Genomic DNA, 55400 nt, shown 5'->3' with positions numbered 1-55400 from the left:
GCCGTCGTCCGAGTCGCCGGCCTGGATGATCACCGGGTGCCCCTGCGGGCCGCGCGGCAGCGTGAACCGGCCCTCGACGGTGAAGTGCCTGCCCCGGTGGCTGACCGTGCCGACCGCGCCCTCCCTCAGGAACCGGCCCGCGCCCTGGTCGGCGAGCACGGCGTCCGGCTGCCAGGAGTCCCACAACTCGCGGGACAGGCGCACGAACTCCGCGGCCCGCTCGTACCGGTCGGCGCGGTCCAGGTAGCCGCCCCGGCGGAAGTTCTCGCCGGTGAAGGCGTCGGAGGTGGTGACCACGTTCCAGGCGGCCCGGCCCTCGCTCAGATGGTCGAGCGTGGACAGCCGCCTGGCCAGCTCGTACGGCTCGTTGAAGGTGGCGTTGACCGTGCCCGCGAGCCCGAGCCGCTCCGTGACCGCGGCCAGGGCGCTGAGCACGGTCAGCGACTCGGGCCTGCCCACCACGTCCAGGTCGTGGATGCGGCCCTTGAGCTCGCGCAGCCGCAGCCCCTCGGCCAGGAAGAAGAAGTCGAACGTGCCGCGCTCGGCCGTCCTGGCAAGATGGACGAACGAGGCGAAGTCGATCTGGCTGCCCGACCGGAGATCGGCCCATACGGTGGTGTTGTTCACGCCGGGGAAGTGCGCGGCGAGGTGCACCTGCTTCTTGCGCGTCACCGGCCCCGCCCGTGCGGCGTGTTCCAGGCTCCGGGCAGGCCCTCGATGCTCTCGCCGAAGGCCGGGCGCTGGTAGAGGTCGCGTGCGTAGCCCCAAAGGTGCTCGAAGTCCGGCAGCTCACGCTCGCTGATGAGGTGGTCGTGGTTGTGCAGTCCGTCGAACCTGACCAGCGTCACCCACAGCCGCACGTCCGCCTCGGTGATCGTGTCGCCGGTCAGGAAACGCTGCTCGGCCAGGCGTTCGTCCAGGCGTTCCAGTGCCGAGACGACGCGGTGGCGCTCCTCCTCGCGGGCGGCCACCGTGCCGGCGGGGGCCACGCGCGTGACGCCGGTGTTGATGTCGTGGTAGATCCACGCGTTCAGCTTGTCGATCTCGGCGCGCAGGTGCTCGGGGTAGAGGTCGACCGAGGTGTCGGCCCACTTCTCGAACTGGGTGGCCAGGTCGATCGTGATGTCCGGGAAGTTGTTGCTGACGATCCCGCCCCGCACCCGGTCCCAGAGCACGGGCACCGAGACGTGGCCGGGATAACCCCGCTCGGTGGCGTCGTACGCCTGCTCCAGCAGGGTGAACCCGTTGACCGGGTCCGGGCCCCTGTGCTCCCTGAAAGCCCAGCCGCGGCCGTCGCGCTCGTCGTCCACGTACGACAGCGAGACCACGTCCTCCAGGCGCTTGAGCTTGCGGACGATCACGGCTCGCTGGGCGTACGGGCAGGTCCAGGCGACGTAGAGGTGGTAGCGGCCGGGTTCGGCGCGGTAGCCGCTGGTCCCGTCGGCGGTGACGCGGTTCTGGAACGGGTAGATCGGGCGGTCCCAGCCGGCCGACAGGTGCAGGCGGCCGGGGCCGTAGCGGCCGTAGGCGACGCGGTCGACGGGGCTGGCGTAGACCGGCGTGCCGGTGGTGGCGGTCACAGGTTCTCCTGGTGGGGTAGGAAGCGGCCGAACCGGCCCTGGTGATAGAGGAGCGGGCGGCCGGTGTTGTGCGTGGCCGCCTCGGCCACCAGGCCGACGACCAGCACGTGGTCACCGACCTCGACGGTCTCGTACGGCAGGCAGATGAGGTGCGCCGAGACGTCCGCGAGCAGCGGCGCGCCCAGCGGTCCCGCCCGCCAGTTCGTGGGCGCGGCGAACCTGTCGACGCCCTTGCGCGCGAACCGCGCCGCCAGCTCGGCCTGGTCGCTGGCCAGGATGTTGACCGCGAAGTGGTCGGCGCCGCGCAACCACGGCCAGGTGGTCGAGGACTGGTCCACGTAGAAGGAGACGAGGGGCGGTTCGAGGCTGACCGAGGAGAACGAGGTGGCGGTGAGTCCGACCGGGATGCCGTCGCTCTGCGCGGTGATCACCACCACCCCGCTGGCGTGCACAGCGAGCGCCTGGCGGAACACATCGGCGCCGACGGACTGCTGGTCGGGCAGCGTGTCGGTCATGCGCTCGCCTTCGTTCTGGACGGGCGGACAGGTCTGATTGCGATCACGGGAAGGCTCCTCACGGGAGAGAAGGCGTGCTCACGCGGCTCCCGGCGGCGCGGCCGGGAGCGCGGAAAGGGGGTTCGTCAGCGGAGGCGTGGACGGCGTCGGCCACGCTGGAGCGCTCAGAGGAAGGCGGGCTGCTGCTGGTCCGTGATCAACGACACTGGGCGCTGGCGACGTGGCCGAAGTCCACGTGCGGGCGCCTGGTCAGGAGAGTGCCCTGGCTCATGTCAACGACGCTAAGCCGCCGGAAGCCGGAAGTCAATATTCCCTACTGGTTTTAAAGGGAATACCTATTGTGCGGAATCGCGAAGTTTGGCCGGTGGCACCGGGATCGCCGGGAACGGGTTGTCGGGCAGCAGGATGACCCGGCGCGCCTGCCGGGGCTGCATGGCCGCGTCGAGGTGGAGCAGGGCGGCCCCGATGCCGGCCGCGCCGACCATGTAGCCGGTGTCCGCGCTCACCTCGCCGGGACGCAGCCGCCGGTACGCCTGGTACCAGCGGAAGCCCTGCCCGTCGTGGTTGTCGCCGCGCCCGATGAGGTGACCGGCGAGCACGCGGGCGTACTCCAGCCGCGACTCGTCGCCGGTCGCCGCCCACAGGCCGACGAACAGTTCGAGCAGCCCGGCCGCGCCGCAACACTGGCAGGCCACGTTCCAGAAGCCGTCGGTCTGCCGGTGGGGCGCGCCGCTCTCGACGATGCCGTGCGCGAGCCGTTCGGCCCAGTCGAGGTGCCCGGCGTCGCCGGTCACCCGGTAGAGCTCGTAGAACATGCGCGCCACGCCCGCCGAGCCGGAACAGAAGCCCAGGTAGTGCAGCTCGCGCCCCTGCGGCACGTGGTGCGGGACGACCGCGCACCGGCCCGCCACCGCGCTCACCTCGCGCACGAAGCCGGCGCCGCGGCCGGCCGCCTCCAGGAAACGCCGTTCGCCCGTGACGCCGTAGAGCCTGGCCAGGAGGAACGCGGTGCCCGCCGTGCCGGACAGGAAGCCCGGGGTGACGGCGTCGAGGGGCAGGTCGGCGCAGTCACCGAAACGGTGGCCGGGCACGGCCAGCCCGGCGATGCGCTCGCCCGCCGCCACCGCGGTCTCCTCGTAGCCCCGCACGCCGAGCGCGGCGGCCGCCTGGAGCAGCCCCAGCACGATCCCGCCGTCGCCGCGCTGGGCCGGCTCACGCGTCCAGCCGACGCCGCCGTCGAGCGGGCGCGCGGCGCGCACGATCGTGTCGGCCACCGCGACGGCCTCCTCCTCGAAGAGCCCGTCACCGAAGGCCCAGCCGGCCTCGATGAGCGCGACGAGGGTGCCGGTCAGGCCGTGGTAGAGGGACAGGTCGGCGCGTTCGCGCCAGGTGGCGGCCAGGTAGCGGGCGCCCTTGCGGGCGTCGTCCAGGTACGCCTCGTGGCCGGTCGCGGCGGCCAGCTCCAGGAAGAACAGCACGATGCCGGCGGCGCCCGCGTACAGGGAGGCGGAGTCGCCGGCGGCGGCCGACCTGCCCCTGGCGTCGGGGTTGGCACGCCAGTGACGACCCCTGCCGTCGTCCACGGCGGCGGTACGGATCCAGCGGCCCGCCATGATCGCGGCGGTCAGCGGAGTCTCGGCGCGCTCACTCGGCGAGCGGGTCCGGTCCAAGCCCATACTCCATTCTCCCACACTTCTGGTAGGAAAATCGGTGTTTCGCCAAGGGTTCGCCTCCATCATCCCGGGTAACGGAACGGTGACGTAACGTACTGAACGGGGAGGGCGTCGTGAAGCGTGCCGTCAGCTGTGCCGCGATCCTGGCCCTGGCCGCCACGGGCTGCACGAACATCGGGTTCGACACAGGTCAGCACCTGCCGCAGAACGACGGCGCGAACGCCGACCTCAAGGGCGTCGTGCACGTGCGCAACGCCTACCTCCAGGCCGCCCCGGGCCAGGCCGCCTCCCCCACCTCGCCGGCCTCCGAGCAGACCCTGTACGCCGTGGTGATCAACGACGGCGACAAGCCCGACCAGCTCCAGCACATCACCGTCGAAGGCGGCGGCGGGACGGTGCAGCTCTCCGGCGCCGCCGCCGACATCCGGCCCGACCAGCCCGTGGGCGCCAACCAGCAGCCCCTCGGCACGGTCACCGGCGTACGCGGCACCTCCGTGCCCATGATCTTCACCTTCCGCGACGCGGGGGCCGTGCGCGTGATCGTGCCCGTGAAGTCGAACACGAGCCAGTCCCCCGCCGGTCCCACCACGATGACCACCCCGGCGGCGCCGGGGCACGCGCCGCGGCATTCACCCGCCCACTGACGGCCTGAGCGCCTCCAGGAGCCGGTCCAGCTCGGCGGCGATCAGCGGCAGGTCGGCCTCCGGGTCGGTGGAGCGGGCCAGCAGCATGCCGCCCTCGCAGATCGAGCCGAAGACGAGCTGCGCGCGGGCGGGCACGTTCCCGCCCGCGATCCGCCCGCCCTCGGCGGCCCTGCGCATGCCGCCGAGCAGGACACGCAGCATGTGGTCGTACTCGATCTCGCGGACCGTCTCCCAGCCCAGCACCGAGGGCGCGTCGAGCAGCACGACCCGCCGGAAGCCCGGGTCGAGGCAGTGCTCCAGGAAGGTGCGGCAACCACGGCGCAGCGCCGCGAGCGGATCCTCCTCCTCGGCCCCGGCCCGCTCCAGGGCCGCCGCGACCTCCGCCAGCTCGCCGGTGAACGCCGCGCGGAACAGCGCCGGCTTGCCCCCGAAATGGTGGTACGCGGCCCCCTTGGTCACCCCCGCGAGGGCGGCGACGGCGTCGATCGAGGTGTCGGCGTAACCGTGCTGCCCGAACAGGCGGCGGGCGGCGCCCACGAGCCGGGCGGTCGTCTCGTCCGTTCGTTCTGCCTGCGTACGGCGGCTCATTGACTTCCATACTCCTAGTACGTATGTTCGAATCACGTACCAGAAGTATGGAACATGGAGGCCGCTCGTGTCCTCATCACCCATCGCCGTCTACGGAGCGACTGGACATACCGGACGCCTGGTGGCGGCGGAACTGCGTGCCCGCGGGCTGGAGGTCATCCTGGCCGGCCGCGACGCCGCCCGGCTCAAGACCGTCTCCGACGAGCTCGGCGGGGCCCGCGTCCACGAGGCCCCGCTCGACGACCCCGACGCCCTGCGGGCCCTCACCGCCGAGGCCGCCGTGCTGATCCACTGCGCCGGCCCTTTCACCGACACCGGCCGGCCCGTCGCCCTGGCCGCGGCCGAGTCCGGCTGCCACTACGTCGACCACGCCCTTGAGCAGCACCACACCAAGTGGATGTTCGACACCATGCCCGCCCCCGCCAGGGACGCGGGCAGCACGATGATCACCGCCATGAGCTTCTACGGCGGCATGGGCGACCTGCTGGCCGCCGCCGTGGCCGCCGACCTGACCGGCATCGACCGGGTGACCAGCGCGTACGCCGTGTCCGGCTGGCGGCTGACCACCGGCGCGCGGAAGACCGCCGAGCTGCTGTTCGCCGACACCCGCCGCATCACCTACGACGACGGCGCCCAGCACGTCGGCTACGTCGAGCCGCGCAACGTCGTCTTCCCCTTCCCCCCGCCGCTCGGCCCGCGCACGATGATCGCGCCGATCCCGTCGTCGGAGGTCGTGACCGTGCCCAGGCACGTGCCGGCGCGCCGGGTCGAGGCGCAGCTCACCGCGCACACCTTCGAGGAGGAGGGCGCGTTCACCGGCGATGCCGTCGATCCGGCGACCAGGGCCGGGTCGGAGTTCACCGTGGCCGTCCAGGTCATCACGGAGGACGGCGGCGCGGCCGGCCGGATCACCGGCCGCGACCTGTGGCGGCTCAGCGCGCTGGCCTCGGTGGAGGCCGCCGTGCGGCTGGCCGGCGGCCAGGGTCCCGGGCCCGGCGTGTTCGCCCCGGCCGAGGCGTTCGCCGCCGAGCCGTTCCTGCGCGACCTCGAAGCGCTCGGGCTGTTCAGGCTCACCCTGCCGGAAAGGACCGGGCGATGATCCTCGTCACGGGCGCGGCGGGCGGTCCCCAGGGCGGCACCGGCAGGCAGGTCGTGGAGCAGCTCCTGCGGCGTGACCAGTCCGTCCGCGCCTTCGTGCACGCCGACGACGAGCGCGCCGGGGAGCTGCGCAAGCTCGGCGCGGACGTCGTCGTCGGCGACCTGCGCGAGATCAGGGACGTGCGGCCCGCGATGCGCGGGGTCCGGCGGGCGTACTTCACCTATCCGGTGACGGCCGGGCTGCTCGACGCCACGGGCGCGTTCGCGGCGGCGGCCAGGGAGGAGGGGGTCGAGCGGGTGGTCGAGGTCTCCCAGCTCGACGCCTCCCCCGAGGCCGGCACACCGCGCATGCGCCGCCATTGGCTGTCGGAGCAGGTCTTCGACTGGGCCGGGGTGGGCGCGGTGCACCTGCGCGCGGCGGTCTTCTTCGAGAACCTGGCCGTCGTGGCGGACGCGTACGGCGAGCTGGCGCTCCCGCTCGGCCCTCCGGACACGCTGATCCCGCTCGTCGCCGCCTCCGACGTGGCGCGGGTGGGCGCGGGCCTCCTCCTGGACCCGGCGCCGGCCGACCCGGTGTGCCTGCTGACCGGCCAGATGGCGACGGCCGGGGAGGCGGCCGACGCCCTCGGGGTGCCGTACGCGGACCTGCCGCCCGAAGAGTGGGAACGGCGGGCGCACGACGTGTACGGCGACCCGTACGCCGTCGAGCACCTGACCCACCTGTGGGCGATCTTCCGCTTCATCGGCTCGAACGACCATCCCCTCTACCGCGTCACCGAGAACATCGAGCGCGTCGGCGGACGCCGCCCGGTGACGCTGCGCGAGTTCGCCGCCACCCGGGACTGACCGGCTCCCGGGCCCAGGAGGGTCGCCGGGCGGGTCAGCGCCTGACCGCGAGCACCAGGCGTGCGACCGCGTCCCGCCCGGCGGCCTCCGCCGCCGCCTCCTCCTGCTCGGCGGCCACCCGTACGTCGTAGGCGGCGCGGGCCGTGGCGATCTCGCTCTGGTGCTCCTCGGTCCAGGTGACCAGGGCGCGGATGGTGGCGTGCAGCGTGCCGCCAAGGGGCGTCAGCGCGTAGTCCACGCGGGGTGGCACCGTGGCATGGACGGTACGGCTGACCAGACCGTCGCGCTCCAGGTGGCGCAGCGTCCTGGTCAGCATGCGCTGGCTCACGCCGTCGATCATCCGGCGCAGCTCGGTGAAGCGCAGGCTGCGCCGGTCGAGCAGGGCGATCACCTGAAGGGACCACTTGTCGGCGATCCGGTCGAGGATCTGCCTGACCTCGCAGTCCTCCCGCTGGTCCCATTGCAGCACGTCGTAGTCGGTATCCCCGCAGTGACCGAGGGACATCGAAGTTCCGTCTTCCATAGGCACCAATGGTCACCAAAAATGCTGCTGGTTACAAGAAGGAACCGACCATTGTGGAAGGAACGCATCATGTCTCCCTTGAACCAGCGCATGGACGCACGTGCCTGGAGCGTGCTGTTCGTGCTGGCCGGAGCCGTTTTCCTGGAAGGCATCGACGTGGCCATGCTGAACGTGGCGCTGCCGTCGATCCGCGCCGACCTCGGCCTGTCCACCGGCATGCTCAGCGGCGTGGTCAGCGCGTACGTGCTGGGGTACGGCGGTTTCATGCTGCTGGGCGGCCGGGCCGCCGACCTGCTCGGCCGCCGCCGCATGTTCCTGACCTGGCTGACGGTGTTCCTGCTCTTCTCCGGCCTGGGCGGTCTGGCGACCGAGGGGTGGATGTTGCTGGTCGCGCGGTTCGTCACGGGCGTCGCCGCGGCGTTCATGGCGCCCGCCGGTCTGGCGCTGGTCACCGGCAACTTCCCCGAGGGCCCGCAGCGCACCAAGGCCCTCGGCGTGTACGCCGGGACCGCGGCGGGCGGCTTCTCGCTCGGCCTGGTCGCCGGCGGCCTGCTGGCCTCGATCGGCTGGCGCTGGGTGTTCTTCGCGCCGGTGGCGCTGTCGGCGCTGATCCTGCTGGCCGCCGTCCCGCTGGTCAAGGACTCCGGCGAACGGGTGCGGGGCTCGTTCGACCTGGCCGGGGCGCTGACCGTCACCGGCTCGATGTTGCTGCTCGTGTACGGCGTCGTCCGCCTGGAGGCGCCCGCCGACGGGACATGGATCACGGTCGCGGTCTTCGCCGCCGGGCTGGCGCTGCTCACCGCGTTCCTGCTGATCGAACGCCGCTCGGCCGACCCGCTGGTCCACCTGGACGTCCTGCGCTCGGGGCCGCTCGTCCGCGCCAACCTGGGCGCGCTGCTGTTCCTCGCCTCCTTCGCCGGCTTCCAGTTCCTGGCCACGCTCTACCTCCAGGAGGTACGCGGCTGGAGCACCCTGCAGACGGGCCTGGCCATGCTGGTGATCGGCATCGACACGGTCCTGGCCCCCACGCTCACGCCCCGGCTGGTGAACCGGTTCGGCAACGCCCGCGTGCTGTTCGCCGGGATCGTGTTGTCGGCGCTGGCGTACGTGCTGTTCCTGCCGGTCGGCCCGGACTGGACGTACGCCGCCATGTTGCCCACCATGCTCCTGCTCGGCCTGGCCTTCTCCCTGACCTACGGCCCGCTGACCATGGCCGCGACCGAGGGCGTGGCCGAGGACCGGCAGGGCCTGGCCGGGGGCCTGCTCTACACGGCGATCCAGTTCGGCACCGCGCTCGGCCTGTCGGCGGTGACCGCCGTGAACGTGGCCGCGCTCGGCGGCGGCTCGGCGACCAGCCTGGACTCGCTCAGGACGGCCCTGGTCGTCCCGGTGGCCGCCGCGGCGGTAGCCGTGCTGGTGACCGCGTTCGGCCTGCGTGCCCGCGCCGCCGAACCCGCCGCGCGGCCCGTGCCCGAGACCGTCGGCTAGGACGATCCCCTGCGCAGGAAACTCCACGGCCGGACGATCTCGCGGCCGGGCGGCGGCTCCTCGGCCTGGAGCCGGTCGAAGAGCAGGTCCACGACGTCGGTGAAGTCGTGCCTGAGCGGGCCGACGGTGCTGAGCGGCGGGTTGCTGATCAGCCCCTCGTCGATGTTGCCGACGCCGACCACCGCCAGGTCGTCCGGGACGCGCAGCCCGGCGTCCCTGGCGGCCTGGACGACGCTGATGGCGGCCCGGTCGGTGGCGGCGAAGAGCGCGTCGGGGCGGTCGGGCGAGCGCAGCAGTTCGGCGGCGGTCCGGTAGGCCGACACCCGGTCGTCGGCGCCGGGGATGACGACCCGCTCGGCGACGCCGTGCCGGTCGAGGGCCGTCGTGTAGCCCAGCAGGCGGCCGACCGGCCGGTCGCGGGTGAGCTCGCAGCGCTGGCCCATGAACACGATCCGCCGCCGTCCGCCGGCCAGCAGGTGCTCTACCGCCTCGGCGCACGCCTCGGTCTCCGGGGTGCGTACGACGTCGCAGCCCTCGGGCACGTCCTCGTTGCGCAGCGCCACCATGGGCAACTCAGCGGCGGCCAGCTCGGCCAGCAGGTCGCCGGTGAGGTGGTCGCCGGTCACATTGAACAGCGCGCCGTCGGCGATGCCGCCGAGCAGCACGTCGGTCGCGGACCGGGCGCGGGCCGGCGAGCAGACGGCCAGCGTGACCACCGAGTAGCCGCGGGCGTCGGCCCTCTCGTGCAGGTCGGCGGCCAGCCGCTCGTCCGCCGGCACCCCGCCGAACGAGCCGAGCACCAGGCAGACCCGCTGGGTGCTGCGCCGCCGCAGGCTGCGGGCCGCCTGGTCGGGGGTGTAGCCGAGCTGCCTGGCCGCGTCGAGCACCCGCTGCCTGGTCTGCGCGCCGACGGGACGGTCCCGCCCGCTGAGCACGTAGGAGACGGTCGCCACGGACACGTTCGCCAGTTCGGCCACCTGCCGCGCTGTAGGTCTCACCCCTAGATCATGACTCCTTGCGCACCCGGGAGAGCTTGTCGGGGTTGGCGACCGTGTAGATGTCGCGCACCTGCGACCCGTCGGGGGTCAGGTCGACGACCATCACGGCGAACGGCGCGTTCTCCACGAACACCACCGCCGAGGGGTCCCCGTTGACCTCCCTGTACTGGATGTCCAGCCCCTCCATCGGCTGCGCGGTGCGCGCGACGAGCAGCCGGGCGACCTTGTCGCGGCCGTGGACGGGACGCGGCCCGCCCACCACCGACTTGCCGCCGCCGTCGGCCCACAGGGTCACCTCCGGCGCCAGCAGCTCCATCAGCGCGTCGAGGTCCCCGCCGAAGGCCGCGGCCACGAACCGTTCGGTCACCTCCTGCTGCACGCGCGCCTCGACCCGGTTGCGCGGCCGACGGGCCTGGACGTGCTCACGGGCGCGGTGCGCGAGCTGACGCACCGCCGCCGGGCTGCGGCCGATCATGCCGGCGATCTCGTTGTGCTGGTAGGCGAACACCTCGTGCAGGATGAACACGGCCCGCTCCAGCGGCGTCAGCGTCTCCAGCACCACCAGCAGGGCCAACGACACCGACTCGCCCCGTACGACCTCCTCCGCCCCGTCGGCGGCCGAGACCAGCGGCTCGGGCAACCACGGCCCGACGTACGTCTCGCGCCGGCGGCGCAGCGCCGACTGATGGGCGAGCGCCTGGTTCACGGCGATCCGCACCAGGTAGGCGCGTGGGTTGCCGATCTCCGCCGGATCCCTCGACGACCAGGCCAGCCAGGTCTCCTGGAGCACGTCCTCGGTGTCGGAGACGCTGCCGAGCATGTTGTACACGATGGAGAACAGCAGCTCCCGGTGGTCGGCGAACACGTCCGTCATTCCAGGCATCATGTCCCCTGAGAGCCTTTACGGCCTATGGGTGTGACATGACGTGCGTCACATCAGGTAACGCAGCCACAGGTACGGCGTGGCCAGCGCGACGGTCGTCGCCGTGACGATCAGGCCGTACTTCGTGAACTGCCAGAAGCTGATCGGGGTGCCGTTGCGCGCCGCGATGCCGAGGATGACCACGTTCGCCGCCGCGCCCACGGCCGTGGCGTTGCCGCCCAGGTCGGCGCCGAGCGCCAGGGCCCACCACAACACCTGCGCCGGCCCGTCGCCGCCGTTGGCCTGGACGAGGTCGGCCACGATGGGGCTCATGGTGGCCACGTACGGGATGTTGTCCACGATGGCGGACAGGACCGCCGAGGCCCACAGCAGGACCATCGTGGTCAGCCCGAGCTGCCCATGGGTGGCCTGCGCGGCGGCCTGGGAGACCTGGGCGATGACGCCGGTCTCCACCAGCGCCCCGACCATGACGAACAGTCCCGCGAAGAACACCAGCGTGGGCCACTCCACCTCACGGATCGCGTCCTCGGTGGTCACCTTGGTGACGGCCACGAGCACGCCCGCGCCGAGCAGCGCCACCACGGACGGCTCGTAGTGCAGCACGGGATGCAGCACGAACGCGGCCATCACCACCGCGAGCACGGCCAGCGACTGCCACAGCAACCTGTGGTCGGCGATCGCCTCGCGCTCGTCGAGCGCCATGATCTCGGCCGCCAGCTCGGGGTCGTAGGTGAACGACCGGCGGAACATCACCCGGCACAACCCGATGAAGACCACGATCAGCACCACGATCAGCGGCGTCAGGTGGACGAGGAAGTCGTTGAAGGTCAGCCCGCCCCGGCTGGCGATGATGATGTTCGGCGGGTCGCCGACCAGGGTGGCGGTGCCGCCGATGTTGGAGGCCATCGCCTCGGCGATCAGGAACGGCGCGACCGGCAACGCCAGCCGCTCGCAGACCAGGAACGTCACCGGCGCGATCAGCAACACGGTGGTCACGTTGTCCAGCAGCGCCGACGCGCCCGCGGTGATCAGGATCAGCAACACCATGAGCCGGAACGGCCGCCCTCTGGCGCGTTTGGCGGCCCAGATCGCCAGGAACTCGAAGACGCCCGTCTGCTTCAGCACGCCGACGATGACCATCATGCCGAGCAGCAGGAAGATGACGTTCCAGTCGATGCCGGTGTGCTCGTCGAAGAAGGCCGCGCCGCCGTCGGTGGCGTGCAGCAGCAACATGAGCCCCGCGCCGCCGAGCGCCGCGGCGACCCGGTGCACCTTCTCGGTGGCGATCAGCGTGTACGAGGCGAGGAAGACGGCGACCGCCAGCCACGCGGTGACGGTCACGGCGGACCGCCCGGGGAAAGCTGCAAGGGGAACTCCACGATCGACAACGGAATCGCCGACCAGACTTCCCGGCACACCTGCGTACAACCTATCAAGAGGCGTGACCGGCGGGCCGGCTCCCGCCGGTCACGTCCCTCGGGCCCGCGGTGGTCAGCCGACGGTGAACTGGCCCTTGAAGTCGCCCCTCAGCACGCTGCCGGTCCTGCCCGACACACACGTGCCCGAGCCGCCGAGCAGGGAGGTGTCGAACCGGCCGTTGAACGTCCGGCCCCTGAACAGCCCGGACTGGATCGTGCCGGCGACCTTGGCCGTGTCGTTGTCGGTCTCGACGATGCGCACGGCGGCCTTGCTGGTCCGCGTGGCCCCGTTGACGGTCCAGCCGATGGTGATCGTGCCGGTGCCGCCGGGGGCGGTGTCGCGGGTGAAGGCGGTGCCGTCGTTCCACTTGCGGAAGCCGTCCCCGCGGTCGCGGAAGACGCCGTCGGAGCTCCCGCGCTCCTCGCGGTCGTAGACGATGCGGTCGGCGAGGTTGCGCTCCTCGCGGTCATGGATGATGCGGTCGGCCAGGCTGCGGTCGTGCCGGTCGTAGATGATGCGGTTGGCGAGGTTGCGGTCGCGGTCGCGGAACATGCGGTCGAAGATGTTTTCGTCCTCGAACACGTGTGCCGCGGCGCGCCCGCCGCAGCTCGGCGTCACGCCGTTGAAGCTGGCCCGCATGCGGGCCGCCGTGACGCCCGAGCCGCTGCGGTCGACGCAGTTCCACGGGGCCCTGCGGCTCCAGGAACGCTCCAGATGCAGGAGCCGCTGCGCCCCCGGCAGATACTGGGCCTGACCGGACACCGTGCAGGAGATCGCGACCGCGGCCTGCGCGGCCGCCGGGACGACGGCCGGCGTCAGTGCGGTCAGCCCGGCGACGGCCAGGGCGGGCAGAGACGTGACGAGAGTGGGCATGGGTCTGCTCCTTTGCGAGACGGGACGGACCGACCCGTCGCGGCAGGACAGGTCGTCGCGAGCGGGCCGGCCGGGCCCGCCATCGCCCTCCAGTGAGAGGTCCCGATCTCGGACGCTACGAACAGGGACGCAAAGATCGCCCCAAAGAGCCGCACGTGGCGTCCCAGATGTACGAACTCACCCCCGCCTGTCCCGCCACCGCGTCTGCTTGGCCCGGTTGCCGCAGAGCTCCATCGAGCACCACCGCCGCGTACGGGAGCGGGAATGGTGGTAGAAGGCCCATTCGCACTCGTCGTTCGCGCACGCCTTCAGCCGGCTGCTGTCGTGGGGCGCGTTGTCCCTCGGCGCGCTGCTCGGCGGCGCGCCGACCACGGCACTCGGCCCGTGGCCCGCCGCCGCCATGGCCCTCTCGACGGCCCCGGTCATCCTCTCCTCGACCCGCGCCGTCACCACACTCACCGACGCCACCTGACCACCTGGGACGAAAGGTCACGCGGGCTCCGCCCGTCAGGACAGCAAATTGTGGGTGCGGGCGGCGGCCGCCGCCTGTGTACGGGTGGCGACGTCGAGCTTGCCCAGGATGTTGGACACGTGCACGCTCACCGTCTTCTGCGCGATGAACAGCCGCCCGGCGATCTCCCGGTTGGTCAGCCCCTCGGCGACCAGCCGCAACACCTCGACCTCGCGCGCCGTCAGCGCCCCCTCGGGCTGTCCGCCGCCGAACCGGGCCCGCCTGCCGAACTCCAGCAGCGCGGCCTCCAGCGGCGCGGCCCGCAGCCTGCCGGCCGCCTCCTTGGCCAGGCTCCACTGCTCCTGCGCCTCTTCCCGCTCGCCCGCCGCGAGCAGGGCCTCGGCCAGCCGCCAGCGGGTCCTGGCCACCTCGTAGACGAAGCCGAAGTCGAACGCCGCGACCACCTTGCGCCACAGCTCGACGTCGAGCCGGCCCTGGAGCCGCAGCCACTCGGCCTCCACCCGCAGCGCCCACGCCTGCCCCTCGGGACCGAGCTGGACGAACTCGCCGGTCGGGCCCCGCGTGGCGGCGAACCGGGCACGGGCCAGCAGGTCGTCGGCGCCCTCCGTGGTGCCGAGCTCGGTCATCGCCGACAGCCCGACGGCGGCCAGCCGCAGCGTGCCGGACTCGCCCTCGTCGAGCGTCGCCAGGGCCGCGTGGACGTGGTCGAGCGCGGCGGCCGGATCGCCGTTCCACAGGGCGTGCTCGGCGGCCATGCCCCGCGACATGTACGTGGCCAGGGCGTCGTGCCAGAACGGCCGCAACCACTCAAGGCGTGCCTCGACCGCGGGCAACCCCCGCCCCACCTCGATGAACAGCGCGAACGACGACAGGATGGCCTCCGACAGCGTGCCCACCCGCGCGCCGAACCCGGCGGCCACCGCCTCCGCCGCGTCCCATTCGCCCGCGACGTAGTGGATGAGCAGGCGCAGGAAACGCAGGTCGGTGCCGTAGGTGCTCCAGTTGAGGCCGGTGTCGACGGCCAGTTTGACGCCCGCGTCGGCCACCTCGGCGGCCTGGGCGAGCATGCCCTGCTCGTAGTGGATGCGGGCGTGATGGAAGCGGGCCCGCAGGTCCATCGCCAGGACGCCCGTCTCCCGGGCGGAGGCGCTCTCGACCAGTGAGTGGGCCCGCGCCACGTCGCCGCGGTTCTCGACATAGCTGGCCAGCGTGAGCAGCGCGCCCACCTCGGCGTCGACCGCGCCGCTGGCGCGGGCCGTCTCCAGGGCTCGGGCCGTCAGCGGCTCGACTTCGTGGTGGCGCGGGCCCCACAGCAGTGTGCGGGCCTGGGTGGCGAGGGCGCGCGCGAGGCTCGGCGCGTCCTCGGCGCTCTCGACCGCGCGCTCGGCCGCCGCGATCGCGCCGGGCGGGTCGTTGGTCTCGAAGAGGTAGTAGGCCAGCCGCTCGTCGACCTCGGACGTCGGCGGCAGCGCCCGCAGCCGGGTGACCGCCCGGTGGTTGTCGCCGCTGTCGGCCGCCGCGACGGCGCTGCGGAAGGCGAGGGCGGCCCGGCTCTCCCCGGCCAGCTCCTCGGCGCCCTCCACCCGGTCCCACAGGCCGAGCGCCTGGTCGTAGTGGTTGTGGGCCTCGGCGGGCGCGCCCAGCCGCTCGGCCTCGCGGCCCGCCTGCGCCGAGGCGGCGAGGGCCCCGGCCAGGTCGTGGCTGGCGAGATGGTGGTGGGCCAGCTCGGCGGACGAGGTGAGCAGGCGCGCGAAGTCGGCGTGGAGCCGGGTGCGCTCGCCGGGCAGCAGGTCGGTGTAGACCGCCTCCTGCAACAGGGCGTGGCGGAAGGCGTAGCCGTAGCCCTGGACCTTCAGCAGGCCGCGCGAGACGATCTCCCTGACCGCCTCCTCGAACTCGGCCAGCGGCAGCCCCGAGACCTCGCGCAGCAGCTCGTCCTCCACCCGGCGGCCGGCGACCGCGGCGGCGCGCAGCACCCGCTGCCCGGCCTCGGACAGCACCTCGACCCGCGACAGCAGCAGGCTGGCCAGCCCGTCGGGCAGGCTGTCGCCCTCGGACATGGCCGCGAACAGCTCTTCGGCATAGAACGGGTTGCCGCCGGCGCGCGAGACGATGAGCCCGAGCTCCTGCGCGTCCACCTCACCCAAGGTCGTGACATAGTCCGACATCTCGCCGGACTCCAGCGGGCCCAGCTCCACGTTCGTCACCGACGGCAGCCGCTTCAGCTCGGCCAGCACCGCGCGCAGCGGATGGCGGCGGTGGAGGTCGTCGGTGCGGTAGGTGCCGACCACGCAGACACGCTCGCTCTGGAGCATGCGGCTGAGGAAGACCAGCAGGTCACGGGTGGAACGGTCGGCCCAGTGGAGGTCTTCGATCACGAACAGCACCGGCTGGACGTCGGACAGCAGCCCGAGCAGCGACCCGAACAGCCGCTGCTGGGTGAGCCCGGCCGAGGGCGCCCCGGTGTCGTGGCCCGGCAGGAGCTGGCCCAGCATCGGATGGGCGGCGACGGCCTCGCGCACGGCGGGCTCGGCGCCGCGCAGCGCGTCGGCCAGCGGCAGGTAGGGCAGCGCGTCGCCCAGCTCGGCGCACTGGCCGACCATGACGTGGAAGCCGCGCTCACGCGCCTCGGCCACCAGCTCTCCGGCCAGGCGCGTCTTGCCGATCCCCGCGTCGCCGCCGACGAGCGCGACCCCGGCCGTGCCGTCGGCCGCGGACTCCAGCACACGCACGAGCTTGGACAGCTCGGCCGAGCGCCCGACGAGAAGACCGTTCACGCCAGCAAGTGTGCCACGCGGCGCCGACACTCCATTGGTCCACGTCATCGTCGTGGAATTGGCCCTCTTCGTCATACCAAACCCATTCTACGCTGCTGTTTCGTGATCTCCTTGACGACTTTCCTGCTCTTCGCCACGGCCTCCCTGGTCCTGGTGCTGGTCCCCGGCCCCAACCACCTCTACATCGCCGCCAGGGGCCTGGCCCAGGGCAGGGCGGCCGGCCTGGCCAGCGCGCTCGGCGTGGAGGCCGGCACGCTGGTGCACATCGCCGCGGCGGCCGCCGGGCTCTCGTACGTGATCTCGCGGTCGGCGGCGCTGTTCGCGATCGTCAAGTGGGCGGGCGTGGCCTACCTGCTCTACCTGGGCGTACGCGCCTTCACCGGCAAGGACGCGCAGGCCGGGGCGCCGCCCGCGCAACCGCTGGCCAAGGTGTTCCTCGAAGGGGTCCTGGTCAACGTGCTCAACCCCAAGGTGGCGCTGTTCTTCCTGGCCTTCCTCCCGCAGTTCGTCGACCCGGGGGCCGGCTCGCCCGCGCTGCAGATCATTGTGTTCGGCCTGACGCTGCTGTTCCTGGGCCTGATCTCCGACCTCGTGTACGCGCTCACCGCCGGCGCCCTCGGCACCCGCCTGACCCGCGCCGCCCGGACCCTGCGGTACGTCAGCGGCGTCGTCTACCTGGGCCTCGGCGTGGCCACGGCGTTCGCCGGGAGAAAATGACCTATGGCGCCGAGGAAGCAGCAGGAGATCTTCGACGCGACGCTGTGGATGGTCGCGGAGAAGGGCTATGACGGGCTCACGGTCGAGGGGGTCGCCGAGCGCTCGGGGGTCAACAAGACGACCATCTACCGGTGGTGGCCGTCGAAGGCGGCGCTGCTCGGGGCCGCGCTGGTCGAGTCGGACGTGCTGGGGTTCGAAACGCCCGACACCGGCTCGTTCCGGGGCGACCTGGTGGCCCTAGTGGAGCAGATCGTACGGCTGCTCACCGAACCGCCCGGCAGCGACATCGCGGTCACGGCCCTGGCCGCCGCCGTACGCCATCCCGAGCTCGACGCCCGCCGGTTCTTCGCCGACCGGTTCGCGCGGGAGCGGGTGATCTTCGAGCGTGCGGCGCGCCGGGGCGAGCTGAGCGCGTCGGCCGACCCGTTGCTGATCGTGGACCTGCTGGCCGGGGCCGTGTGGATACGCGCGGTCTTCCGCGGCCTGCCCCTTCCGGAGGGCTACGCGGAGAAGGCCGTGTCGGTCCTGCTCGACGGCCTCTGAGCGGACGTGCGGAGGTTTCAACCGGCGGCGGCCAGGGCTTCCGGGATGCGGTCGAGCACCGGGTGGGGCACCAGCCCATAGGCGTAGAAGTCGACCGCGAGAGCGCCCGCCGCCTTCGCGCCCCTGGCCTTGGCCACCAGGCGGTCGGTCGAGTCGCTGTCAGGGTAGCCGGGCCGCAACACCGCCCGCACCTCGCGGTCCTTGCCCACCGAACGCAGGTAGGCGCCCACGTCGTCGGCCACCCGCGCCGCGTCCCGCGCGTACGCCAGCACGCCGAAGGCGGGCACCAGGTCGCCCAGCGCCACCAGGTCCACCCCGAGCTGCCAGGCGTCGTGGGCGGCCAGGCCCGGCGTCGGCAGGCCGTCCCGGTAGCCCTTCACCGCCCCCGTCGAGTCGATGAAGACCAGCTTGCAGCCCTCCTCGGCGACCGCCGAGGACACCTCCGACACGAGCGTGGTGACGGTCTCGGAGCGCGCCCGCGCGTACGCCACCACCTCGGGCCCGGCGTAGGCGGTGAGCGCCGCCCTGGTCACCTCGCCCTGCGCGGCCGGGTCGCCGTCGAAGACCCCGCCCACGATCCGCGCGCACTCCTCGCGCGCCACCTCGGCGTTGACGCCCAGGTCGGTGGCCCTGCGCATGCAGTAGTCGCAGAAGCAGAGCCCGAACAGGAACGAGTCCATGGGCCCGAGCTGCACGAACGAGCGCTGCGGCTCGACCGGCGTGAAGTGCAGCGCCTCGGCGACCACGCTGTCGACGCCCAGCCTGGCCACCGCCCTGGCCAGCGCGACGGAGTACTCGCGCACGTCGGGATGCGCGGGGCACAGGTCGATGAGCGAGCCGCGGTCGCCGAAGCAGTCGCGCACGGTCACGTCGGGGTGCTCGGTGCCGAGCGTGGCGTTGCGGAGGAAGACCGTCCAGCCGTGGAGCTTCAGGCCGCGCCCGGCGCACGCCTCGCGCAGCCCGGCGAGGGCGTGGACGTGACCGGGCACGGGAGCGAGCCGGAGCCCGTCGAACAGCTCGGCCGGCGGGGTGAAGTGGGCGCCGTCGTGCCTGACGGTCAGCCTGGACAGTCCGTGCGGGGTGACGTCGAGCGCGGCGTGGTGGACGGCCCCGACCGTGACGCCGTCCACTCCGTACGCGCTGATCCTGTCGAGCACCCGCTCGACGCCCTCACCGTGCAGGTCCTCGGCGAAGACGTATACCGAACTGTCCACGTGCAGACCTTACGCGCTCTTGTGCGCGACGAAGTCGATCTCCACCAGGATGTTCATGAGCTGCGAGCCCACCGTGGTCCGTACGGGGTACGGCTGGGTGAAGTACGACTTGTACACCTCGTTGTAGGCGGCGAAGTCCTCCTTGACGTCCTGGAGGTGGACCGTCGACTTGATGACGTCGTCGAAGCCCAGGCCGTGGGCGGCGAGGATGGCCCCGAGGTTCTTCATGACCTGGTGGGTCTGGGTCGCCACGTCGTCGCCGACGATCTCGCCGGTGTGCGGGTCGAGCGGGCCCATGCCGGAGGTGTAGACGAAGTCGCCCACCACCAGTCCCTGGGAGTAGGCGCCGACCGGGGCCGCGCCCTCAGTGGTCTTGAGCTCTTTCTTCACGAAATCTCCCTAGAAATCGGTGTGGATCGTGCCGACGACACGGTAGTCCCGGTCCACCAGAGGCAGCACGCGCCACTTGTCGAACGCGGTGCACGGATGTGAGATCCCGAAGGCCAGCAGGTCGCCGGGCTTGAGGCCGTCGGCCCGTACCACGGTGTGCTGGTCCTGCATCTTCGTGATCGTGACGCCGTCCCGGCGCGGCACCGGCAGCCCCTCGTCGTAGGGCGCGTCCCGTTTGCCCATGCCCACGACCGCGAGCCCCGGCTCGGGCGTGGACAGTACGTGCGCCCACACCTCCAGGGCCGGCCGCAGCTCGCCCTCGATCCGGTTGAACGGCGTGCGCTCGCGGTAGTAGCCGTCGTCGTGGGTGACGTACGCGCCGCTGCGCAGCAGGATCCGGGCCTGCGTGGTGACCAGCTCGCGGCCGATCACGTCGAACCACTGGCTGCCACCGACGGTCAGGATCGGGTTCCGGACCCGGACGTGCTCGACGGCGTCCTGCAACGTGCCCAGGTAACGGCGGACGTCCTGCGCGCTCTTCAGCGCGCCTTCGTACCCGGCGACGCCGGCCAGCTCGACGCCGGGCGTCTCCTGGACGTACGCGGCCACCTTCAGCAGCTCGTCGAGCGTGCGGCAGCCGGCCCGCCCGCCTTCGTGCCCGAGCTCCACGAGCACCCGGAACGGCCGCGTCGAGGCGTGCCGGGCCAGGATGTCCACCCCGGTCTCGGAGTCGACGAAGCTCAGGAACTCGAACGCCGGATCGCGGTCGAGCTCCCCGGCCGCCCAGTTCAGCCCGGCCGAGTCGACGACCTGGTTGGCCACCATGATCCGGTCGCCGCCGTAGCCGCGGGCGATCCGGGCCTGCCGGGTCGTCGCCACCGTCAGCCCCCACGCGCCCGCTTCGAGCTGCATCGCGGAGATCTCCGGCGACATGTGTGTCTTGACGTGCGGGGCCAGCTCCATGCCGTGGTCGCGGACGAACGAGGCCATCGTGGCCACGTTGTGCTCCAGCGCGTCGCGGTGCACGATCATCAGCGGAAAGCCGAGCTCGCCGTCGAGGACCGACTGCCCAAGGATTACCTGCACAACACCCCCATTTATCCGCGTATGACCTTATCCCAGCCGGGATCAGCGTGATCGGAGCGCCCGTCCCGGAACGGCCCCGGTCAGCTCGCCCCCCGCCAGCACGCGCACGCCGGACACGAGCACGTCGTCCACGCCGCTCGCCGGGGTGCGCGGGTCGGCGTACGTCGCCCGGTCGGACACCGTGAGCGGGTCGAACACCACCAGGTCGGCGACGAACCCGTCACGCACCAGCCCGCGCCCGTCGAGCCCGAACCGCCGGGCCGGGTGGGAGGCCAGGTGCACGACCGCCTGCTCCCACGTCCAGTCGCCCAGCTCGCGGACGTGCCGGCCGAGGAACCTGGCGAAGGCCCCGAACCCGCGCGGATGCGGATGACCGCCCATGTAGATGCCGTCGGAGCCGCCGGTGTGGGAGGGATGGCGCAGGACCCGGCGTACGGACTCCTCACCCGCGGGGCCCTCGTCGGGCCGCGCGGAGACGCACCCGGCCTCCAGCCGCGACTCCACCAGCAGGTGGCGGCAGAACGCGGCGGGGTCCATGCCGGCCCGCCCGGCCGCCTCCGGCAGGGCCAGCCCCTCCGCCCACTCCAGGCCGGGCGCGTGGGAGACGGTCAGGCGCGGCCAGAGGTCGCCGAGCCCCGCCCACCAGTCGTCGAGCTCGGCCGAGGCGATCATCTCCAGCGCCAGGTCCGTCTGGGCGCCCGGCACGGACGGCGGCAGCACCACCATGGCCAGGATCGTGCTGCCGCGCAGGTAGGGGTAGGTGTCGAAGGTGAGGTCGACGCCCTCGTCGTGCGCCCTGCCGACCAGCGGCAACAGCACGTCGGCGGGCCCGTGCAGGTGGGAGACGTGCACGGCCGTGCCCGAGCGCCCGGCGATGTCCACGACCTCCTCCATGCCGACCGCGGCGTTCGCGCCGTAGGCCCGCATGTGGGTGACGTACGGCAGGCCGTCGAGCGGCGTGCACAGGGCGGCCAGCTCCGCGGCGTCGGCGTAGCGGCCCGGCAGGTATTCCAGCCCGCTCGACAACCCGACCGCGCCCTCGGACAGGCCGCGCTCGACCCGTTCCACCATCGCGGCCAGCTCCGCGCGCGTGGCCGCCTCCGGCGAGGGGCCCATGACGTCGAAGCGGATCGTGCCGTGCGGCAGCAGGTAGGCCGTGTTCAGCGCCACCGCGCGGTCGTAGCCGGCGAGCAGCTCTGCGACGCTCAGCGGGCCCTCGTGCAGGGCGCCGTTGACGGCGGCGAAGTAGCGGGAGGCGTACGCGACGGTCTCGGCGGACCCGGGGGCGAAGGACAGACCATCCTGTCCAAGGACGAACGTGGTCACACCCTGCCGGAGCGCCGCGAGCTGCACGGCCGGGTCGAACACGGCCGCGTCGCCGTGGGCGTGGCAGTCGACGAAGCCGGGCGCGACGAACCGTCCGGTCGCGTCGATCACCGTCCCCGCCTGCGCGCCGCCGAGCCTGCCGACCGCCGCGACCCGGTCGCCCGCGATCCCCACATCCGCCCGGTACGGCGGCGCGCCCGTGCCGTCGAGCACCCGGCCGCCGCTGATGACTACGTCGAACCTCACACCAAGATTCAATCAGAGCCGCGCGCCGACGCCGATGCGCAGGTGGCCGAGGGATCGACGGGCCGCTCGGCCAGCAGGTCCCGGGCCTGCGCGCGGGCGAGGTTCCAGCCGTTCCAGGGATCGGGGCGGCCGAGCCCGTTCGCGCGGACCACGTCGGCGAGCACGCAGCTGCGCTGCGGCTCGGGCAGCCGGTCGAGGGCGGGCACGGCCTCCGCGCCGAGGTCGCCCAGGTAGTCGGAGTCCATCTTGGTGACGCCGCGCACCTCGACCTGGGTCTGCGCGACCTGGAGGTCGGGGTTGACCACCGCGAACGCGCCCAGGCCGAGCCCGGTCACCAGGACGATCGTACGGGGCAGCCAGCCGGAGCCTCGTCCCGCCAGGCGTACCGCGCCGGCCAGCAGCACCAGCGCGAACAGCGCGCCCAGCCACCACACCGTCGCCTGCACCGAGATGCGCAGCCGGGACAGGCCGTACGCGTCGGTGTAGAGGCTCATCCGGTGCAGGGCCGAGGCCAGCACCACCATCGTCAGCCCGCACAGGAGGCCGAGCATGACGGCCAGCAGCCAGCGTTCGCGGCGCTCGGTCCGCAGCAGCCCGCCGGCCACCGCGACGATGCCCAGCACGAACACGCTGACCACGACGAGCTGGAAGAACCCCTGCCTGGCGTACTCGGCGTAGGTCAGGCCCGCCGTCCGCCGCACCCAGCCGTCGCCGCCGAACAGCGCCGTGATCTGGACCGCCACGAACGACGAGAACAGCAGGTTCACCGCGACGAGCGGCACCAGCCACACGCTCCTGCTCACGCCGAACTTGTGCTCGGGACCGACCGGGTCGATCACCGGCCGCAGCGCGACCAGCACGGTGGCGGCCAGCAACACGGCGACGAGCCCGAAGACGAAGATCCGGCCCGGCAGCGAGTCGGCCCAGGCGGGGGTGGCGGTCAGGCGCTCGACGTACGAGGCGAAGACGGCGTCGGCCGAGACGAACAGCAACCCGAACACCATGACCAGCACGACCGTGATGCCGAGCCCCGCGAGCACCGGCATGATCCGCCGCCGGGCGGTCAGCTTCCTGAGCGGCCCGGCCAGGAACCACGGCACGGGACCGAGCGCGAGCAGCACGGACGCACCGCCCCTGATCACGCCCAGCCAGCCGGCCCCCGCCCCGGACACCGCCAGCGCGCCCAGCCCCGCGCCCCCGACGAGCAGGATCGCGACCAGCCAGTCCGCGTCGCGCACCGCCGCCATCGAGATCAGCCAGTACGCCGTCACCCCGAACGCCAGCGTCCAGGGGGTCATCCTGCGCAGCACGGCCGGCAACGCCGCCGCGCCGAGCACCATGGCGACGAGCACGATTCCCAGCCCGACCTGTGCGTCGGGCAACGCCACCGCGGCGAACACCCCCGCGCCGGCGGCGGCCGGCAGCAGCCAGCGCGGCGCGGCGGGCAACTCGGGCCTGGGAAACAACGGCGGCGGCACATACGCCTGCGCCATCCCCGCGTACCCCTGCCCCTGCCCGTGCGCGGGCCCGCCGTGCCCCTGCGCGGGGCCCATCTGCCCGTGCGCGGGGCCGCTGTGGCCCTGTCCGGGGCTCGCCTGGGCCTGTGCGGGGTCGCCATGGGTCCGTACGGGCATCCCCGCCTGGTACGCGGCCTGATACGCCGCCCGACGCCCCGACCCGTCCCCGAGCGCCATGCCGAGCGCACCGCCCAGCGCCGTCACCATGACCAGCGTGACCAGCGCCAGCCCGTCACCGACGGCCACGGAGACGAGCACGGCCGCGAACAGCCCGCCCAGGAACCCGGCGACAACCCCGAGCACCCCACCCGCGATCATCCTGGCGAACCCCCCACCCCCCGCCGCCACCCCACCCGCCTGCGCAGGCGGCCAAGCCGCTGCGTGGGCCGCACCCGCCGGGGCGAGAGGCCCGGACGCGCCCTGAGCCGCGCCCGGTTGCGCGAAAGGCGTGGACGCGCCCTGAGCCGTGCCGGCCTGCGCGAGGGGCCACGGCGCGCTCGCCGGTGCAAGGGGCCTCGCCGACGGTGCCGCTTGCGCGCCCGAGGCCGGCACGCCCGCGACCGTCACATCTGCGGTCGTCACGCCGGCGACCGGCACACCCGACATCGGCACCCCCGACGCCGGCACGCCCGAGTCCGGCGCTGCTGAGGCCGCCGCAACTGAGGGCGCCGCGCCTGAGGCCGCCGCTTGGGAGGCCGCCACGCCTGAGGTCGGCGCAATTGCAGTCGGCGCATCCGGGGTTGAGGCAGCTGAGGCCGAAGCGGCTGCCCCCGCGAGCGCGCCCGACCTGGCGGGGGTCTCGGAGCCGGCCAGGGCGTCGGAGCCCGCAAGCGCGCCCGACCCGGCGAGCGCGTCCGAGCCCGTGGGCTCGCTCGGGGCCGCGAGCGAGCCGGCGCTCGCGAGCGTGCCCGTCTCGGAGGGGGGCTCCGGAACCGCGCCCGCAACAGCGCCTGTCGCCGCGAGGGGCGGCGTGCCCGGGGGCGGGGGCGTCGGGGCAACCCCGGTTGGTGGGGGGATGGCGGGTTGGGGGTCGGGTGTTCTGGTCGACCCCATCTCGAACGGTGTCTCCGCCATCGTCGTCCTCCCTGGTAGGTCGACGACCATGCGGCACCCCGCGCAGTCGTCGATCCGGATCGACCCCCCGTGCAGCTCCACGACCTCCTTGACGATCGCCAGCCCCAGCCCCGCGCCCCCGGAGTCGGCCGCCCGTCCCGCGTCGAGCCGCGAGAAGCGTTCGAACACCCGCCCCCTGGACGCCTCCGGGATGCCCGGCCCCTGATCGGCCACCACCACCCGCGCCCCGGCCCGCTCCGCCCCGCACGTCACGGTCACCACACCCCCGGGAGGGCTGTGCCGTACGGCGTTGTCGAGCAGGTTCGCCAGCACCTGCGCCAGCAGGTCGGGGTCGGCGCGCACCACGAGCCCGGCGGGCACCGACGGCGAGATCGTGACGTCCTCGCGTGCCAGCGACGCCTCGCGTACGGCCTGCTCCACCAGCGGCGCCAGCTCGACGGCCTCGGGTTCGATCAGCCGTACGCCGGAGTCGAGCCTGGACAGGTCGAGGAGCTGGGCGACCAGGCGGCCGAGCCGTTCGGTCTGGGCGAGCGCGGTCCGCATGGTGACCGGGTCGGGCGCGGAGACGCCGTCCACGACGTTCTCCAGCACCGCGCGCAGCCCGGTGATGGGGGTGCGCAGCTCGTGGCTGACGTTCGCGATCAGCTCGCGCCGCTGCCGGTCCACCTCGCCGAGGTCGGCGGCCATCGCGTTGAACGCCCTGGCCAGCTCGCCCACCTCGTCCCGCGAGGTGGCGCTGACCCGCAGGCCGTAGCTGCCCTTGGCGATCGTCTGGGCGGCCCTGGCCATCTGGCGCAGCGGCTTGGTCATGCCCATGGCCAGCACCTGGACCATGATCAGGGCGAGGATGACCGCGACGACGATCCGTACGTCCCTGGTGAACCCGGCGTTGAGCCCGACCTCGTTCACCACGAACGCGGTGCCGACCGCCAGCACGATGACGATGCCCAGCTTGACCTTGATCCGGCCCAGGAAGTCGAGGGGCCTCATTGACGTACCAGGGCGTAGCCCACGCCGTGGACGGTGCGCACCACGTCGGAGCCGAGCTTGCGGCGCAGCGCCCGGACGTGGCTGTCCACGGTCCTGGTCGCGGCCGCCTCGGAGAAGCCCCACACGTCCGACAGCAGCCGGTCGCGCTCGAAGACCTGCCCGGGACGCTCGGCCAGCCGCCGCAGCAGGTCGAACTCGGTCCTGGTGAGCTGGGCCTCGATCCCCCGTACGAACACCCGGCGTGCGGCCGTGTCGATCTCCACCTCGCCCACCCGGATCACCGTGTCCTCGGCCGCGAGCTGTCCGGCCCGCTCGACCCGGCGCAGCAGCGCGTGGATCCTGGCCACCAGCTCACGCATGCTGAACGGCTTGGCCAGGTAGTCGTCGGCCCCCACCCCCAGCCCGACCAGCACGTCGGTCTCCTCGCCGAGCGCGGTCAGCATGAGGACGGGCACCGGCCGCGCCGCCTGCATCCGGCGGCACACCTCCAGCCCGTCCATGCCGGGCAGCAGCCGGTCGAGGATCACCAGATCGGGCTCCGCCCTCCCGTACTGGACCAGCGCGTCCTGCCCGTCGCCCGCCACCCGGACGTCGAAGCCCTCGGCTGCCAGCCGGTTCCGTACGGCCAGGGCGATCGTCACATCGTCCTCGACCACGAGAATGCACCGCTGCTCTGCCACGTACGAAAGACTAGAAGTGCGCCGTGCAGACGACACTCCATAATTTGTGCACATCTGGTGCAGACTTGCCCGGTGAACACCGCTGGCTATCTCAGCCGTCTGGGCCTGTCCCGCCTGATAGACGCCCCCGCGAGCGCCGAGGGCCTGCGCGCGCTCCACGTCGCGCACGTCGAGAGGGTCGCCTACGAGGCGCTGGAGATCTGGCTGGACCGGCCCACGTCCCTCGATCCCGTCGAGTCCGCCGACCGCATCATCAGGGGCCGCGGCGGCTACTGCTACCACCTGAACGGCGCCTTCTCCGAGCTGGTCAGAAGCCTCGGCTACGACGTGACCAGGCACGTCGGCGGCGTCCAGAACCCGGGAAGCGAACCCGGCATCATCGGCAACCACCTGGTGCTGACCGTGCGCGGCCTGCCGACCGCCGGCAACCCGGGCGGCGAGTGGCTGGCCGACCTCGGGCTCGGGGACGGCCTGCACGAGCCGCTGCCGCTGGTCGCGGGCACGTACCGGCAGGGTCCCTTCACGTACGTCTTGCGCCCGTCGGAGATCGCGCCTGGTGGGTGGCGGTTCGACCATGATCCGAGCGGTTCGTTCGTGGGCATGGATTTCGAGCGGATCCCCACAGACATGTCCGCCTTCGCTGATATGCACACTCATTTGTCGACGTCACCGTCGTCCGGGTTCGTACGAACCGCCGTGGTGCAACGGCGGGACGCCTCGGGCGTGGACTCCCTGCGCGGGCTCGTCCTGTCCCGCCTCGGCAACGGCACCCACTCGGTCACCCTGGACACGGCGCGCGACTACTACGCGGCGCTCGCCGACGTGTTCCTGCTGACCTTCGACGACCTGAGCAGGCAGGACAAGGAGGGGCTCTGGAGCAGGCTGCACGACGCCCACGAGTCCTGGCTGACCGGGCGGACCACCTGATGGTCGCGCGGGACGGCCGAGCGCTATCGTGCACTCGACATGGCTGAGACCAGGAAGCTCGCCGGGCGCTACCGGCTGCTCAACACCCTGGGCGCGGGGTCCGTACGCCTGGCCTTCGACGAGATCGAGCACCGCGACGTCGTGGTCAGGGAACTGCGCATCCCCGTCGAGCTGCGCGAGTCCGCGCTGCACGAGGCACGCAGGGCCGCCGGGCTGCGGCACGCCTCCATCGCCCGGGTGATCGGCGTGCTGGTCGAGGACCGGGTGCCGTGGCTGGTCATGGAGTTCGTCTCGGGGATGTCGCTGGAGCAGGCCGTACGCTCCCGGCAACCGCTGCCCGTCGTCCAGGCGGCCAGGATGGGCGTGTGCGTGTTGTCGGCGTTGGCCGTCGCGCACGCGGCCGGGATCGTCCACGGGCAGGTCAGCCCCGGGAACGTGCTGCTGACCGGCACGGGAAGGGCGGTGCTCACCGGGTTCGGGGTGCCGAGCCTCAGCATGCGGCCCTCGGCCGACCTGTGGTCGCTGGCGGCCACGCTGCACTTCGCCGTCGAGGGCCGCCCGCCCGGCCAGGTGCCCGCCGAGGGCGCCGACCCGCTCAGGTCGCTGATCCGGGCCATGTTGCATCCCGCCGGGTCGCCGCCGGTCGAGGTGGTACGCGAGACGCTCGAAAGACTGGCCGTCGACCAGCCTCTCGACCAGGTCATCCGCACCCTTGGACCGCTCCCGCCCGCCGAGGTGGCCGAGATCGGGCTCGCCCTGCTCGACCAGCTCCAGGCCCGGGAGGGGCACCACGGGGCGGTGCAGCCGGGCAGCATCCTGATCTCCGACCAGGGGCGGGCCACGCTGGTCGCCCCGCTGCGGTCGGGCACCGTACCGGCGTTCACGGCTCCGGAGGGGGTCGCGAGCCCGGCCGCCGACCTGTGGTCCCTGGGGGCCACCCTCTTCACGGCCGTGGAGGGTGTGCCGCCGGCGCCGGGGGCGTCGCTGGCGCGGGCCGGAGCGCTGGCTCCCGTCCTGTTCCGCCTCCTGTCGGGCGATCCCGCCGACCGCCCGGCCCCCGACGTCCTCCGCCACGAGCTCCGGGCCGTCATGGGCCACCGCCGATGACCTCCGTCCCCGCCGCGCCGGCCGCAGAACGTGCCGGGGCGGCGCGCCGGGACGGCCGGTGGGAGGTGGCCGCGCCCGTGGCCGTCGCCCTGGCGGTCGGGTCGTGGGGGCTCTCCGGGCCGTCGCTGTGGCGGGACGAGTCCGTCAGCGTGCTGGTGGCGCGTATGCCGTTCGCCGAGCTGCGCCGGTTCCTCGCCGACCTCGACGCCGTGCACGCCCTCTACTACCTGCTCCTGCGCCCCTTCGCCGCCCTGCCGGGACCGCTGGAGATCATCGTCCGCCTCCCGTCGGTGCTGGCCTTCGCGGCCGCCGCGTACGGGGTCGCGGCCCTCGCCCGCCGCCTGGCCGGCACCCGTGCCGCCCTGTACGCCGGCCTCCTGTACGCCCTCACCCCCATAGCCGCCCGGTACGCCCAGGAAGCCCGCTCGTACGCCCTGGTCAGCGCCGTGGCCGTGCTGGCGACGTGGTTGCTGGTCAAGCTCCTGGACCGTCCCTCCACGGCCGCCTGCCTGGCCTACGGCGCGAGCGTGGCCCTGCTCGGCTGGCTGCACCTGTACGCCCTGCTCCTGATCCCCGCCCACCTGCTCACCGCCTGGCTGCCCGCCCTGCGCCGCACCCTGCGGGCCCGCGCCGGGGCGAGCGGGCCCGGACCGTCCGGCGCGGTCCGCTCGCTCGCCGCTGTGGCCGCCGCCGGTGCGGCGCTCGTCCCGCTGCTGGTCCTGGCGGCCGGTCAGAAGGACGCCCAGGTGTTCTGGCTCAAGCCGCCGGGCTGGGCCGAGCTGGCCGCCTTCCCGGGGGAGGTCGCGGGGGCGGGCGCGGTCGTGTTGTTCGCCGCAGCCGTGTGGGGGGCCGGGCGGGCCCCGGCGGTCGCGGTGTGGGCGGCGCTGCCGGTGGTGCTCTCGTTCGCGATCTCGCAGGTCCAGCCCGTCTACCACCCGCGTTACGTGCTCTTCGCGGTCCCGCTGCTCGCGCTGCTCGCCGGGATCGGCCTGGCCGCGCTGCCCCGGCGGGCGGTGCCGGTCGTCGTCCTGGCCCTGTTCGCGGCGCTCGTGCTGCCCGCGCAGGTGGCGCTGAGGCAGCCCGCCTCCCGCCCCGACGACCTGCGCACGCTGGCCGCCACGCTGGCCGCCGAGGAGCGTCCCGGCGACCGGGTGCTGTTCGTGCCGGGCCGTTTCCGGCTGTTCGTGGCGGTGTACGGCGGCCCGTACGAGCGGCTGACGGACCTCACCCGCGTGCCCGGCGCGCCCGGCCCGCGGACGGCCGCCGAGCTGGACGCCGCCCTGAAGGGCGTGGACCGGGTCTGGCTCATCTCCCCGCGGATAGGGACGAAGTACGCCGACGACGAGCGCTACCGCACCCTCCAGCGAACGCTCACACCCGGACAGACCCGCACGTACGGCTCGATCCACCTAAGCCTCTGGACCCGCAACAATTGAGATACATCGCGTCATGGAACCCGGGGCGCGGCTTCAGTCGTTGGACAGGCGACGCAGAATGTGGAAGAGGCGGGGCGCGTGCTCCGCGTTCGGAGGAAGCCAGGGATGTCGCCAGTTCAGAAGTACGCCATCGGCGCAGGCGCCGCGGTTCTGCTCTCGCTGATCTTCTTGCCGGGCTGGATCACCCTGCTGGTGGTCCTCGGCGTGGTCGCGGCCCCGGTGGTCGGCTACCTCATGCTCGACCCGTCGCAGCGCGAGCGGCTCAAGCGGGCCCGCAGGCGCGGCATCGGAAGCTGAGCCGCATCGCGGCGGGGGTCTCAGGCCCCCGCCGCGCTCAGCTCCGAGCGCACCCGGCCGTGCACCCTGCGCTCCACGTAGAACGACAGGAACGGGACCGTGCCGCCGAGCATGACCCCGAGCATGTACGGCCAGCTCCAGCGCGCCTTCATGCCCAGGTTCATGACGGTGATGAGGTAGATCATGTAGAGGCCGCCGTGGATGGGGGCGATGATCTTCGACATCTCCGCGGCGCCGAAGCCGTAGCGCAGGACCATCGCGACGCACAGGATGAGCAGCATGACGCCGACCACGTAGGCGAGCACCCGGAAGGGCTTGAGAGCCGATTCCACCGTTAACCTTCCAGAACCATTTCGGGGGACTTGTCGCGGTCCCGATCAGTCCGTACGGCATCGCGTACGAAGTGGAACCACATGAAGACGGCGAATCCAGCGAAGATCCACCAGTTTGCGGCATAAGCCAGATTACGCCAGGTCAGCGTGCCACCGACCTCCGGCGGCCGGATCTTCACCTGCTGGAGCGAGCCCGACGGCGGCTGCGCCACCATGAAGCCGGTACGCAGCTTCTGGCCGGTCCACAGGTTGATCAGCTCGCCGCTGGACACGGTCTGCACCTGACCGGCGGGCAGCCCGTCCACGCGCCGCTGGACGCTGTCGGTGCCCTGCTGGCCGCGTAGCCGTCCGGCCACGGCGACCCGGCCCTGCGGCACCGCCGTGACGCCCGGATCGTCCGCCTTCGCCGCCCAGCCGCGTACGACCGGCATCAGCGTGCCGTCGTCGAGCCGCAGCGGGGTGAGCACCCAGTAGCCCTGGTCGCGGGAGACGTTGCCGCCCGGGGCGTCGACGTCGGGCCGCCGGTCGGCGACCAGGAGCTGGCGCGCGGCCTCGTACGTGCCCTCCGCCGAGACCCTGCGGCCGACGGCCTCGCCCGGCATCTGCCCGCCCACCGGGGCGAGCGTGGCGACCCCCACGGGAGCCGGATCGACGGCGGCGTGCGGCCTGCCGGAATCCTGGAAGACGCCGAGCTGCCAGCGGCCGAGCAGGATGAACGCGACAAGGACCCCGATCGTCAGCAGGTGCAGCCCCACGACGCGGGGCGAGAACAGGGTCCGGAGCATGGCTCAAAGCTATCCGCCGGGTGGAGTGGTCCCCTCATCAGCCCATGCCAATAGATAGCGGCAAAGGGTGCAATTGGACCATGTCATCACGCTAGGCTGCTGGCCATGTCTGACCAGCATATCGACCCGGCGGGCAACACCCAGCAGTTCCGCGCCTTCGCTCAGCGCCGTGAGCAGGAGGCGGAGGCGGAGGCGACCCCCAAGAAGTCGCCGCTGCTGCCGATCCTCGCGGTGGCCGTGGTGATCGTGATCATCGGCGTGGCCGCCTTCCTGCTGCTCCGCTAGCACACAACCGCACACCGACCTCTCACCCGCCCCGACGCCGTGGCGGGTCTTTGCCGTTTCCGCACATCCCCGACATACCGGCCGGTCGGTGTGATGCTCCTCATACGCCACCAGCCCTGGACCGGCGGCGACAGGCTGACTACATTGGACTTCATGTCCAATAAGTTTCCGGACATCAGGCCGCGCCGGGTGCGTTTCTCCTGGGAGAACACGCCGCTGCACTGGGTGCCCGGCGACCCCACCAGCACGCACGTCATCAACGCGCTGCACCTGCTGCTCCCCGCCGGCGAACGCTGGTTCGTGCACGTGTTCAAGCAGGCGCTCCCCCTCGTCACGGACGAAGGGCTCAAAGAGCGGGTCAAGGGATTCATGGGGCAGGAGGGCACACACGCGGTCGCGCACCAGCGGGTCCTCGACCACATGAAGGAGCAGGGCCTCGACCCGGCGCCGTACGTGGAGAACGTCGAGTGGCTGTTCGAGCGCCTGCTCGGCGACGGGACGGCGCCCCCGGCGGCCAGGACGGGCTGGCTCAGGGAACGGCTGGCGATGATCGCCGCGATCGAGCACTACACGGCCGTGCTCGGCCAGTGGATCCTCGACGCCCGCCCGCTGGACGAGGCCGGGGCCGACCCGGTGATGATGGACCTGTTGCGCTGGCACGGCGCGGAGGAGGTCGAGCACCGTGACGTGGCGTTCGACCTGTTCACCCACCTCGACGGCGGCTACGCCCGCCGCGTGCGGACGATGGCGCTGGCCGGGCCGCTGCTCGTGTGGCTGCTCCACCGAGGCTCCCGCTTCCTCATGGCCAACGATCCGCTCGTCGCCGGACGCATCACCCCCAAGTGGACGCACTTCCTCCACCGCTCCGCGCAGGGCCGCGTGCCCACACTGCGCGGCCTGGCCCTGGCCGCGCCGCGCTACCTGCGGCCGGGCTTCCACCCGAGCCAGGAGGGCGACCTGCGCCAGGCGCTGGACTACATCGCCGTCTCGCCCGCCCACGCCGAATACAGGAGGTTCAGTGGCTGAGCCAGGATTGGTGATCATCGGCACCGGCTTCGCCGGGATCGGCATGGCGATCAAGCTCAAGGAGGCCGGCTACCACGACTTCGTGATCCTGGAGAAGGCCGCCGACCTCGGGGGCACGTGGCGGGACAACACCTACCCCGGCTGCGCGTGCGACGTGCCGTCGCCCATGTACTCCTACTCGTACGAGCTGAATCCCGGATGGTCGCGGATGTTCGCCCCGCAGGCGGAGATCTGGGACTACATGCGTACCTGCGCGTACAAGTACGGCATTACCCCCCACATCCGCTACAACAAGCACGTCACAGCCCTGGAGTACGACGACGACCGACGGGATTGGACGGTCACGACGGACGACGGCGCAACCTTGCGGACGAACGCGGTCGTCTCGGGCATCGGCGCCCTCCATATCCCGAAATTTCCAGAAATTTTGGGGAGGGAGTCCTTCGCCGGCCCCTCCTTCCACTCCGCCGAATGGGACCACTCGGTCGACCTGACCGGCAAGCGCGTCGCCGTCATCGGCACCGGCGCCTCCGCCGTCCAGTTCGTCCCCCAGATCGCCCCCCGGGTACGCGAGCTCACCGTCTTCCAGCGCACGCCCCCGTGGATCCACCCCAAGCCCGACGTCGCATTCTCCCCCGCCGCCCGGCGCATCCTGCGTCTGCCGGGCCTGGCCAGGACCCTGCGCGACGGCGTCTACTGGGCGCTGGAGACCCGGGCGCTCGGCTTCGCGGTCCACCCGCGCCTGATGAAGGCGCACGAGCTCATGGCGGTCAAGCACCTGGAGTCCCAGGTGCCCGACCCCGCCCTGCGCCGCAGACTGACCCCCGGCTACACGATCGGCTGCAAGCGGGTGCTCATCTCCAGCGACTACTATCCGGCCCTGACCAGGCCGAACGTCACCCTGGTCACCGACGCGATCACCGAGATCAGGCCCCGCTCGATCGTGGACGCGACCGGCCGCGAGCACGAGGTGGACGTCATCGTCCACGGCACCGGCTTCAAGGTCGTGGACGCCCTCCAGGACCAGCGCATCACCGGCCGGAACGGCCTGAAGATCCAGGACGCCTGGCAGGACGGCATCGAGACGTACTACGGCATCACGACCGCCGGCTTCCCGAACCTGTTCTTCCTGCTCGGCCCCAACACCGGCCTCGGGCACAACTCGGTCGTCTTCATGATCGAGTCGCAGGTGCGCTACGTCATCGAGTGCCTGCGCCTGCTCTCCAGGACCGGGGCCAGGGCCCTGGACGTCAGGAAGGGCGCCCAGGACGCCTTCAACCGGCGGCTGCACGCACGCCTGGACCCGCTCGTCTGGAACGCCGGCGGCTGCCGTTCCTGGTACCTGGACGAACACGGAGTGAACCGGACGATCTGGCCGGGCTTCACCTTCGAGTACTGGGCCCGCACACGCAAGGTGCGGGCCGGGGCGTACGAGCTCATCCACTGAGGGCGCGGGTCACCTGCGGCCGAGCGCCCTGAGCTGGGCGGCGGTGAGGGCGGAGACGTTCTGGTCCACCGGCGCGTCGGCGTACTGGTGGATGGTCCAGCTCTTCCAGTCGGCGGGGGCGGTCACCGAGCCGGGGCCCACGCCGTAGCGGGCCACCCACAGCGGGTACTGCTGGAGGCCGCGGCCGTACTCGTCGGCGAAGTTCCAGCCGCTGTAGAACAGCGGCGTGATGCCGGTCTTGGCCTGGACGTGCGCCAGCCACGTCTTGGCCCAGGCGTTGACCTCGGTCACGGACCGGCCGTCGGTGGTCTCCAGGTCGAGCGCGAGCAGGTCGCCCTTCGCGGCCGGCTGCCGGTTCACCGCGGACAGGAAGTGGTCGGCCTCGGCGATCGGGTCGTTGGAGGGGTGCCCGTAGTGGTAGGCGCCCCGCACCTTGCCCTTCGCGCCCAGGTCGGCCCAGTGGCGGGCGAAGGAGGCGTCCACGCGGGTGGCGCCCTCGGTGGCCTTGACGATGCCGAACGCGGCGCCGCTCGCGGCCCAGTCGTGGTCCGGCTGGTAATGGGAGACGTCCTGGCCGTAGGTGAGGCCGTCGGCGTGGACGGTGGCTTGGACGGCGGTGGACGCCTGGGCGGGGGTGGCGGTGGATGCCAGGCCGAGGGCGGGAGCGGCGGCGGTGGCGGCCAGCAGGGCGCCCGCGAGGAGCTTCTTGACGTTCGGCTGCACAGATTCCTCCTGAGGGCGCGCGAAGGCGGCCCGCGGGTGTTGTCCGGGATTTCGCTCGAAGCGACGGAGGCTGGAAGAGGTGCGGCCGGGATCCACCCGGCGGCACGGCGCACAAAACCGTCGCGATGCCCGTTACAACCCCGTGACCTGGGCAAACATTCCCTCATGCCGGAGTCAAGCCATGACTCCGGTCACACCCGCCAGGGGCGGCGGCCCGCCGGGGCCGCCGCCGTACGGGCTCAGCGGGGCTGGACGACCAGGGCGCTGCCGCCGCCCCGGCGTACGGGCTCGGCGACGGCCTGGACGAGGTCACGGCCGCGGAACTCCAGGGCCGTGGCGGCGCCGATCTCGGGGTTCAGCACGAGACTGTGCCCCTTGGCCTCCAGCTCGGTCCGGTACTTGTCGAGGAACGCCTGCTCGGCCTGCGTCTGGGCGGTGTTGCGCTGCGTGGCCCGGGGGGCGGCGAGCGCGTCGGGCAGGCTCATGCCGAGCTCGTACCGGTTGACCAGGATCTGCAGCACGGTGGTGATGATCGTGGAGCCGCCCGGCGAGCCCGCGGCCAGCACCGGCCTGCCGTGGTCGAACACCAGCGTGGGCGCCATCGACGAGCGCGGCCGCTTGCCGGGGCCGGGCAGGTTGGGGTCGCCGGGCGCGGGGCCGAACGTGAAGTCGGTCAGCTCGTTGTTGAGCAGCACGCCGCGGCCCGGGACCACGATGCCGTTGCCGCCGGTCGACTCGATGGTGAGGTTGTAGGCGACCACGTTGCCCCACCGGTCGGCGACGACCAGGTGCGTGGTCTCCGGTCCCTCGTCGGCGATCGGGGTCGCGGTGCCGGTCGGAGTGGCGCAGGGGCCGTACCGGCCGTCGGGGTTCCCGGGGGCGACCGGGCTGGTCAGGGCCCTGTCGCCGATCAGGCAGGCCCGTTCCTTGGCGAACCCGTCGGACAGCAGCTCGCGCAGCGGCACGCCGGGCAGGTCGCCGACGTAGGCGTTGCGGTCGGCGAAGGCCAGCCTGGAGGCCTCCAGGTACTCGTGCACGCCCACCTTGGGCAGGGCTTCGAGGATGTTGAGCGCCTCGCCGACGGTCGAGCCGCCCGACGACGGCGGGGCCATGCCGTACACGTCCATGCCGTTGTAGGAGACCTTGGTGGGTTCGCGCAGGAGGGCGCGGTAGGCCCGCAGGTCGGACAGCTCCATCAGGCCGGGCCTGACGTTGCGGGTGCTGCCGGGGGTGACCGGCGGCTTCTTCACGGTGGCCACGATCTCCTTGCCCAGCCGGCCGCCGTACAGCCAGCCGGGGCCGCGCCTGGCCAGTTCCCGGTACGTGTTCGCCAGCTCGGGGTTCCTGAACACCGAGCCGACGGGCGGCGGCGCGCCGTTCGGGAGGTAGAGGGCGGCCGTCGAGGTGATGTCCTTGAAGCGGGCGACGTTCGCGGCGGTCTGGTCGTAGAAGGTCTGGTCCACGACGAAGCCGCGTGAGGCCACGTCGATGGCGGGCTGGAGGGCCTGGCCGAGCGAGAGGGTGCCGAACCGGCGCAGGGCCAGGTCCCAGTGGGCCAGCGTGCCGGGCACGCCCGCCGACAGGCCGCTGGTGACGCCCTCGTCGAACGGGATGCCCTCGAAACTGGTGGAGTTCATGGCGCGCGGGGCGGTCTCGCGACCGTCGATGGTGAAGACCCGGCGCTGCTTGGCGTCGTACAACACCATGAAGCCGCCGCCGGTCAGCCCGGCGGAGTACGGCTCGGTGACCCCGAGCACGGCTCCGGCGGCGACGGCCGCGTCCACGGCGTTGCCACCCCGTTTCAGCACGGAGATCGCGGCCTTGCTGGCGTCGAGGTCGACGGTGGCGACGGCGCCGCCGTACCCCTCGGCGACGGGGTTCTTCTGCTGGGGGTCGGCCGACGCGGGCGCGGCGGGCAGGAGGGAGATGAGGACTGCTGCTGCGGAATAGATCACACGGCGCATGGTGTCCACCATGACCCAGCTACGCCCGTCGTGGTAGGGCCCCCTCACACAAGGGGGTGATGTCCTGCGCTCCGCCGGTGGCCTAGCGTGGTGGCGTGCGCAGGAAGTCCGGTTTCGACCCCTATCTCGCCCTGATCGTGGCGGTCGCCCAATTGGTGATCGCCCAGGGCGCGACGTGGGGGCAACGTCTGCTGAGAGAGCCGCTCGATCCCTACGCGTACGCGTTGCTGCTGCTCGGGCCGCTCGCCATCCTCTTCCGCCGGCGGTTCCCGCTGCTGACGGTCGCCGTCGCGCTCGCCGCGATGGACCTGTTCCTCATCGGCGGCTACGCCTACGGCCCCGCCTTCTTCAGTCCGGGCATCCTGCTGTTCCTCCTGGTCACGGACGGCCGGCGGCTGATGGCCTGGACGATGGCGACCATGACGGTGACCTCGCTCCTCAGCTACGTCTGGTGGGTGGGCAACCGCGGCCTGTTCCACAGCCTGTCGATCCTGGCGTTCATCCTGCTGTTCATGGTCGTGGCCGAGCTGGTCAGGATCGTCAGGGAACGCCGGGCCGAGCACGAGCGCGTCGCCGAGGAGGAGGCCAGGCGCCAGGCCAGCGAGGAACGCCTGACCATGGCCCAGGAGCTGCACGACGTGCTGGCGCACAACATCTCGCTCATCCACGTGCAGGCCAGCACCGCGCTGCACCTCATCGACGCCAATCCCGAGCAGGCCCGTTCGGCTCTGGCCACGATCAAGACGGCCTCCAAGGAGGTGCTCGGCGAGATGCGCTCGGTGCTCAACGTGCTGCGCGAGGGCGCGCCGCGCTCCCCGACGGCCGGGCTCGACCGGCTCGACGACCTCGTCGAACGTTCCGGCATGGAGGTCTCGCTCAAGCGGGTCGGCTCGCGGCCGCTGCCGCCGCAGATGGAGCGGGCGGCGTACCGGATCGTGCAGGAGTCGCTCACCAACGCCGCCCGCCACGCGCCCGGCTCGCGGGTGTCGGTGCGCCTGGAGTACGGCGCCGAGGAGCTGCTCCTCGTGGTCGCCGACACCGGCGCGACGAGACCCGCCGTGTTGTCGGAGGAGGGCAGCGGCAACGGCATCCCCGGCATGCGCGAGCGCGCCTCCGCCCTGGGCGGCACGCTCGTCGCGGGCCCGTCGGGCGACGGCTTCCAGGTCGAGGCCCGTCTGCCCCTACCCGAGGAGACCTCATCATGATCAAGGTTCTGCTGGCCGACGACCAGGCGCTGGTCCGCGCGGGCTTCAAGGCGCTGCTGGACGCCCAGCCCGACATGACCGTGGTGGCCGAGGCGTCCGACGGCGCGGAGGCGGTGCGCCTGGCCGGCGAGCACGCGCCGGACGTCGTGCTGATGGACATCCGGATGCCGGGCACCGACGGCCTGACCGCCACCCGCCGGATGCCGCCGGGCCCGCACATCATCATCCTGACCACGTTCGAGCTGGACGAGTACGTCTTCGAGGCCCTGCGCGGCGGCGCCTCCGGCTTCCTGGTCAAGGACACCGAGCCGGCCGAGCTCATCCAGGCCGTACGGGTCGTGGCGGCGGGCGAGGCGCTGCTGTCGCCGAGCGTGACCCGGCGGCTGATCGCCGAGTACGCCTCGCGCGCCAAGGAGCCGGTCTCCACCCAGGGCCTCGACCAGCTCACCGACCGCGAACGCGAAGTGCTCTCCCTGGTCGGCACCGGCATGACCAACGACGAGATCGCCGCCAAGCTGTTCATGTCGCCGGCCACCGCCAAGACCCACGTCAGCCGGGCGATGATGAAGCTGCACGCCCGCGACCGCGCCCAGCTCGTGGTCATCGCCTACGAGTCGGGCCTGGTCAGGCCGGGGTGGCTCTGACGCCGAGCGGTTCCGTCCCGAACCACTCCCGCGCGGCCTCGGCCAGGCCGTCGGTCCCGGCCCAGGCCACGTACCCGTCGGGGCGGATCAGCAGCACGTCGGCGGGCGGCTCGGCGCACCGCGCCCGGACCACGTCGATCCAGCCGCCACCGGGCAGGTCCGGGCCGATCCCGTCGTGCGGGCCGGGCAGGGCCTCGCCGGGCCCGTCGCGCAGGTCGAGCAGCACCGGCCGCCCGGCCCGCATCAGCTCGGCCACCCGCCGTTCCCCTCCGACAGTGCTCAGCCGCAGGTCGGGGACGAACCGGCCGGTGAGCGGATGCGCCCGCTCCCCCTCGGGCGGGTAGCGGGTGTCGGAGCCGTGCAGGAGCGCGGCGAGGTGGCGCAGCGGCTGCTCGTAGGCGAACAACTCGCCCAGCAGGGCGCGCAGGGCCGCGCCGTCCTCGCCGGGCGCCCGTTCCAGCGCCACCTGGGCGCGCGTCTGCGCGAGCGCCCGCCCGGCCACCGGACGGCGTTCCCCCTCGTACGTGTCCAGCAGCCCGGCAGGCACCCGTCCGCGCAACACGGCGGCCAGCTTCCAGGCCAGGTTGGCGGCCTCCGTCATGCCGACGTTGAGCGCCGACCCGCCCGCGGGGAACAGGTGGGCCGCGTCCCCGGCCAGGAACACCCGGCCGGCCCGGTAGCGCTCGGCGAGCCTGGCCTGCGCGACCGTGCTCGACAACCAGATCGGCTCCCCCAGCGGCAGGTCGGCGCCGATCACCCGGCGCACGGCCGCCCGGAAGTCCTCCATCGTCACCGGGCCGTCGGGCGGGGCGCCGCGCTCGCGTACGCCCGCGATGAGCACGCCGGGCTGGAGCGAGGTGAGCAGCAGGCGGCCGGTGGGGGTGCGGTTCCAGCCCGGTCGCAGGCCCTGGACCGGCAGGTCCTCGAACGGGCCCGGCGCGTCCCCGGCGAAGTGGCCGAGCCGCAGCACCTCGTCGTCGGTGGTGCCGGGGAAGCCGATGCCCGCCAGGGCGCGTACGGTGCTGTGCCCGCCGTCGCAGCCCACCGCGTACCGGGCCCGGGTCCGGCCGGTGGACAGCTCCAGCGTGACGCCCTCCGCGTCCTGGGCCAGCCCGGTGACCTCGCAGCCCCGCCTGATCTCGGCGCCGAGCTGTTCGGCCCGTTCGGCCAGCAGCCGTTCGAGCCGGGGCTGCTGGATCAGCAGCAGCCGCAGCGGCATGTCGTCGTGCCCGGCGAACCGCAGCGGCACCTCCCCGAACGGGAAGCCCGGCGGGCGGCCCGCGAAGCCGCTGCCCTCGGAGAGGCGTTCGAGCAGGCCCCGGTGGTCGAGCAGCTCGACGATCTGGCCGCCGAGCCCGTTGGCCTTGGGCAGCTCACTCGGTTCGGGGCGTTTCTCCAGCACGATGGGGCGTAATCCGGCCAGCGCCAGCTCGCCCGCGAGCATGAGCCCTACCGGGCCCGCTCCCACGATCATCACGTCGTCCATGCCTGTCAGGCTAGATTGACAAAATCCATCCTGTCAATCTAGCCTGACAACGTGGACGTGGAAGAGCTGTCTCAACGCATCAGGTCGAACGACCCCGCCCTCGGCCTGCGGGCGGTGGGCGCGCTGCACCGGCTGGCCGAGCAGGTGGAGGCGGAGTCGGTGGCGCTGGCCAGGGAGCAGGGCTGGACCTGGGAGCAGATCGGCGACGCGCTCGGAATGTCACGGCAGTCCGTGCACGCCAGATACGGAAAGTGAGGATCGCCATGTTCGGCAAGGAGAAGAGTCCGTTCGCGGCCGTCGTCAGCGCGGCACTCGACGAGGCCAGGCAGCGCGGCGACCGGCGGCTCGGCACCGAGCACCTGCTGCTCGGCCTGCTGCACGCCCCCGGCTCGGAGCCGGCGCGGGCGCTGGGCGTCGACCTGGCCACGGCGCGCGCCGCGCTCGACGAGCTCGACCGGGTGGCGCTGCGCTCGATCGGCCTGGACCTCGGCGAGGCCCCGCGCGCGACGCCCCGGAGGCACCCGCCGATCTCCGGCACCGCCCTGACGTCGAGCGCCCGCACCGTGGTCAACACCGCCATCCGGGCCACCCGTACGAGAACGAGACCGCAGGTGCCCCGGCACCTGCTGCTCGCCCTCCTGGACCAGGACGGCCACGACCCGGTGGCCCACCTGATCGACCACCTCGGCGTGGACCGCGCGGCCGTACGCGCCCGCATCGCCTGACGCGCGGCACGCGGGAAATCCGGTTGAAGCCGCGGCGGGGTCGCTGTCAGGGTCGGAGGATGCGGCGTACATACGATGACCTGGTCGAAGAGGCCGACACCGTCTCGGTCGACGGCTGGGACTTCTCCTGGCTGGAGGGCCGGGCCACCGAGGAACGACCCTCGTGGGGCTACTCCCGCCTGCTGGCCGGGCGGATGGCGGCGGCCGAGGCGGCGCTCGACGTCCAGACCGGCGGCGGCGAGATCCTGGCCGGCCTGCCCGAGCTCCCGCCCGTCACCGTGGCGACCGAGTCGTGGCCGCCCAACCTCGCGCTGGCCGCCTCCCGGCTGCGCCCGCGTGGCGCCCGGGTGGTGGCCGACGACGAGGAGCCGCGTCTGCCGTTCCGCGACGGCGTCTTCGACCTGGTGGTCAGCCGCCATCCGGTGGTGACCTGGTGGGACGAGATCGCCCGCGTGCTGCGGCCCGGTGGCACGTACTTCTCCCAGCAGGTCGGCCCGCGCAGCGTGTTCGAGCTGACCGAGTTCTTCATGGGCCCGCAGGACGGCTCGGCCCGCGACCCGCGCGACGCCGAGGCGGCGGCCCGGTCCGCCGGTCTTGACGTCATCGACCTGCGGGCCGAGCGGCTGCGGATGGAGTTCCGCGACATCGGCGCGGTGATCTACTTCCTGCGCAAGGTGATCTGGATCGTGCCGGGCTTCTCGGTGCGGCGCTACGACGACAAGCTGCGCGAACTGCACGGACTCATCGAGGCCGAGGGGCCGTTCGTCGCCCATTCGTCCAGGTTCCTCATCGAGGCCAGGCGTCCGCCGAAGCCTGCGGCGTGATCGCGGGCCCACTGCGCGGAGACCGCCCCCGTCCTGCGGACGACGAGACACACCGGCGCGCTACCGCCGCGGGCGTACGCCAGGGCCGCCCGAGCACTCCCCCGGGCGCACGCCGGCCGGATCCCGTCGGCCGATTCGCCCCGGGCCGGGAAGGCGGACCCTGGAGGCAGGACGAAGGAGGAAAGTCATGCACATGGGTTTCTGGCCGGTCATCCCGGTCTTCTGGGGACTGTTCTGGGTCGCGCTCGTCGCGCTCGCCGTCACGGCCCGGCGCAAGGGGTGGTGGGGGCGCCGGCCGGCGATCGCGCCGCACAGTCCCACGGCGTCGGCCGAGCGGATCCTCGCCGAGCGGTACGCCCGCGGCGAGATGAGCGACGACGAGCTGTTCGAGAAGATGTCCGTGCTCAAGGGCGCAACCACCTAAACATCACTAACGGTACAACAACTGTCACTGGCCGCATCCAGCTCACCGCGTTACGTTTCCCACAAAAGCTTCCAAGAAAGTGGGGACGGCCATGCGCTCCATCGTCAGATCCCGCGACCGGCGCGCGGCCGGCCGCCCGGCGCCCGTCCGCTGAGCGTGGAGGCCGTCACCCTGTTCGCCGGGGGCGTGGCAGCCGGGCTGGTCGCGGGCACCGCCTCGTGCACGGCCGCCCAGGGCGGGCTGCTCATGGGCCTGGTCGGGCGGCACGACGGGCGCGACCCCGTACAGGTGGCGTGGTTCCTGGGCGGCCGGCTGGCGTCGTACACGCTGGCCGGGACGCTGCTCGGGCTGCTCGGCTCGGCTGTCAGCCTGCCGCCGCGGGCGCGGGCCCTGCTCCTGATCGCGGCCGGCTGCGCGGTGATCGGGTTCGCCGTCCGGCTCCTGCGCGGCGGGAGCCACGCCTGCGGCGAGCCCGCCCGGCCCGCCGGCTACCGGGCGCCGCTGCTGGGCGCGGCCACGATCCTGGTGCCCTGCGGGGTGACGCTCGGCATGGAGATGCTCGCCGTCTCCAGCGGCTCACCGCTGTCGGGCGCGGCGGCCATGGCGGGGTTCGTGCTCGGTACGGCGCCGGCGTTCGCGCTGCTCGGGTACGTGCTGCGCCGCGTCTCCCGTACCAGGCTGGCCAGGCTCGCCGGGGTCCTCGCGATCGCCGCCGGACTCTGGACCGTCGTGGCCGGGCTCAACCTGGGCGGCTGGACGCCGGGGGCCACCCCGGCCGCGGCGGGGCCGGCCGCCAGGACCGTCACGGTCTACGCCACCCGCGACGGCTACCGGCCCGCCACCGTGTCCGCCCGCGCGAACGTACCGGTCGAGATCATCTTCAAGCGGGTCGATCAGGGCTGCACGAGCACCGTCACCATCGACGGGCGCGACGTGGCCCTGCCCGCCACCGTACGGCTGCCGCCGCACCGCCCCGGTTCGCTGCGCTACGTGTGCGGGATGGGCATGTATTCCGGGTTCATCAGGTTCTCCTAGCGGCGTTGTCGGCGATTACGGTTCGCGATCGCGCGATCACGTGCCACGCTGTCGCCATGGCCTGGTGGCAGGGAGAGGTGGCGGCGCCGGCCGTTCCGGCGCCACGGGTGGGGGACGAGCCCGAGTTGACGGCCGCCGCGCGGGCGGGCGACGCCCAGGCGGCCCACCGGCTCGGCAAGCTCTACGCCCAGCGCGGCGACCGGGCGGCGGCCCGGCTCTGGTGGGAGCTCGCGGCCGGGGGCGGCAACGTCGACAGCGCCTACAACCTGGGCGTCTGGCACGAGAAACACGGCAGCCTGGAAGAGGCGGTCATCTGGTACGAGACGGCCGCGGCCACCGGCGACGCCGAGGCCGCCGCCAACCTGGCCACGCTCCTGCTGGAGCAGCGCGGCGACGCCGGGGCCGCGAGAGCCTGGTTCGAGCGTTCGGCCCTGGCCGGCTCCCGTACCGCGGCACGCCGCCTCGCGCTGCTGTGCGAGGACTACGGCGAGACCGGCGTGGCCCGCGAGTGGCACCGCAGGGCGGCCGACGACGGCGACATGGCCTCGGCCCACGACCTCGGCTTCCTGGCCTACTCCGCGGGCGAGGACGAGGAGACCGTGCGCTGGTGGGAGTACGCGGCCAGGGGCGGCCACGCCGACTCGGCCCACTGCATGGGCCTCTACCTGCACGCCAGCCGCGACCCCGAGGGCGCCGAGGCCTACTACCGGCTGGCCGCCAAGAACGAGCACCCCGGCGCCGCTTCCCGCCTCGGCGCCATCGCCCTGTCCCGCGGCGACCTGCGTACGGCCCGCGCCTGGTACGAGCGGGCCGCCGCCGCCGGACGGCTGGAGGACCAGCGCATGGCCGGGTTCGTCTGCGTGGAGCTCGGCGACACCCCGGCGGCCAGCCACTGGTTCGGCAGGGCGGCGGGCGGTGGCGACGCCGAGTCGGCCTTCAACTACGGTCTGCTGCTGATCGCCGAGTTCGGCGACCTGGCCGGCGGCCGCCACTGGTTCCGCCAGGCGGCGCGGGCCGGCCACCACGGCGCGGCGGTCGAGCTGGGCGGGCTGCTGACGGTGGCCGGCGAGCTGGGCGAGGCGGAGGAGTGGCTGGCCGACCCGCCGCCCCCGGCGTGGGCCCGTACGGCCGAGCCCGAGCTGGCCGCCCGCGCCGAGCTGGCGGCGTCGGCCACGGGCCGCAGGGGCGGCGTGCCGCTGTCCGTGCCGGACCTGACGGAGATCCTGGGCACCTGGGACCTGGTGACCAGGCCGCTGCACGACCACTCCGACGTGATCGGCTGGCTGGTGGAGCGGAGCGGCGTGCACCGCAGCGCGATCGAGCACCTGGCGTCAGTGCGCGGCACGCTGCTGCGTCCCGGCAGCGCGCCCTGGCCGGGCACGGGCGAGATCGAGCACGTCCTCGCCACCGCCCGCGACCTGCGCCGCCGCCTGGGAATACGCTGAGGGGGCGCGGCCCGCCCGGACCGCACCCCCTCAGGACACTCAGAGAACGTCGGCGACCGGCGTGCAGGCCAGCCCGAGCGCCTCGGCGACCGGCTCGTTGGTGAGCAGGCCGTCATGGGTGTTGAGACCGAGCGCGAGCGCCGGGTCCGCCTTCAGCGCCTCGCGCCAGCCCAGCTTGGCCAGCTTGACCGCGTACGGAAGGGTGGCGTTGGTCAGCGCGTAGGTCGAGGTGTTGGCCACCGAGCCCGGCATGTTCGCCACGCAGTAGAAGATCGATTCGTGCACCTTGTACGTCGGCTCGGCGTGCGTGGTCGGCCGCGAGTCCTCGAAGCAGCCACCCTGGTCGATGGCGATGTCCACGAGCACCGAGCCTGGCTTCATCCGCGAGACCAGGTCGTTGGAGACCAGCGTGGGAGCCTTGGCGCCGGGGATCAGCACCGCGCCGATGACCAGGTCGGCCCCCAGCACCTCGCGCTCGATGGCGTACGAGGTGGACACGAGGGTCTTGAGCCGGCCCTGGTAGATGGCGTCGATGTGCCGCAGCCGGTCGATGTTGGTGTCGAGCACGGTGACGTCGGCGCCCATGCCGACGGCGATCTGGGCGGCGTTCAGACCGGAGACGCCGCCGCCGATGACGACCACCTTGGCCGGGGCCACGCCGGGCACCCCGCCGGGCAGGACGCCGCGGCCGCCGTTGAAGCGCATGAGGTTGTAGGCGCCCACCTGCGGCGCGAGCCGGCCGGCGACCTCCGACATCGGGGCGAGCAGCGGCAGCGTGTTGCCCACCTGCACGGTCTCGTACGCGATGGCGGTCGTCCCGGCGGCGAGCAGCGCGTCGGTGCAGGGGCGGGAGGCGGCCAGGTGCAGGTAGGTGAAGAGCACCAGGCCCTCGCGCAGGCGGTGGTACTCCTCGGCGATGGGCTCCTTCACCTTGAGGACCATGTCGGCCTGACCCCACACGGCGTCGGCGCTGTCGAGGATCTTCGCGCCCGCCGCGAGGTACTCCTCGTCCGTGATGTGTGAGCCGAGGCCGGCACCCCGCTGGACGGCGACGTCGTGACCGTCGCGGACCAGCTCGTGAACACCGGCGGGGGTGACCGCCACGCGGTATTCGTGGTTCTTGACCTCGGCAGGGACGCCGATCTTCATCACTGGGATCCTTTCGGAGACCGGCACATCGTCGTGCCGGATATGGAGGGTGTCACAGGCGCGCCCACGCTTCCGTGAGCACACCGCGAAGGATGGATCCGATCTCGTCGAACTCCTTGGGCCCCGCGATCAGCGGGGGCGCGAGCTGGATCACGGGGTCACCGCGGTCGTCCGCCCGGCAGTAGAGTCCGGCGTCGTACAGCGCCTTGGACAGGAATCCGCGCAGCAACCGCTCGGACTCCTCAGCGTTGAACGTCTCCTTGGTGGCCTTGTCCTTGACCAGCTCGATGCCCCAGAAGTAGCCCGAGCCGCGCACGTCGCCGACGATCGGCAGGTCGCGCAGGTCGTCGAGGGCGGCCTGGAAGAGGGGCTCGTTCCTGGTGACGTGGCCGAGGAGGTCCTCGCGCTCGAAGATGTCGAGGTTGGCGAGGGCCACGGCGGCGGACACGGGGTGGCCGCCGAAGGTGTAACCGTGGGCGAACATGGTGTCGCCCTGCTTGAACGGCTCGAACAGCCGCTCGTGCGCGATCATGGCCCCGATGGGCGAGTAGCCGCTGGTCAGGCCCTTGGCGCAGGTGATGATGTCGGGCACGTAGTCGAACTTCTGGCCGCCGAACATCGTGCCGAGGCGGCCGAAGGCGCAGATGACCTCGTCGGAGACGAGCAGCACGTCGTACTCGTCGCAGATCTCGCGCAGGCGCTGGAAGTAGCCGGGGGGCGGCGGGAAGCAGCCGCCGGCGTTCTGGACGGGCTCGGCGAAGACGGCGGCCACGGTGTCGGGGCCTTCCATCTCGATGGCGCGGGCCACGCGGTCGGCCGCCCAGATGCCGTATTCCTCCGGCGACATGCCGGGGACGCCACTGATTTCGTCGGCGCGGTAGTAATTGGTGTTCGGAACGCGTACCGAGCCGGGAACGAGGGGCTCGAACATCTGCTTGAACGCCGGGATGCCGGTGATCGACAGGGCGCCCTGCGGGGTGCCGTGGTAGGCGATCTGGCGGCTGATGACCTTGTGCTTGAGCGGCTTGCCGACGAGCTTGTAGTACTGCTTGGCCAGCTTCCACGCGGTCTCGACGGCCTCGCCGCCGCCGGTGGTGAAGAAGACCCGGTTCAGCTCGCCCGGCGCCTGCTCGGCCAGGCGGGCGGCCAGCTCGGCCGCCTTGGGGTGGGCGTACGACCACAGCGGGAAGAAGGCCAGCTCCTGGGCCTGCTTGGCGGCGGCCTCGGCCAGCTCGCCACGGCCGTGCCCGACCTGGACCACGAACAGCCCGGCCAGACCGTCGAGGTAACGCTTGCCGTGGATGTCGTAGATATAAGAGCCCTCACCGCGCACGATGGTCGGGATCTCGTTCTCCTGGTAGGCGCTGTGCCTCGTGAAGTGCAACCACAGGTTGTCCTGCGCGGCCTTCAGGACGTCGTTTTCCGGCTGCGTCATGGTTATCTTCCCTCGTGTCGAACTCCCCACAGTTTGCATGTTCACCTGCGGTTTGCCAAGCGAATCGGTCGCAGCACTATGCAAGAAAATCGAGATCCGCAGAAGCGTTGTGTAACAGCAACGAAATCCGCAGGTAGATTATCGCGCGGGTCATGCCTGTTTCCGTACTGCGGAACCTTCTGTGATCCAATGAGACCAAACTGTCGAGAACGACCCCCGGGGGACCGTCCCGTGACTCCTGACCAGATCGAGAGCGCAGTCGCCGCCGCGATGCCCCAGGCCATCGAGGAGCTCAAGCGGCTCGCCGCCATTCCCTCCGTGGCCTTTCCCGGCCACCCGGAGGAGCCGGTCTACGCCGCCGCCGCGGTGGTGGAGGAGCTCGTACGCTCGGTGGGCCTGCCGCACGTCCAGCAGGTCGCCGTCGAAGGCAGCTTCCCCGCGATCTACGGCGAGGCGCCCGCCCCGCCCGGAGCGCCGACGGTCCTGCTGTACGCGCACTACGACGTGCAGCCCGCCGGGGACCTGGCCGCGTGGCGCACGCCGCCGTTCGAGCCCACCCTGATCGACGGCAAGCTGTTCGGCCGCGGTTGCGCGGACGACAAGTCGGGCGTCATCTCCCACATCGCCGCCCTGCGCACCTTCCAGGGCCGCTTCCCCGTGGGCATCAAGGTCATCATCGAGGGCCAGGAGGAGTACGCGGGCGAGCGCCTGGAGTCCTTCGTCGAGCGCAACCCCGAACTGCTGCGCGCCGACGCGATCGTGGTGGCCGACAGCGGCAACCCGCGCGTCGGCGACCCGGCGGTCACGACGTCGCTGCGCGGCATGGCGGCCTTCACCATCGAGGTGCGCACGCTGCGCGAGGCCGTCCACAGCGGCTCGTTCGGCGGCGCCGCTCCCGACGCGCTGGCCGCCCTGATGCGCATGCTGACCGCGCTGCACGACGAGAACGGCGACATCCGCGTGCCCGGCCTGCCGCGCGGCAGCTTCCTCGGCCAGGGCCCGTCGGAGGAGGAGTTCAGGAAGACCGCCGGCGTGGCGGACGGCGTCTCGCTGGTCGGGTCCGGCTCGCTGGCCGACCGGCTGTGGGCGTCGTACGCGATCACCGTGACGGGCCTCGACGTGCCGACCGTGTCGGGCGCCGTGAACGCGGTCCAGCCCGTGGCGCGGGCCCGGGTGACCGTCCGCGTGCCTCCGTCCGGCGACCCGAAGACCACGGTCAACGCCGTGGTGGAGTTCCTGCGCCAGGTGGCGCCGTGGGGCGTGCAGGTGTCGTTCGGCGACTTCACCGTCGGGTCCGGCTTCCAGGCCGACTCGGGCGGCAAGGCGCGGGCCGCGCTCAACCGGGCGATGGAGCGGGCGTTCGGCCGCCCGCCGCGCGACGTGGGCGCGGGCGGCTCGATCCCGCTGGTGAACACGCTGCTCAAGCAGTACCCGGCGGCCGAGATCCTGCTGTTCGGCGCCGAGGACGAGGACGCCGCCATCCACGCCCCCAACGAGCGGCTCGACCTGGAGGAGCTGCGCCGCGTGGCCACCGCCGAGGCGCTGTTCCTGCACGAGCTGGGCGGGCCTTCGGCGCTCGGCGTCTGACCCGCTTCACCCACGCCCCGGACGGCCCCCCGCCGTCCGGGGCGTTTCGGCGTTCAGGGGCGTTTCGGCGTTCAGGGGCAGCGGACGAGGGGCGTGTCGTAGTAGCTGAAGTTGTCGATGGACATCCAGCCCGTCGTCCCGGTGCCCTTCACGCGGGCGAAGACCCAGAGGGTGCCGTACCTGTTCTTCGTCCAGCAGTGGAAGTAGAGCACCGTGCCCCTGCCGACCGAGGTGACGATCGCGCACCTGCGCCCTGCGTACGGTCCGACCTTGAGGTTGAACCTTCCCTTCATGACCCCGTAGCCCGGGTCCACGTTGGCGACCGAGATCGGCGGGCACGAGCCCGCGGTGGCGGCCTCGGCCGCCTCGGCCGGTCCGGTCATGGCCACGGTGCCGGCGATCGTCCCGGCCGCCGCGAGGACCGCGAGTGTCCTGATCGTGTGCCGCATGCCGCCCCTCTCAGAGATCGACTGATGCGCACATCGTGCGTCCGGGGGCGTTGAGGGTTTGTTGAGGATCTGTTGAGCCCCGCCGGGAGACGGCCGAGCAGTGCCGGGAGGCCAGCTCGACCTCGACGGCTGCCCCCCGCGCGGCGGGTCAGGCGTGCCGGTCCGCCAGGCGCGGCCCTTCGTACGTGCCGCGGCACACCAGGCGCAACCCGGCCTCCACCAGCGCCCAGCCCAGCCGCAGCTCCCATGTGGCGGCGGCCGTCCCCCGCCGGGCCCGGCCGTGGGCCTGGGCGGCGGCCCGCAGTTCCTGTGCGCGAACCCGTTCCACCAATAGGTATGAGTCGGGATACATCCTGCGCTCCTCACGTCCTGAACGGGAATCCGTACGTGTGCACGGCGGTGTTCTCGCGGCCCTCGGTGTCTCCCGCCTCGCGGGCCGCCTTGCCGCGGGCCTTCCACTTCTCGACGACCTCGCCGAGCTCCACGCCCAGGGCGCGCAGCTCTTCGGCGGTCAGCGACAGCAGGCTCTCGGAGCTGAAGGCCGAGTCGCGCCAGGGCTCGGCCCAGGCCGCCTGCGTGTCGAGGTAGCCGTCGTACATCTCGGCGAGCTGGCGGCTGTGCAGGCGTGACATCGCCCGGTGGACCGCGTCGCCCTCAGGGGTGTCACGGAAGTCGGAGCTCCTGGTCGAGATGCTGTCCGCCGACGGTTGCCACCAGCGCTCGCGGGCGTCGCCCCGGCCGGTGCCGGCCTCCTCGATGAGGTCGTGCTCGGCCAGTTTCCGCAGGTGGTAGCTGACCAGGGAGACCGCCTCGTCCACCTGGTCGGCCAGTTGCGAGGCCGTGGCGGTGCCGGCCACGGTGAGCGCCCGGTAGAGCCGCATGCGCAGCGGGTGCGCCAGCGCCTTGAGCGTGCCGACGTCCCGGATGCGCTGTTTCTCGTGCCGTGCCATACCGCCACGGTAGATGCGCAACAAAAATTGCGCAAGGAAAATTGTGCAATAAAAGTTGCGGACCTTCTCAGAAGCGCCAGCGGGTCTGCGCGTAGTCGCCCTTGCGGAAGGCCAGGATCTTGGCGGGGACGACCCTGAAGACCAGGGCGGCGCCGCCCCCGCGGTTGAGGAAGACGCCGTCGCCGAGGTCGAAGTGCCATTCGGGGCCGTACTTGGCCTCCCACGCCGCGGCCAGGCGCTTGAGCCCGGCCGGGTCGGCGACCCGCTCGGCCGTGCCTTCGACCACGACGTCGAGGCCCTCGTGCAGGGCGCTCGCGCCGGTGGTGAGCGCGCAGCGCGGGCCGGCGGCCAGGTTCCTGGCCTTCTGCTCGTCGGTGCCCGTGGTGAAGTGCGGCGCGTCGTCCAGCCAGACCGCCAGCAGGGGTGTGACGTGCGGGCGGCCGTCGGCCCGTACGGTGCTCAGCCAGTACGTCTCGGCGCGTTCGAGCTGGTCACGGGCCTCGTTCCAGGTCGTGGGCGTGGCGCCGTCCGCGCTGAAGCGGTGGTCGAGCTCGCCTGTCGGTTCCATGGTCGCTCCCTTTTCCGGTTGTCTCCCAGGACAGACCTGCCCGGGATCAGGAACTCATCGCCGGACGCGGGAACAGGGTCAGGAAGCGGCGTACGGCCTCGCGGTCCCCTTCGACGCGCACTCCTTCACCGTCGAGGGCGGCGCCCATGAAGGCGAGGCCGCGCAGCCGGTCGGCGTCGGCCTCCAGCACCGCGTCCACGCGGCCGGCGACGCCCCTGACGAGGGTGAGCCCGCCGGCCGCCACCTCGGCGAGGAACCGGTCGAGGCCGACGCGCAGCTCGACGCGGGCCTCGAAGCCGCGCGCCGCCTCGGCGTCGAACGTGGTCCGCAGGGCCACCACCAGGGCGTCCACGCTCAGGGAGCCGGTCGAGGGCATCGGCATCCGGCTGCCCCAGCGGGCCAGCGCGAGCACCGCGGGCTCCAGCTCCAGGCCGCGCTCGGTCAGCTCGTAGACCTGGCTGGCGTACGGCGGCGGCAGCCGGTGGCGGCGCAGCACGCCCGACTCCTCCAGCTCGCGCAGCCGCTGGGACAACACGTTGGGGCTGGCCGACGGCAGGCCCGCGCGCAGGTCGGTGAAGCGTTTGGGGCCGAGCAGCAGCTCACGGACGATCAGCAGCGCCCACCGCTCGCCCACGTGGTCGAGCGCCCTGGCGATCCCGCACGGGTCGTCATAGGTGCGCATCCGGGCCTCCTTGTAGTTCAGGACTAGCTGGTACTAGTTTAGGACCATCGACGAAGGGAGCAAGAGCCATGAGCGAGTTGCCGCAGGGCGACCTTCGCCTGCTCGGCCATCCGGTCGCGCGCGGGCTGCTGGTCTCGTCCGAGCTGGCCAGGGTCGCGTACGTCGCCCGCGACGGCACGCCCCGCGTGTTGCCGATGTTGTTCCACTGGAACGGCGAGGAGATCGTGTTGCCCACCTTCAGCGGGTCGGCCAAGCTCGGCGCCCTGCGCGAGCGTCCCGACCTCGCGATCACCATCGACGTCCCCGGGCCGCCGCCCGAGGTGCTGCTGATCCGGGGCCGGGCGGAGATCACCGAGGTCGACGGCATCCTGCCCGAGTACGCCGCGGCCCACCGGCGCTACTACGGCGAGGAGCAGGGCACGAAGAACGTCGAGGCGGCCGACCGCCCCGGCGTCAGGATGGGCCGCATCGCCGTCCGCCCCACGTGGGCGGGCGTGCTCGACTTCCAGACGCGCCTGCCCGGCGCACTGACGAGGGGGTGACGCGGATGGCGACGTTCGCGCTGATCCACGGCGGCGGCAGCTCCGCGTGGGACTGGCATCTGGTCGAGTCCGAGCTGCGCGCCCGGGGCCACCGCACGGTGGCCGTCGACCTGCCGATCGAGGACGACTCCGCCGGCCTGGCCGACTACGCCGACACGGTGGCGCAGGCCGTCGGCGCGGCGGACGACCTGGTCGTGGTGGCCCACTCGTGGGGCGGTTTCGTCGCCCCGCTGGTCTGCGACCGACTGCCGGTGAAGCTGCTCGTACTGGTCACGGCCATGATCCCGGTCCCCGGCGAGCCGCCGGGCGAGTGGTGGGCCAACACCGGCTTCCAGGGCTCCGACCTGGACCTCGTCGCCCAGTTCATGCACGACGTCCCGGCGGAGCTGGCCGAGGAGGGGCTGCGCAGGGGGCGTCCGCAGGCGGAGAAGTCGTCCGCCGAGCCGTGGCCGGGCACGGCCTGGCCCGACGTGCCGACGAGGTTCCTGCTCTGCCGGGACGACCGGTTCTTCCCGCCGGAGTTCATGCGGCGGGTGGTGCGCGACCGGCTCGGCGTCACGCCGGACGAGATCGGCGGCAGCCACATGGTCATGCTGGCGCGCCCGGAGGAGCTGGCCGAACGCCTAGAGGCGTATCTCACAACCTGACCAGCTGCGCCATGGGCTATCTTTTGTACTGACTGGTCAGTTCAAGAGATGGGGTCGTGGTGATCGTCGCCGTGGGGTTGTCGCTCAAGGGGGTGTATCCGGAGGTCTCGCTGAAGGCGGGCCCCGGCACGCTCACGGCGGTCGCGGGCCCGGCGGGCAGCGGGCGTACGAGCCTGCTGCTCACGCTGGCCGGGCGGATGAGGCCGACGACGGGCACGCTCGCCGTCGCCGGGCACACCAGGCCGCGCGCCGTCCGCAAGGTGGCGGCGCTCGCGCTGGTGGACGGCGTGACGGATCTCGACAGGGCGCTGACGGTCAAGGAGCACCTGCGTGAGCGCAGGCGCAAGCCGTACCAGGAAGCTTTGGAGCGGACGGGGTTCGCGGTGCCGGACACGACGCCGGTGCGGGAGCTGGACCGCGAGCAGCAGGTGCGCCTCGGCGTCGCCCTGGCCCTGCTGGACGAGCCCGCGGTGATCCTCGCCGACAACGTGGACGCCGGTCTGCCCGACGACCACGTACGAGGGCTGTGGGACCTGCTGCGCGACCTCGGCGGTGACCTCGGCACGGCCGTGGTCGCGAGCTGCGTACGCCCGCCCGCCCGCTACGACCACCTCGTGGAGCTGTGATGAAGGGCATGTTGCGGTCCCGGTTGACCCGGGCGGCGCTGGCGGCGGTGATCGTGTTGCCACTTCTGTACGCCGGACTGTATCTGTGGTCGTTCTGGGACCCGCAGGGCAATCTGAACCGGGTGCCCGTCGCGCTGGTCATGGAGGACCGCCCGGCCGCGGTCGACGGCAAGCCCCTGCACGCCGGCCAGGACCTCGCCGACGAGCTGCGCGAACGCGACACCTTCGCCTGGCACGAGGCCACGGCCCGCGAGGCCGCCGACGGCGTGGCCGACGGCAGCTACTACCTGTCGCTCACCGTGCCCGCCGACTTCAGCGCCCGCCTGGCCTCCCCCTCCGACGACGCCACCACGCCGACCCCGGCCCAGCTCGGCCTGCGCGTGGACACCGGCCGCAGCTACATCGTCGGCAGCATCTCCGACGCCGTCTTCAACGAGGTACGTGCCGCCGCCGAGCGCACGGCCATCCACGACTACTTCGACAAGGTCTTCGTCTCGATCGGCGACATCCACGAGGCGACCACCGAGGCCGCCGACGGCGCCGGCAAGCTGCACGACGGCGCGGTCAAGGCCGGCGACGGCGTCTCCAAGCTCAACTCCGGCCTCGGCACCGCCGAGAACGGCGCCCAGCGGCTCTCCGTCGGCCTGAACAGCGCCAACACCGCCACCGGCAAGCTGCGCGCGGGCTCGGCCCAGGTCACCGGCGGCATCGGGAAGGCGCAGCAGGCCATCGGCGAGCTGCGGGACGGCCTGCGCAAGCTCCGCCGCGAGGGCACCTCCGAGCTGCGGAAGGGCACCCGCGAGGCGGCCGGCCAGGTCCACACCCAGACCCGCGCGGTCAACCAGCTCGCCGACAAGTACGTGCCCGTACTGAACGAGTGGGGCCCGAAGGTCGCGGACGCGGCCGAGGAGGTGGCCGCGGCCGCCGATCGGCTGGCGGACGGCGGCGGCAAGGGCACCGGCGCGACCCGCGCGGCGGGCAGCGCCCGGGAGGCCGCCTCCCAGGCCCAGGCCGCGCTCGACCGCCTCGGTGCCGACGCCGACCCCGAGCTGCGCTCCCTCCTGCGCAGCGCGGCGAACGCCGCCGAACGCGCCGCCGAGCAGGCCGGCTCGGTGGACACCGGGGGCAGCAGCGGCGCCTCCGACCTGTCCGCCCAGGCCCGCGCGCTGGCCAGGAACGCCAGGAAGATCGCCGCCGTGGCCCCGCAGATCGGCCCCAAGGTCGACCAGGTCAGAACCCAGGTGAACGCCCTGGACGACGGCCTGGCCAAGCTGGCCGCCGGCGCCGCGACCGTGGACGCGAGCCTGGCCAAGGCCGGCACCGGCGCGGGCACCCTCTACCAGGGCGCGACCAAGCTGCACGACGGCTCGGCCAAGGTCACCAGCGGCCTCGGGCAGCTCGGCGGCGGCCTGGTCAGGCTGGGCGACGGCGCGAGCACCCTGCACGCCGGTGTCGACCGGCTGCACGACGGCGCCGGCCAGGTGGACAAGGGCATGGACCAGCTCGCCAAGGGCTCGAAGGACCTGGCCGGCGGGCTCGGCGAGGGCGCGGAGAAGATCCCCGACTACGACGCGCGACAGCGCGCCGCCCGCGCCGACGTGATGAGCGACCCGGTGCGGCTGGCCAAGACGGTCGACAACGAGGTCCCCAACTACGGCACCGGCTTCGCGCCGTTCTTCCTGCCGCTGGCGTTGTGGGTGGGCGCGATGATCGCGTTCATGGTGCTCAAGCCGCTGAACCAGCGGCGGCTGGCCGGGACCACGGGCGCGCTGCGCATCGCGCTCGCGGGCTGGCTGCCCGCGGCGGCGCTGGGCGCGGCCCAGGTCGGGGTGCTGGCGGCGGTGCTGCGGTTCGCGCTCGGGCTGGAGGCGGCGCACTGGCTCGGGGTGATCGGGCTGCTGCTGCTGGCGGCGGCCGCGTTCCTGGCGGTGGTGCAGGCGGTCAACGCGCTGCTCGGGCCGCCCGGCCGGGTGGTGGCGCTGGCGCTGCTGATGTTGCAGCTCACCTCGGCGGCGGGGACGTACCCGATCGAGACCTCGCCCGGCTTCTTCCAGACGATCTCGCCGTGGTTGCCGATGAGCTGGGTCGTCTCGGCGCTGCGCAGGCTGATCAGTGGCGGCGATCTGACCGTGGTGTGGCAGGCTTGCGGCGTGCTGTCCGCATTCCTCGTGCTGGGGCTCGCGCTGACCACCTTCGCGGTGGAGCGCGGCCGGGTCTGGTCCATGAAGCGCCTCCACCCCGAGCTGTCGCTGTGAGCAGGCAGGACACCCGGCTGAAGGTGTTCACGGCGGCGGTGGAGCTGATCGCCGAGCAGGGCTACTCGGCCACCACGGTCGACGCGATCGCCGAGCGCGCCGGGGTGGCCAAGGGCACCGTGTTCTACAACTTCGGCAGCAAGGAGGGCCTGTTCTCCGCGCTGCTCGACCACTCGATCGAACGGCTGGCGGGCGCGCTGGCCGCCGCCGACACCGGGGAGAGCGGCGTGGCG

At 72.6% G+C, this 55400-nt stretch carries 57 protein-coding genes (2 of these 57 cut by a window edge); 27 read left to right on the top strand and 30 right to left on the bottom strand.

Translation table 11 applies throughout. The features are described from left to right. The 4 genes from IEZ27_RS27480 to IEZ27_RS27465 all read right to left on the bottom strand — a co-directional run. Nucleotides 1-672: the 5' portion of an NtaA/DmoA family FMN-dependent monooxygenase gene (locus IEZ27_RS27480; protein ID WP_229824388.1), read on the bottom strand. The gene continues 651 nt to the left of window position 1, outside the view; the window shows 672 of its 1323 coding nt (coding positions 1-672); the start codon lies at nt 670-672; its stop codon lies off the left edge, out of view. Further along, complete coding sequence (locus tag IEZ27_RS27475; protein WP_189649878.1) at nt 669-1580, bottom strand: glutathione S-transferase C-terminal domain-containing protein; 912 nt, start codon at nt 1578-1580, stop codon at nt 669-671. Before IEZ27_RS27475 ends, IEZ27_RS27480 begins: the two co-directional genes overlap by 4 nt. Next, complete coding sequence (locus IEZ27_RS27470; RefSeq protein ID WP_189649877.1) at nt 1577-2095, bottom strand: flavin reductase family protein; 519 nt, start codon at nt 2093-2095, stop codon at nt 1577-1579. Before IEZ27_RS27470 ends, IEZ27_RS27475 begins: the two co-directional genes overlap by 4 nt. A gap of 335 nt (nt 2096-2430) precedes the next feature. Continuing rightward, the gene (locus IEZ27_RS27465; RefSeq protein ID WP_189649876.1) at nt 2431-3771 is read right to left on the bottom strand and encodes a lanthionine synthetase LanC family protein; all 1341 of its coding nucleotides are present in this window, start codon (nt 3769-3771) and stop codon (nt 2431-2433) included. Nucleotides 3772-3881: 110 nt separating this feature from the next. Here IEZ27_RS27465 and IEZ27_RS27460 point away from each other — a divergent pair, with 110 nt between their 5' ends. Continuing rightward, nucleotides 3882-4412, top strand: a complete 531-nt coding sequence (locus IEZ27_RS27460) for a copper chaperone PCu(A)C (RefSeq protein WP_189649875.1) — start codon at nt 3882-3884, stop codon at nt 4410-4412. Here IEZ27_RS27460 and IEZ27_RS27455 read toward each other — a convergent pair. Further along, the gene (locus IEZ27_RS27455) at nt 4398-5000 is read right to left on the bottom strand and encodes a TetR/AcrR family transcriptional regulator (RefSeq protein WP_189649874.1); all 603 of its coding nucleotides are present in this window, start codon (nt 4998-5000) and stop codon (nt 4398-4400) included. The genes IEZ27_RS27460 and IEZ27_RS27455 overlap by 15 nt on opposite strands. A 67-nt stretch (nt 5001-5067) precedes the next feature. Between IEZ27_RS27455 and IEZ27_RS27450 the strand changes: the two genes are divergently transcribed. Beyond that, complete coding sequence (locus tag IEZ27_RS27450; protein ID WP_229824387.1) at nt 5068-6099, top strand: saccharopine dehydrogenase NADP-binding domain-containing protein; 1032 nt, start codon at nt 5068-5070, stop codon at nt 6097-6099. After that, the gene (locus IEZ27_RS27445; RefSeq protein ID WP_189649873.1) at nt 6096-6944 is read left to right on the top strand and encodes an NAD(P)H-binding protein; all 849 of its coding nucleotides are present in this window, start codon (nt 6096-6098) and stop codon (nt 6942-6944) included. The genes IEZ27_RS27450 and IEZ27_RS27445 overlap by 4 nt, the downstream gene beginning before the upstream one ends. A 34-nt stretch (nt 6945-6978) precedes the next feature. On the opposite strand, the gene IEZ27_RS27440 is transcribed toward IEZ27_RS27445, so the two are convergent. Continuing rightward, nucleotides 6979-7467, bottom strand: a complete 489-nt coding sequence (locus tag IEZ27_RS27440; RefSeq protein WP_189649872.1) for a winged helix-turn-helix transcriptional regulator — start codon at nt 7465-7467, stop codon at nt 6979-6981. A gap of 69 nt (nt 7468-7536) precedes the next feature. Here IEZ27_RS27440 and IEZ27_RS27435 point away from each other — a divergent pair, with 69 nt between their 5' ends. After that, on the top strand, nt 7537-8955 hold the full coding sequence (locus tag IEZ27_RS27435) for an MFS transporter (RefSeq protein WP_229824386.1): 1419 nt from the start codon (nt 7537-7539) through the stop codon (nt 8953-8955). Here the strand turns inward: IEZ27_RS27435 and IEZ27_RS27430 are convergent. The 6 genes from IEZ27_RS27430 to IEZ27_RS27405 form a co-directional block, all read right to left on the bottom strand. Beyond that, the gene (locus IEZ27_RS27430) at nt 8952-9953 is read right to left on the bottom strand and encodes a LacI family DNA-binding transcriptional regulator (RefSeq protein ID WP_189649871.1); all 1002 of its coding nucleotides are present in this window, start codon (nt 9951-9953) and stop codon (nt 8952-8954) included. The two genes, IEZ27_RS27435 and IEZ27_RS27430, sit on opposite strands and share 4 nt — an antisense overlap. A 7-nt stretch (nt 9954-9960) precedes the next feature. Beyond that, on the bottom strand, nt 9961-10827 hold the full coding sequence (locus IEZ27_RS27425; RefSeq protein WP_229824385.1) for an RNA polymerase sigma-70 factor: 867 nt from the start codon (nt 10825-10827) through the stop codon (nt 9961-9963). A gap of 57 nt (nt 10828-10884) precedes the next feature. Further along, nucleotides 10885-12177, bottom strand: coding sequence for an ArsB/NhaD family transporter (locus IEZ27_RS27420; protein WP_189649869.1), 1293 nt, complete (start codon nt 12175-12177; stop codon nt 10885-10887). Between the two features lie 150 nt (nt 12178-12327). Next, complete coding sequence (locus IEZ27_RS27415) at nt 12328-13128, bottom strand: hypothetical protein (protein ID WP_189649868.1); 801 nt, start codon at nt 13126-13128, stop codon at nt 12328-12330. A 177-nt stretch (nt 13129-13305) separates the two neighbouring features. After that, entirely contained in the window at nt 13306-13587 is a 282-nt protein-coding gene (locus IEZ27_RS27410) for a CGNR zinc finger domain-containing protein (RefSeq protein ID WP_229824384.1), read from the bottom strand. 48 nt (nt 13588-13635) lie between these two features. Further along, nucleotides 13636-16377 (bottom strand): ATP-binding protein, encoded by a 2742-nt coding sequence (locus tag IEZ27_RS27405; protein WP_229824383.1) that lies wholly within the window; start codon nt 16375-16377, stop codon nt 13636-13638. A gap of 102 nt (nt 16378-16479) precedes the next feature. Between IEZ27_RS27405 and IEZ27_RS27400 the strand changes: the two genes are divergently transcribed. After that, entirely contained in the window at nt 16480-17094 is a 615-nt protein-coding gene (locus IEZ27_RS27400; protein WP_189649867.1) for a LysE family translocator, read from the top strand. Between the two features lie 3 nt (nt 17095-17097). Next, on the top strand, nt 17098-17637 hold the full coding sequence (locus IEZ27_RS27395) for a TetR/AcrR family transcriptional regulator (protein WP_189649866.1): 540 nt from the start codon (nt 17098-17100) through the stop codon (nt 17635-17637). A 17-nt stretch (nt 17638-17654) separates the two neighbouring features. Here the strand turns inward: IEZ27_RS27395 and IEZ27_RS27390 are convergent, their stop codons facing one another. Genes IEZ27_RS27390 through IEZ27_RS27365 form a run of 6 tightly spaced genes read right to left on the bottom strand, consistent with a single transcriptional unit; the run spans nt 17655 to nt 26160 of the window. Continuing rightward, a complete protein-coding gene (locus IEZ27_RS27390) occupies nt 17655-18851 on the bottom strand; it encodes a hypothetical protein (protein ID WP_189649865.1) in 1197 nt (398 codons plus the stop codon). A gap of 9 nt (nt 18852-18860) precedes the next feature. Next, nucleotides 18861-19241, bottom strand: a complete 381-nt coding sequence (locus IEZ27_RS27385; RefSeq protein ID WP_189649864.1) for a RidA family protein — start codon at nt 19239-19241, stop codon at nt 18861-18863. Between the two features lie 9 nt (nt 19242-19250). Beyond that, nucleotides 19251-20327: an alanine racemase gene (locus IEZ27_RS27380; RefSeq protein WP_229824382.1), complete on the bottom strand. Its 1077-nt coding sequence runs from the start codon at nt 20325-20327 to the stop codon at nt 19251-19253. A gap of 42 nt (nt 20328-20369) precedes the next feature. After that, on the bottom strand, nt 20370-21899 hold the full coding sequence (locus IEZ27_RS27375) for an N-acyl-D-amino-acid deacylase family protein (RefSeq protein WP_189649863.1): 1530 nt from the start codon (nt 21897-21899) through the stop codon (nt 20370-20372). A gap of 8 nt (nt 21900-21907) precedes the next feature. Then, nucleotides 21908-25480, bottom strand: coding sequence for a DUF4153 domain-containing protein (locus IEZ27_RS27370; protein WP_189649862.1), 3573 nt, complete (start codon nt 25478-25480; stop codon nt 21908-21910). Then, entirely contained in the window at nt 25477-26160 is a 684-nt protein-coding gene (locus tag IEZ27_RS27365) for a response regulator transcription factor (RefSeq protein ID WP_260477558.1), read from the bottom strand. The genes IEZ27_RS27370 and IEZ27_RS27365 overlap by 4 nt, the downstream gene beginning before the upstream one ends. Nucleotides 26161-26232: 72 nt before the next feature. Here IEZ27_RS27365 and IEZ27_RS27360 point away from each other — a divergent pair, with 72 nt between their 5' ends. The 4 genes from IEZ27_RS27360 to IEZ27_RS27345 all read left to right on the top strand — a co-directional run bounded on the left by IEZ27_RS27360 (nt 26233) and on the right by IEZ27_RS27345 (nt 29927). Beyond that, nucleotides 26233-27087 carry an arylamine N-acetyltransferase family protein gene (locus IEZ27_RS27360; protein ID WP_125632172.1) on the top strand — a complete coding sequence of 285 codons (855 nt, stop codon included), beginning with the start codon at nt 26233-26235 and terminating at the stop codon, nt 27085-27087. Nucleotides 27088-27126: 39 nt separating this feature from the next. After that, on the top strand, nt 27127-28194 hold the full coding sequence (locus IEZ27_RS27355; protein WP_189649861.1) for a protein kinase domain-containing protein: 1068 nt from the start codon (nt 27127-27129) through the stop codon (nt 28192-28194). Next, complete coding sequence (locus IEZ27_RS27350; protein ID WP_189649860.1) at nt 28191-29630, top strand: glycosyltransferase family 39 protein; 1440 nt, start codon at nt 28191-28193, stop codon at nt 29628-29630. Before IEZ27_RS27355 ends, IEZ27_RS27350 begins: the two co-directional genes overlap by 4 nt. Before the next feature lie 105 nt (nt 29631-29735). Continuing rightward, nucleotides 29736-29927, top strand: coding sequence for a hypothetical protein (locus IEZ27_RS27345; RefSeq protein WP_189649859.1), 192 nt, complete (start codon nt 29736-29738; stop codon nt 29925-29927). Nucleotides 29928-29947: 20 nt separating this feature from the next. On the opposite strand, the gene IEZ27_RS27340 is transcribed toward IEZ27_RS27345, so the two are convergent. Together IEZ27_RS27340 and IEZ27_RS27335 are read right to left on the bottom strand one after the other, a co-directional pair. Beyond that, nucleotides 29948-30259 carry a DUF3817 domain-containing protein gene (locus IEZ27_RS27340; RefSeq protein ID WP_189649858.1) on the bottom strand — a complete coding sequence of 104 codons (312 nt, stop codon included), beginning with the start codon at nt 30257-30259 and terminating at the stop codon, nt 29948-29950. A 2-nt stretch (nt 30260-30261) separates the two neighbouring features. Beyond that, complete coding sequence (locus tag IEZ27_RS27335) at nt 30262-31044, bottom strand: SURF1 family protein (protein ID WP_189649857.1); 783 nt, start codon at nt 31042-31044, stop codon at nt 30262-30264. Between the two features lie 105 nt (nt 31045-31149). Between IEZ27_RS27335 and IEZ27_RS27330 the strand changes: the two genes are divergently transcribed. The 3 genes from IEZ27_RS27330 to IEZ27_RS27320 all read left to right on the top strand — a co-directional run bounded on the left by IEZ27_RS27330 (nt 31150) and on the right by IEZ27_RS27320 (nt 33802). After that, entirely contained in the window at nt 31150-31329 is a 180-nt protein-coding gene (locus IEZ27_RS27330) for a hypothetical protein (RefSeq protein ID WP_125632182.1), read from the top strand. Nucleotides 31330-31482: 153 nt separating this feature from the next. Continuing rightward, nucleotides 31483-32355, top strand: coding sequence for a metal-dependent hydrolase (locus tag IEZ27_RS27325; protein ID WP_189649856.1), 873 nt, complete (start codon nt 31483-31485; stop codon nt 32353-32355). Next, a complete protein-coding gene (locus IEZ27_RS27320; protein WP_189649855.1) occupies nt 32348-33802 on the top strand; it encodes a flavin-containing monooxygenase in 1455 nt (484 codons plus the stop codon). The genes IEZ27_RS27325 and IEZ27_RS27320 overlap by 8 nt, the downstream gene beginning before the upstream one ends. A 9-nt stretch (nt 33803-33811) precedes the next feature. Here the strand turns inward: IEZ27_RS27320 and IEZ27_RS27315 are convergent, their stop codons facing one another. Both IEZ27_RS27315 and IEZ27_RS27310 read right to left on the bottom strand, forming a co-directional pair. Continuing rightward, nucleotides 33812-34525, bottom strand: coding sequence for a glycoside hydrolase family 25 protein (locus IEZ27_RS27315; protein WP_189649854.1), 714 nt, complete (start codon nt 34523-34525; stop codon nt 33812-33814). 239 nt (nt 34526-34764) lie between these two features. Then, a complete protein-coding gene (locus tag IEZ27_RS27310; protein ID WP_229824381.1) occupies nt 34765-36480 on the bottom strand; it encodes a gamma-glutamyltransferase family protein in 1716 nt (571 codons plus the stop codon). 104 nt (nt 36481-36584) lie between these two features. On the opposite strand from IEZ27_RS27310, the gene IEZ27_RS27305 reads away from it, so the two are divergent. Together IEZ27_RS27305 and IEZ27_RS27300 are read left to right on the top strand one after the other, a co-directional pair. Further along, complete coding sequence (locus tag IEZ27_RS27305; protein WP_189649852.1) at nt 36585-37694, top strand: sensor histidine kinase; 1110 nt, start codon at nt 36585-36587, stop codon at nt 37692-37694. Continuing rightward, entirely contained in the window at nt 37691-38338 is a 648-nt protein-coding gene (locus IEZ27_RS27300) for a response regulator transcription factor (RefSeq protein WP_125632192.1), read from the top strand. The genes IEZ27_RS27305 and IEZ27_RS27300 overlap by 4 nt, the downstream gene beginning before the upstream one ends. Here the strand turns inward: IEZ27_RS27300 and IEZ27_RS27295 are convergent. Further along, nucleotides 38319-39824 carry an FAD-dependent oxidoreductase gene (locus IEZ27_RS27295; RefSeq protein ID WP_189649851.1) on the bottom strand — a complete coding sequence of 502 codons (1506 nt, stop codon included), beginning with the start codon at nt 39822-39824 and terminating at the stop codon, nt 38319-38321. The two genes, IEZ27_RS27300 and IEZ27_RS27295, sit on opposite strands and share 20 nt — an antisense overlap. A 51-nt stretch (nt 39825-39875) precedes the next feature. Here IEZ27_RS27295 and IEZ27_RS27290 point away from each other — a divergent pair, with 51 nt between their 5' ends. From IEZ27_RS27290 to IEZ27_RS27265, 6 genes are all read left to right on the top strand, one after another. Next, on the top strand, nt 39876-40079 hold the full coding sequence (locus tag IEZ27_RS27290) for a helix-turn-helix domain-containing protein (RefSeq protein ID WP_189649850.1): 204 nt from the start codon (nt 39876-39878) through the stop codon (nt 40077-40079). Continuing rightward, nucleotides 40076-40549 (top strand): Clp protease N-terminal domain-containing protein, encoded by a 474-nt coding sequence (locus IEZ27_RS27285; RefSeq protein WP_229824380.1) that lies wholly within the window; start codon nt 40076-40078, stop codon nt 40547-40549. Before IEZ27_RS27290 ends, IEZ27_RS27285 begins: the two co-directional genes overlap by 4 nt. A 59-nt stretch (nt 40550-40608) precedes the next feature. Further along, on the top strand, nt 40609-41373 hold the full coding sequence (locus IEZ27_RS27280) for a class I SAM-dependent methyltransferase (protein ID WP_189649849.1): 765 nt from the start codon (nt 40609-40611) through the stop codon (nt 41371-41373). 187 nt (nt 41374-41560) lie between these two features. Further along, complete coding sequence (locus tag IEZ27_RS27275; RefSeq protein WP_189649848.1) at nt 41561-41797, top strand: SHOCT domain-containing protein; 237 nt, start codon at nt 41561-41563, stop codon at nt 41795-41797. A gap of 156 nt (nt 41798-41953) precedes the next feature. Next, complete coding sequence (locus IEZ27_RS27270; protein WP_229824379.1) at nt 41954-42832, top strand: urease accessory protein UreH domain-containing protein; 879 nt, start codon at nt 41954-41956, stop codon at nt 42830-42832. A gap of 56 nt (nt 42833-42888) precedes the next feature. Then, complete coding sequence (locus tag IEZ27_RS27265; RefSeq protein WP_189649847.1) at nt 42889-44277, top strand: tetratricopeptide repeat protein; 1389 nt, start codon at nt 42889-42891, stop codon at nt 44275-44277. 39 nt (nt 44278-44316) lie between these two features. Here the strand turns inward: IEZ27_RS27265 and ald are convergent, their stop codons facing one another. Both ald and IEZ27_RS27255 read right to left on the bottom strand, forming a co-directional pair. Continuing rightward, complete coding sequence (gene ald / locus IEZ27_RS27260; RefSeq protein ID WP_189649846.1) at nt 44317-45426, bottom strand: alanine dehydrogenase; 1110 nt, start codon at nt 45424-45426, stop codon at nt 44317-44319. Nucleotides 45427-45478: 52 nt separating this feature from the next. Continuing rightward, a complete protein-coding gene (locus IEZ27_RS27255; protein WP_189649845.1) occupies nt 45479-46861 on the bottom strand; it encodes an aspartate aminotransferase family protein in 1383 nt (460 codons plus the stop codon). A 231-nt stretch (nt 46862-47092) separates the two neighbouring features. On the opposite strand from IEZ27_RS27255, the gene IEZ27_RS27250 reads away from it, so the two are divergent. Beyond that, nucleotides 47093-48448, top strand: coding sequence for a dipeptidase (locus IEZ27_RS27250; protein ID WP_189649844.1), 1356 nt, complete (start codon nt 47093-47095; stop codon nt 48446-48448). Between the two features lie 71 nt (nt 48449-48519). Here the strand turns inward: IEZ27_RS27250 and IEZ27_RS27245 are convergent, their stop codons facing one another. The 5 genes from IEZ27_RS27245 to IEZ27_RS27225 form a co-directional block, all read right to left on the bottom strand. Next, complete coding sequence (locus IEZ27_RS27245) at nt 48520-48897, bottom strand: hypothetical protein (RefSeq protein WP_189649843.1); 378 nt, start codon at nt 48895-48897, stop codon at nt 48520-48522. Between the two features lie 148 nt (nt 48898-49045). After that, complete coding sequence (locus IEZ27_RS27240) at nt 49046-49249, bottom strand: hypothetical protein (protein WP_125632214.1); 204 nt, start codon at nt 49247-49249, stop codon at nt 49046-49048. A gap of 10 nt (nt 49250-49259) precedes the next feature. Beyond that, nucleotides 49260-49847 carry a winged helix-turn-helix domain-containing protein gene (locus IEZ27_RS27235; protein ID WP_189649842.1) on the bottom strand — a complete coding sequence of 196 codons (588 nt, stop codon included), beginning with the start codon at nt 49845-49847 and terminating at the stop codon, nt 49260-49262. A gap of 67 nt (nt 49848-49914) precedes the next feature. Continuing rightward, nucleotides 49915-50415, bottom strand: coding sequence for a pyridoxamine 5'-phosphate oxidase family protein (locus tag IEZ27_RS27230; RefSeq protein WP_189649841.1), 501 nt, complete (start codon nt 50413-50415; stop codon nt 49915-49917). A gap of 46 nt (nt 50416-50461) precedes the next feature. Continuing rightward, entirely contained in the window at nt 50462-51097 is a 636-nt protein-coding gene (locus IEZ27_RS27225) for a winged helix-turn-helix transcriptional regulator (protein ID WP_189649840.1), read from the bottom strand. A 68-nt stretch (nt 51098-51165) separates the two neighbouring features. Here IEZ27_RS27225 and IEZ27_RS27220 point away from each other — a divergent pair, with 68 nt between their 5' ends. The 5 genes in view from IEZ27_RS27220 to IEZ27_RS27200 are tightly spaced (at most 56 nt apart) and all read left to right on the top strand, a layout consistent with a single transcriptional unit that may run on beyond the window. Next, a complete protein-coding gene (locus IEZ27_RS27220; RefSeq protein WP_189649839.1) occupies nt 51166-51639 on the top strand; it encodes a pyridoxamine 5'-phosphate oxidase family protein in 474 nt (157 codons plus the stop codon). A 5-nt stretch (nt 51640-51644) separates the two neighbouring features. After that, nucleotides 51645-52286 (top strand): alpha/beta fold hydrolase, encoded by a 642-nt coding sequence (locus IEZ27_RS27215; protein ID WP_189649838.1) that lies wholly within the window; start codon nt 51645-51647, stop codon nt 52284-52286. A 56-nt stretch (nt 52287-52342) separates the two neighbouring features. After that, nucleotides 52343-52912: an ATP-binding cassette domain-containing protein gene (locus tag IEZ27_RS27210; RefSeq protein WP_229824378.1), complete on the top strand. Its 570-nt coding sequence runs from the start codon at nt 52343-52345 to the stop codon at nt 52910-52912. Then, a complete protein-coding gene (locus tag IEZ27_RS27205) occupies nt 52912-55167 on the top strand; it encodes a YhgE/Pip family protein (protein WP_189649837.1) in 2256 nt (751 codons plus the stop codon). The genes IEZ27_RS27210 and IEZ27_RS27205 overlap by 1 nt, the downstream gene beginning before the upstream one ends. Next, nucleotides 55164-55400, top strand: partial view of a TetR/AcrR family transcriptional regulator gene (locus tag IEZ27_RS27200; RefSeq protein ID WP_125632226.1) — the 5' portion only. It continues 330 nt past the right edge of the window; the window shows 237 of its 567 coding nt (coding positions 1-237); its start codon is at nt 55164-55166; its stop codon lies beyond the right edge, outside the window. Before IEZ27_RS27205 ends, IEZ27_RS27200 begins: the two co-directional genes overlap by 4 nt.

The organism is Nonomuraea spiralis (genome assembly GCF_014648435.1).
Taxonomy (GTDB): Bacteria; Actinomycetota; Actinomycetes; order Streptosporangiales; family Streptosporangiaceae; genus Nonomuraea; species Nonomuraea spiralis.
This window is presented reverse-complemented; position numbering and strand designations above follow the sequence as displayed.

Excerpts from the sequence above, each read along its gene's own strand:
- IEZ27_RS27230 (WP_189649841.1), bottom strand. The coding sequence starts at position 50,415 with ATGGAACCGACAGGCGAGCTCGACCACCGCTTCAGCGCGGACGGCGCC.
- IEZ27_RS27355 (WP_189649861.1), top strand. The coding sequence starts at position 27,127 with ATGGCTGAGACCAGGAAGCTCGCCGGGCGCTACCGGCTGCTCAACACC.
- IEZ27_RS27225 (WP_189649840.1), bottom strand. The coding sequence starts at position 51,097 with ATGCGCACCTATGACGACCCGTGCGGGATCGCCAGGGCGCTCGACCAC.
- IEZ27_RS27335 (WP_189649857.1), bottom strand. The coding sequence starts at position 31,044 with ATGCTCCGGACCCTGTTCTCGCCCCGCGTCGTGGGGCTGCACCTGCTG.
- IEZ27_RS27255 (WP_189649845.1), bottom strand. The coding sequence starts at position 46,861 with ATGACGCAGCCGGAAAACGACGTCCTGAAGGCCGCGCAGGACAACCTG.
- IEZ27_RS27245 (WP_189649843.1), bottom strand. The coding sequence starts at position 48,897 with ATGCGGCACACGATCAGGACACTCGCGGTCCTCGCGGCGGCCGGGACG.
- IEZ27_RS27235 (WP_189649842.1), bottom strand. The coding sequence starts at position 49,847 with ATGGCACGGCACGAGAAACAGCGCATCCGGGACGTCGGCACGCTCAAG.
- IEZ27_RS27325 (WP_189649856.1), top strand. The coding sequence starts at position 31,483 with ATGTCCAATAAGTTTCCGGACATCAGGCCGCGCCGGGTGCGTTTCTCC.
- IEZ27_RS27220 (WP_189649839.1), top strand. The coding sequence starts at position 51,166 with ATGAGCGAGTTGCCGCAGGGCGACCTTCGCCTGCTCGGCCATCCGGTC.
- IEZ27_RS27470 (WP_189649877.1), bottom strand. The coding sequence starts at position 2,095 with ATGACCGACACGCTGCCCGACCAGCAGTCCGTCGGCGCCGATGTGTTC.
- IEZ27_RS27295 (WP_189649851.1), bottom strand. The coding sequence starts at position 39,824 with ATGGACGACGTGATGATCGTGGGAGCGGGCCCGGTAGGGCTCATGCTC.
- IEZ27_RS27440 (WP_189649872.1), bottom strand. The coding sequence starts at position 7,467 with ATGGAAGACGGAACTTCGATGTCCCTCGGTCACTGCGGGGATACCGAC.
- IEZ27_RS27300 (WP_125632192.1), top strand. The coding sequence starts at position 37,691 with ATGATCAAGGTTCTGCTGGCCGACGACCAGGCGCTGGTCCGCGCGGGC.
- IEZ27_RS27395 (WP_189649866.1), top strand. The coding sequence starts at position 17,098 with ATGGCGCCGAGGAAGCAGCAGGAGATCTTCGACGCGACGCTGTGGATG.
- IEZ27_RS27455 (WP_189649874.1), bottom strand. The coding sequence starts at position 5,000 with ATGAGCCGCCGTACGCAGGCAGAACGAACGGACGAGACGACCGCCCGG.
- IEZ27_RS27370 (WP_189649862.1), bottom strand. The coding sequence starts at position 25,480 with ATGAGGCCCCTCGACTTCCTGGGCCGGATCAAGGTCAAGCTGGGCATC.
- IEZ27_RS27265 (WP_189649847.1), top strand. The coding sequence starts at position 42,889 with ATGGCCTGGTGGCAGGGAGAGGTGGCGGCGCCGGCCGTTCCGGCGCCA.
- IEZ27_RS27205 (WP_189649837.1), top strand. The coding sequence starts at position 52,912 with ATGAAGGGCATGTTGCGGTCCCGGTTGACCCGGGCGGCGCTGGCGGCG.
- IEZ27_RS27435 (WP_229824386.1), top strand. The coding sequence starts at position 7,537 with ATGTCTCCCTTGAACCAGCGCATGGACGCACGTGCCTGGAGCGTGCTG.
- IEZ27_RS27350 (WP_189649860.1), top strand. The coding sequence starts at position 28,191 with ATGACCTCCGTCCCCGCCGCGCCGGCCGCAGAACGTGCCGGGGCGGCG.
- ald (WP_189649846.1), bottom strand. The coding sequence starts at position 45,426 with ATGAAGATCGGCGTCCCTGCCGAGGTCAAGAACCACGAATACCGCGTG.
- IEZ27_RS27465 (WP_189649876.1), bottom strand. The coding sequence starts at position 3,771 with ATGGGCTTGGACCGGACCCGCTCGCCGAGTGAGCGCGCCGAGACTCCG.
- IEZ27_RS27445 (WP_189649873.1), top strand. The coding sequence starts at position 6,096 with ATGATCCTCGTCACGGGCGCGGCGGGCGGTCCCCAGGGCGGCACCGGC.
- IEZ27_RS27215 (WP_189649838.1), top strand. The coding sequence starts at position 51,645 with ATGGCGACGTTCGCGCTGATCCACGGCGGCGGCAGCTCCGCGTGGGAC.
- IEZ27_RS27330 (WP_125632182.1), top strand. The coding sequence starts at position 31,150 with ATGTCTGACCAGCATATCGACCCGGCGGGCAACACCCAGCAGTTCCGC.
- IEZ27_RS27415 (WP_189649868.1), bottom strand. The coding sequence starts at position 13,128 with ATGCCCACTCTCGTCACGTCTCTGCCCGCCCTGGCCGTCGCCGGGCTG.
- IEZ27_RS27345 (WP_189649859.1), top strand. The coding sequence starts at position 29,736 with ATGTCGCCAGTTCAGAAGTACGCCATCGGCGCAGGCGCCGCGGTTCTG.
- IEZ27_RS27275 (WP_189649848.1), top strand. The coding sequence starts at position 41,561 with ATGCACATGGGTTTCTGGCCGGTCATCCCGGTCTTCTGGGGACTGTTC.
- IEZ27_RS27425 (WP_229824385.1), bottom strand. The coding sequence starts at position 10,827 with ATGACGGACGTGTTCGCCGACCACCGGGAGCTGCTGTTCTCCATCGTG.
- IEZ27_RS27240 (WP_125632214.1), bottom strand. The coding sequence starts at position 49,249 with ATGTATCCCGACTCATACCTATTGGTGGAACGGGTTCGCGCACAGGAA.
- IEZ27_RS27280 (WP_189649849.1), top strand. The coding sequence starts at position 40,609 with ATGCGGCGTACATACGATGACCTGGTCGAAGAGGCCGACACCGTCTCG.